The 52,345-nt window shown below is 70.2% G+C and carries 43 protein-coding genes, 3 tRNA genes and 1 riboswitch (1 of these 47 only partly in view); of the genes, 16 read left to right on the plus strand and 30 right to left on the minus strand.

Annotated elements, in window-relative coordinates; all coding sequences use genetic code 11:
* Together ettA and QFW96_RS19720 are read right to left on the minus strand one after the other, a co-directional pair.
* On the minus strand, positions 1–1,198 hold the 5' portion of the coding sequence (ettA, locus tag QFW96_RS19715; RefSeq protein ID WP_281457164.1) for an energy-dependent translational throttle protein EttA. The gene continues 476 nt to the left of window position 1, outside the view; the window shows 1,198 of its 1,674 coding nt (coding positions 1–1,198); it begins with the start codon at positions 1,196–1,198; its stop codon lies off the left edge, out of view.
* A 67-nt stretch (positions 1,199–1,265) separates the two neighbouring features.
* The gene (locus tag QFW96_RS19720; RefSeq protein WP_281457165.1) at positions 1,266–3,221 is read right to left on the minus strand and encodes a bifunctional copper resistance protein CopD/cytochrome c oxidase assembly protein; all 1,956 of its coding nucleotides are present in this window, start codon (positions 3,219–3,221) and stop codon (positions 1,266–1,268) included.
* 225 nt (positions 3,222–3,446) lie between these two features.
* On the opposite strand from QFW96_RS19720, the gene QFW96_RS19725 reads away from it, so the two are divergent.
* The gene (locus QFW96_RS19725; RefSeq protein ID WP_281457166.1) at positions 3,447–4,031 is read left to right on the plus strand and encodes a DUF3558 domain-containing protein; all 585 of its coding nucleotides are present in this window, start codon (positions 3,447–3,449) and stop codon (positions 4,029–4,031) included.
* 132 nt (positions 4,032–4,163) lie between these two features.
* Positions 4,164–4,237: transfer RNA gene (locus QFW96_RS19730), tRNA-Arg, on the plus strand.
* Between the two features lie 93 nt (positions 4,238–4,330).
* Here QFW96_RS19730 and QFW96_RS19735 read toward each other — a convergent pair.
* Genes QFW96_RS19735 through QFW96_RS19745 form a run of 3 tightly spaced genes read right to left on the minus strand, consistent with a single transcriptional unit; the run spans position 4,331 to position 6,232 of the window.
* Entirely contained in the window at positions 4,331–4,738 is a 408-nt protein-coding gene (locus QFW96_RS19735; protein WP_281457167.1) for an arsenate reductase ArsC, read from the minus strand.
* A gap of 34 nt (positions 4,739–4,772) precedes the next feature.
* Positions 4,773–5,867 carry an ACR3 family arsenite efflux transporter gene (gene arsB, locus QFW96_RS19740; protein WP_281457168.1) on the minus strand — a complete coding sequence of 365 codons (1,095 nt, stop codon included), beginning with the start codon at positions 5,865–5,867 and terminating at the stop codon, positions 4,773–4,775.
* Complete coding sequence (locus tag QFW96_RS19745; protein WP_281457169.1) at positions 5,864–6,232, minus strand: ArsR/SmtB family transcription factor; 369 nt, start codon at positions 6,230–6,232, stop codon at positions 5,864–5,866. The genes arsB and QFW96_RS19745 overlap by 4 nt, the downstream gene beginning before the upstream one ends.
* An 84-nt stretch (positions 6,233–6,316) precedes the next feature.
* Between QFW96_RS19745 and QFW96_RS19750 the strand changes: the two genes are divergently transcribed.
* Entirely contained in the window at positions 6,317–6,757 is a 441-nt protein-coding gene (locus QFW96_RS19750) for an ArsI/CadI family heavy metal resistance metalloenzyme (RefSeq protein ID WP_281457170.1), read from the plus strand.
* Positions 6,758–6,905: 148 nt separating this feature from the next.
* Positions 6,906–7,529, plus strand: coding sequence for a LysE family translocator (locus tag QFW96_RS19755; protein ID WP_281457171.1), 624 nt, complete (start codon positions 6,906–6,908; stop codon positions 7,527–7,529).
* A gap of 142 nt (positions 7,530–7,671) precedes the next feature.
* Here the strand turns inward: QFW96_RS19755 and QFW96_RS19760 are convergent, their stop codons facing one another.
* The 7 genes from QFW96_RS19760 to QFW96_RS19790 form a co-directional block, all read right to left on the minus strand.
* Positions 7,672–12,219 carry an RHS repeat-associated core domain-containing protein gene (locus QFW96_RS19760; protein WP_281457172.1) on the minus strand — a complete coding sequence of 1,516 codons (4,548 nt, stop codon included), beginning with the start codon at positions 12,217–12,219 and terminating at the stop codon, positions 7,672–7,674.
* A gap of 45 nt (positions 12,220–12,264) precedes the next feature.
* Positions 12,265–12,852, minus strand: a complete 588-nt coding sequence (locus QFW96_RS19765) for a YbaB/EbfC family nucleoid-associated protein (RefSeq protein ID WP_281457173.1) — start codon at positions 12,850–12,852, stop codon at positions 12,265–12,267.
* A 77-nt stretch (positions 12,853–12,929) separates the two neighbouring features.
* Positions 12,930–13,550, minus strand: a complete 621-nt coding sequence (locus tag QFW96_RS19770; RefSeq protein ID WP_281457174.1) for a type VII secretion target — start codon at positions 13,548–13,550, stop codon at positions 12,930–12,932.
* 19 nt (positions 13,551–13,569) lie between these two features.
* Positions 13,570–14,322 carry an ESX secretion-associated protein EspG gene (locus QFW96_RS19775; protein WP_281457175.1) on the minus strand — a complete coding sequence of 251 codons (753 nt, stop codon included), beginning with the start codon at positions 14,320–14,322 and terminating at the stop codon, positions 13,570–13,572.
* Positions 14,319–15,887, minus strand: a complete 1,569-nt coding sequence (locus QFW96_RS19780) for a WXG100 family type VII secretion target (protein WP_281457176.1) — start codon at positions 15,885–15,887, stop codon at positions 14,319–14,321. The genes QFW96_RS19775 and QFW96_RS19780 overlap by 4 nt, the downstream gene beginning before the upstream one ends.
* 18 nt (positions 15,888–15,905) lie before the next feature.
* Positions 15,906–16,304, minus strand: coding sequence for a hypothetical protein (locus tag QFW96_RS19785; RefSeq protein ID WP_281457177.1), 399 nt, complete (start codon positions 16,302–16,304; stop codon positions 15,906–15,908).
* 239 nt (positions 16,305–16,543) lie between these two features.
* Positions 16,544–17,113, minus strand: a complete 570-nt coding sequence (locus QFW96_RS19790; protein WP_281457178.1) for a hypothetical protein — start codon at positions 17,111–17,113, stop codon at positions 16,544–16,546.
* Between the two features lie 200 nt (positions 17,114–17,313).
* On the opposite strand from QFW96_RS19790, the gene QFW96_RS19795 reads away from it, so the two are divergent.
* Positions 17,314–18,336, plus strand: coding sequence for an acyl-CoA dehydrogenase family protein (locus QFW96_RS19795; protein WP_281457179.1), 1,023 nt, complete (start codon positions 17,314–17,316; stop codon positions 18,334–18,336).
* On the opposite strand, the gene QFW96_RS19800 is transcribed toward QFW96_RS19795, so the two are convergent.
* Complete coding sequence (locus QFW96_RS19800; protein ID WP_281457180.1) at positions 18,311–19,909, minus strand: FadD3 family acyl-CoA ligase; 1,599 nt, start codon at positions 19,907–19,909, stop codon at positions 18,311–18,313. The genes QFW96_RS19795 and QFW96_RS19800 overlap by 26 nt on opposite strands.
* A gap of 425 nt (positions 19,910–20,334) precedes the next feature.
* Between QFW96_RS19800 and QFW96_RS19805 the strand changes: the two genes are divergently transcribed.
* The gene (locus tag QFW96_RS19805; protein ID WP_281457181.1) at positions 20,335–21,672 is read left to right on the plus strand and encodes an MFS transporter; all 1,338 of its coding nucleotides are present in this window, start codon (positions 20,335–20,337) and stop codon (positions 21,670–21,672) included.
* A gap of 46 nt (positions 21,673–21,718) precedes the next feature.
* On the opposite strand, the gene QFW96_RS19810 is transcribed toward QFW96_RS19805, so the two are convergent.
* The 3 genes from QFW96_RS19810 to QFW96_RS19820 all read right to left on the minus strand — a co-directional run bounded on the left by QFW96_RS19810 (position 21,719) and on the right by QFW96_RS19820 (position 24,544).
* A complete protein-coding gene (locus QFW96_RS19810) occupies positions 21,719–21,889 on the minus strand; it encodes a hypothetical protein (RefSeq protein WP_281457182.1) in 171 nt (56 codons plus the stop codon).
* A gap of 212 nt (positions 21,890–22,101) precedes the next feature.
* Complete coding sequence (locus QFW96_RS19815; protein ID WP_281457183.1) at positions 22,102–22,710, minus strand: Rv1733c family protein; 609 nt, start codon at positions 22,708–22,710, stop codon at positions 22,102–22,104.
* 226 nt (positions 22,711–22,936) lie between these two features.
* On the minus strand, positions 22,937–24,544 hold the full coding sequence (locus QFW96_RS19820) for a GTPase-associated protein 1-related protein (protein ID WP_281457184.1): 1,608 nt from the start codon (positions 24,542–24,544) through the stop codon (positions 22,937–22,939).
* Positions 24,545–24,663: 119 nt separating this feature from the next.
* Here QFW96_RS19820 and QFW96_RS19825 point away from each other — a divergent pair, with 119 nt between their 5' ends.
* Complete coding sequence (locus QFW96_RS19825; protein WP_281457185.1) at positions 24,664–25,287, plus strand: maleylpyruvate isomerase N-terminal domain-containing protein; 624 nt, start codon at positions 24,664–24,666, stop codon at positions 25,285–25,287.
* 17 nt (positions 25,288–25,304) lie between these two features.
* Here the strand turns inward: QFW96_RS19825 and QFW96_RS19830 are convergent, their stop codons facing one another.
* The 9 genes from QFW96_RS19830 to QFW96_RS19870 form a co-directional block, all read right to left on the minus strand.
* Positions 25,305–26,246: a heme o synthase gene (locus QFW96_RS19830; protein ID WP_281457186.1), complete on the minus strand. Its 942-nt coding sequence runs from the start codon at positions 26,244–26,246 to the stop codon at positions 25,305–25,307.
* Positions 26,243–26,632, minus strand: coding sequence for a DUF3817 domain-containing protein (locus QFW96_RS19835; RefSeq protein ID WP_281457187.1), 390 nt, complete (start codon positions 26,630–26,632; stop codon positions 26,243–26,245). Before QFW96_RS19835 ends, QFW96_RS19830 begins: the two co-directional genes overlap by 4 nt.
* A 227-nt stretch (positions 26,633–26,859) precedes the next feature.
* Positions 26,860–27,918, minus strand: coding sequence for an LLM class flavin-dependent oxidoreductase (locus QFW96_RS19840; protein ID WP_281457188.1), 1,059 nt, complete (start codon positions 27,916–27,918; stop codon positions 26,860–26,862).
* Between the two features lie 231 nt (positions 27,919–28,149).
* Positions 28,150–29,451: a lysine N(6)-hydroxylase/L-ornithine N(5)-oxygenase family protein gene (locus QFW96_RS19845; RefSeq protein WP_281457189.1), complete on the minus strand. Its 1,302-nt coding sequence runs from the start codon at positions 29,449–29,451 to the stop codon at positions 28,150–28,152.
* A 91-nt stretch (positions 29,452–29,542) separates the two neighbouring features.
* Positions 29,543–30,370, minus strand: coding sequence for a siderophore-interacting protein (locus QFW96_RS19850; protein ID WP_281457190.1), 828 nt, complete (start codon positions 30,368–30,370; stop codon positions 29,543–29,545).
* Positions 30,371–30,478: 108 nt separating this feature from the next.
* Positions 30,479–31,876 carry a DHA2 family efflux MFS transporter permease subunit gene (locus QFW96_RS19855; protein ID WP_281457191.1) on the minus strand — a complete coding sequence of 466 codons (1,398 nt, stop codon included), beginning with the start codon at positions 31,874–31,876 and terminating at the stop codon, positions 30,479–30,481.
* Positions 31,876–32,064 carry an MbtH family protein gene (locus QFW96_RS19860; RefSeq protein WP_093424246.1) on the minus strand — a complete coding sequence of 63 codons (189 nt, stop codon included), beginning with the start codon at positions 32,062–32,064 and terminating at the stop codon, positions 31,876–31,878. Before QFW96_RS19860 ends, QFW96_RS19855 begins: the two co-directional genes overlap by 1 nt.
* Before the next feature lie 34 nt (positions 32,065–32,098).
* Positions 32,099–39,148: an amino acid adenylation domain-containing protein gene (locus QFW96_RS19865; protein WP_281457192.1), complete on the minus strand. Its 7,050-nt coding sequence runs from the start codon at positions 39,146–39,148 to the stop codon at positions 32,099–32,101.
* 92 nt (positions 39,149–39,240) lie between these two features.
* Complete coding sequence (locus QFW96_RS19870; RefSeq protein WP_281457193.1) at positions 39,241–40,593, minus strand: GNAT family N-acetyltransferase; 1,353 nt, start codon at positions 40,591–40,593, stop codon at positions 39,241–39,243.
* 304 nt (positions 40,594–40,897) lie between these two features.
* Between QFW96_RS19870 and QFW96_RS19875 the strand changes: the two genes are divergently transcribed.
* The 3 genes from QFW96_RS19875 to QFW96_RS19885 all read left to right on the plus strand — a co-directional run bounded on the left by QFW96_RS19875 (position 40,898) and on the right by QFW96_RS19885 (position 43,477).
* Complete coding sequence (locus tag QFW96_RS19875; RefSeq protein ID WP_281457194.1) at positions 40,898–41,833, plus strand: hypothetical protein; 936 nt, start codon at positions 40,898–40,900, stop codon at positions 41,831–41,833.
* Positions 41,834–41,867: 34 nt separating this feature from the next.
* Entirely contained in the window at positions 41,868–42,260 is a 393-nt protein-coding gene (locus QFW96_RS19880) for a hypothetical protein (RefSeq protein WP_281457195.1), read from the plus strand.
* Between the two features lie 98 nt (positions 42,261–42,358).
* Positions 42,359–43,477 carry a polysaccharide pyruvyl transferase family protein gene (locus tag QFW96_RS19885; protein WP_281457196.1) on the plus strand — a complete coding sequence of 373 codons (1,119 nt, stop codon included), beginning with the start codon at positions 42,359–42,361 and terminating at the stop codon, positions 43,475–43,477.
* On the opposite strand, the gene QFW96_RS19890 is transcribed toward QFW96_RS19885, so the two are convergent.
* From QFW96_RS19890 to QFW96_RS19905, 4 genes are all read right to left on the minus strand, one after another.
* A complete protein-coding gene (locus tag QFW96_RS19890; RefSeq protein WP_281457197.1) occupies positions 43,468–43,728 on the minus strand; it encodes a hypothetical protein in 261 nt (86 codons plus the stop codon). The genes QFW96_RS19885 and QFW96_RS19890 overlap by 10 nt on opposite strands.
* A gap of 221 nt (positions 43,729–43,949) precedes the next feature.
* Entirely contained in the window at positions 43,950–44,660 is a 711-nt protein-coding gene (tenA, locus tag QFW96_RS19895; protein WP_281457198.1) for a thiaminase II, read from the minus strand.
* A gap of 102 nt (positions 44,661–44,762) precedes the next feature.
* Complete coding sequence (gene thiD / locus QFW96_RS19900) at positions 44,763–45,560, minus strand: bifunctional hydroxymethylpyrimidine kinase/phosphomethylpyrimidine kinase (RefSeq protein ID WP_281457199.1); 798 nt, start codon at positions 45,558–45,560, stop codon at positions 44,763–44,765.
* A riboswitch (TPP riboswitch) is annotated at positions 45,548–45,642 on the minus strand. (Overlaps the previous gene by 13 nt.)
* Before the next feature lie 41 nt (positions 45,643–45,683).
* The gene (locus QFW96_RS19905; RefSeq protein WP_281457200.1) at positions 45,684–45,920 is read right to left on the minus strand and encodes a hypothetical protein; all 237 of its coding nucleotides are present in this window, start codon (positions 45,918–45,920) and stop codon (positions 45,684–45,686) included.
* A 174-nt stretch (positions 45,921–46,094) separates the two neighbouring features.
* Here QFW96_RS19905 and QFW96_RS19910 point away from each other — a divergent pair, with 174 nt between their 5' ends.
* From QFW96_RS19910 to QFW96_RS19930, 5 genes are all read left to right on the plus strand, one after another.
* Positions 46,095–46,835: a hypothetical protein gene (locus tag QFW96_RS19910; RefSeq protein ID WP_281457201.1), complete on the plus strand. Its 741-nt coding sequence runs from the start codon at positions 46,095–46,097 to the stop codon at positions 46,833–46,835.
* Positions 46,836–47,086: 251 nt separating this feature from the next.
* The gene (locus QFW96_RS19915; protein WP_281457209.1) at positions 47,087–47,284 is read left to right on the plus strand and encodes a hypothetical protein; all 198 of its coding nucleotides are present in this window, start codon (positions 47,087–47,089) and stop codon (positions 47,282–47,284) included.
* A 175-nt stretch (positions 47,285–47,459) separates the two neighbouring features.
* Positions 47,460–49,097, plus strand: a complete 1,638-nt coding sequence (locus tag QFW96_RS19920) for an AMP-binding protein (protein ID WP_343231394.1) — start codon at positions 47,460–47,462, stop codon at positions 49,095–49,097.
* A 63-nt stretch (positions 49,098–49,160) separates the two neighbouring features.
* On the plus strand, positions 49,161–49,802 hold the full coding sequence (gene orn, locus QFW96_RS19925) for an oligoribonuclease (protein WP_281457202.1): 642 nt from the start codon (positions 49,161–49,163) through the stop codon (positions 49,800–49,802).
* A gap of 123 nt (positions 49,803–49,925) precedes the next feature.
* Positions 49,926–49,998 (plus strand) — tRNA-His (locus tag QFW96_RS19930).
* 607 nt (positions 49,999–50,605) lie between these two features.
* On the opposite strand, the gene QFW96_RS19935 is transcribed toward QFW96_RS19930, so the two are convergent.
* Positions 50,606–51,724 carry a L,D-transpeptidase gene (locus QFW96_RS19935; RefSeq protein ID WP_281457203.1) on the minus strand — a complete coding sequence of 373 codons (1,119 nt, stop codon included), beginning with the start codon at positions 51,722–51,724 and terminating at the stop codon, positions 50,606–50,608.
* A gap of 347 nt (positions 51,725–52,071) precedes the next feature.
* Here QFW96_RS19935 and QFW96_RS19940 point away from each other — a divergent pair.
* Positions 52,072–52,144 (plus strand) — tRNA-Lys (locus QFW96_RS19940).
* Positions 52,145–52,345: the final 201 nt, after the last annotated feature.

Here is a 52,345-nt window from a genome sequence, read left to right on the forward strand (position 1 = left end):
TCTTGTCGGGGTCGATGTTCGCGCGGTTCTGGTCCACGTACGAGAGCTTGACCGTGTCGCCGACCTTGACCGTTCCGCTGTCCGGCTCCTCCAGCCCGACGATGGTCTTGAACAGCGTGGTCTTGCCGACGCCGTTCGGGCCGATGACGCCGACGATGCCGTTGCGCGGCAGGCTGAACGACAGGTCGTCGATCAGCAGCTCGTCGAAGCCCTTCTTGAGGTGCTCGACCTCGACCACCGTGTTGCCCAGGCGCGGGCCCGGCGGGATCTGGATCTCCTCGAAGTCGAGCTTGCGGGTCTTCTCCGCCTCGTTGGCCATCTCCTCGTAGCGGGCCAGGCGGGCCCGCGACTTGGTCTGCTTGGCCTTGGCGTTGGAGCGGACCCACTCCAGCTCGTCCTTGAGGCGCTTCTGCAGCTTGGCGTCCCGCTTGCCCTGGACCGCGAGGCGCTCCTGCTTCTTCTCCAGGTAGGTGGAGTAGTTGCCCTCGTAGGGGTAGGTGCGGCCGCGGTCGAGCTCCAGGATCCAGCCGGCGACGTTGTCCAGGAAGTACCTGTCGTGCGTCACGGCGAGGACGGCGCCCTGGTAGTTGGCCAGGAACTGCTCCAGCCAGAGCACGGATTCGGCGTCGAGGTGGTTCGTGGGCTCGTCGAGCAGCAACAGGTCGGGCTTGCTCAGCAGCAGCTTGCAGAGCGCGACGCGGCGTCGCTCACCACCGGAGAGGTGCTTGACCTCGGCGTCCGGCGGCGGGCAGCGCAGAGCGTCCATCGCCTGCTCCAGCTGGGAGTCCAGTTCCCACGCGTCGGCGTGGTCCAGGTCCTCCTGGAGCTTGCCCATCTCCTCCATCAACTCGTCGGAGTAGTCGGTCGCGAGCTGTTCGGCGATCTCGTTGAAGCGGTTGAGCTTCACCTTGATCTCGCCGACGCCCTCCTCGACGTTGCCGAGGACCGTCTTCTCCTCGTTCAACGGGGGTTCCTGCTGCATGATGCCCACGGTGTAACCCGGCGACAGGAACGCTTCTCCGTTGTTCGGCTGGTCGAGTCCCGCCATGATGCGCAGCACGGTCGACTTGCCAGCCCCGTTCGGCCCGACGACGCCGATCTTGGCGCCCGGGTAGAACTGGATGGTCGCGTTGTCGAGGATGACCTTGTCACCATGCGTCTTGCGCACGTTTTTCATGGTGTAAATGAACTCGGCCATACCCCGAATCGTAGTGGCGTCCCACCCCGAGCCCCGCACGCGGGCCCCCGGGAGAACGAAGGGGTGTTCAGCTGCGCGGCGAGTCCTGATCGGCCAGGCGTTTGAGCATCTCGTTGTAAGCGGTGAGATCCGCGTCCCCGTCCTTGTCGGCCTTGCGGTCGAGACGACGGGCCTGCCGATCGTCCGCCCGGGACCACTGGATCAGCAGCGCCAGCATCACCACGACCAGCGGCACCTCACCGGAGGCCCAGGCGAGGCCACCGCCGAGCTGCTGGTCGGCGAGCAGGTCGGTCATCCACGGCAGGTCGAGGCTGCGGTAGAAGTCGGCGCCGATGGGCTTGGCGGACATCATCAGGGCGATGCCGAAGAACGCGTGGAAGGGCATGGAGGCGAAGACCATGCCGACCTTGCCGATGGGCGGCAGCTGGCGCGGCGACGGGTCGATGCCGATGACGGGCCAGTAGAAGACGTAGCCGACCAGCAGGAAGTGCGCGTTCATCGCCAGGTGCGCCCAGTGCTGGCTCAGCGCCAGGTCGAACAGGCCGGTGAAGTACAGCGCGTAGAACGACCCGACGAACAGCACCAGCGCTACGACGGGGTGGGTGAGCGCGCGGGTCAGCGGCGAGTGCACGAACGCCGTCAGCCACTCGCGCGGACCGGGCGGCTGCCCCTTGCCCGCGGGCTTGAGCACCCGCAGCGCCAGCGACGTCGGCCCGCCCAGCACCAGGAACACCGGCGCCAGCATGGACAGCAGCATGTGCTGACCCATGTGCACGCTGAACACGGCGGGCGCGTAGCGGCCGACGCCGGCGGAGGTGGCGACGAGGATCGTCAGGCAGCCGCACAGCCAGGCGATGGTGCGCCCGACGGGCCACTTGTCGCCGCGTGCGCGCAGCCGGTGCACGCCCCACAGGTAGAGGCCTGCCAGGACCAGGGCGGCCGTGCCGTAGACGAGGTCGAAGCGGAAGTCGAACAGCAGCCGCAGGGTGTCCGGCGGCGCGTCGAGGGTGTAGCCGATGATCAGCTCGGTGCGGCTGGGCACGGTGGTGTAGCCGCCGGGCGGCGGGGTGCGACCGAGCGCGACGGCGACGCCGAGGGTGGCGAACATGATCAGCACTTCGACGGCGCCGAGCCGCAGCAGCCCGGACGACCCGGCCTCCAGCCGGGCGACGACCTTGCTGCGCTGCAGGTATCCGAACACGCCGAGCACCAGCAAGCCGATGATCTTCAGCAGCACCAGCAGCCCGTAGGTCGATCCGAACAGCTGCTCCGGCGAGACCCGCACCAGCGCGTTGATCACTCCGGACAGCGCCATCGCGACCCAGCTGACCAGGGCGATCACCGAGAACCGGCGCGCGACCAGCGGCAGGTGCGCCCCGCCGCGGGCGGCGTGGGCGATCAGCGCGATCAGCCCGCCGACCCACAGCACGGCTCCGACGAGGTGGAACAGCAGGCTGTTGGTGGCGATGTCGTGGGCACCGCCGCTGGCGGAGTGCCCGGTGGCGATGACCGGCAGCAGCCCGGCGAGGCCGAGCGCGAAGGTCACCACGGTCCAGCCCCAGGACAGCACGATCCGGCAGGCCAGGGCGACGACGAACGCGATGATCGCGGTCAGCGCCCAGGCCTTGGCCTCTTCGAGCGCGTCGAGGAGGCCGAGCATCACGTCGGCGCTGAGCACCTCGTTCACCGGGCGGCCGGTGGCATCGGCGCAGATGAACGGCACCATCAGCGCGGCGCCGACGAACCAGACCGAGGCTCCCCAGCCCGCGGCGCGCACGGCGGCGTAGCCGTCGGCGAGCAGCGCTCCGGAGCGCTTCGCGGGGATGCCGAACGAGGCCAGCAGCAGGGAGCCGACGGTGACCACGGCTCCGGTCTCGGCGATCACCCGGACCACGGGCAGCCCGTACTGGGTGACGGGACCGGGGTCGGGCAGTCCGAGCAGGGCGTAGTTGGCCCCGGCGGACAGCGCGGTCAGGCCGGCGGCGATCAGCGCCGCGAGCACTCCTGCGGTGAAGACCAGCACGCCGACCGTGCCGGAGGCGCTGCGCCGTTGACCAGTGGGCCGTTGACCAGTGGGCCGCTGACCAGTGGGCCGCTGACCAGCAGGCCGTGGACCAGGGCTGGAACTCTGTGCGGCGGCGGACTCGGATGGCACGTACCGAGCGTAACCGTCGCTGTGCGCCGATCACCGGTCAGGATGGCGCACCTGGGCGTGGTCTCCCGCACTCACCGCCGCTACGGTTACCCCGTGCCGAAGTTCCGTGACCGCCTGCCACGTCTGCTCGTGCTGTGCGTGCTGATCGGCGGACCGGCGCTGACCGGGTGCGCGTCCGACGTCGCGGGCACGCCCATCCCGGCCGCGGGCTTCCACGACCAGCCCGAGGCGACGCAGACCCGCTCGGCGATCGCGACGCCGCCCAGCATCCCGGGCCCGCGCGGCGAGGTCGACCCGTGCACATTGCTCGCCCCCGCCGACCTGGTCCCGGTCGGCGGCGCGGTGGGCCCGCCGCATCCCGGCAACCCGGTCCCGGGCGCGTGCGCGCACCTGCTGGGCGGCCACCCGGACAACACGGCCGCCGCCGGCTTCCACGAGCCGTACCCGGTCCTCGCCAAGCGGCAACCGAGGGGCGTCGAAGTGGACGTGCTCGGTTACTCCAGCTGGCTGTACTGCGAACCGGTCACGGGCTACCAGACGTGCACGGCGGCGACGGCGATCAGATCGGACAGATCGCTGCTGACGATGCTGTCCCTCAAGGACGCCTCGGCCGCCGACACCGCGGATCGCCTCTTCGGCCTCACCACTACCGCCCTGCGGAAACTGCCCCCGACGTAACCCGCTTGCCGGTTGTCGAAAAGCTTGCCGTTGTGTACCGGCTCGGCAACGTTGCCGCGTCGTTCCCACACGCGATGCGGCCGACCGCTACCCTCCTTGCTGCACAACGTCGGGCATACCGCCCACCGAACGGCCCCCATAGCTCAGCCGGATAGAGCAAAGGACTTCTAATCCTTAGGTCGCAGGTTCGAGTCCTGCTGGGGGCGCCGAACCCCCTGGTAACGCAAGTGGGGGGTTGATCTGGTACGAGATCAACCCCCGCTTCACCCCGCACCCGCTCGTTCTGGATCTGTTCGGGGTCAGGCGCTGGGGACGAGTTCGGCGAGGAGTTCTTGGACTCGTCGGTCGATGTCGTCGCGGATCTCGCGGACGGCGTCGACGCCTCGTCCCGCGGGGTCGGTGAGTTCCCAGTCGAGGTAGCGCTTGCCGGGGAAGACGGGGCAGGCGTCGCCGCAGCCCATGGTGATGACCACGTCGGCGGCTTCGACGGCGTCGGTGGTGAGCTTCTTCGGGACTTCCCGCGACAGGTCCAGGTCGAGTTCGTTCATGACTTCGACCACGGCGGGGTTGATCGTGTCGGCTGGTGCGGAACCAGCGGAGCGGACGGCGACCGCGCCCTGCGCGCGGTGGTGCAGCAGGGCGGCGGCCATCTGGGATCGGCCGGCGTTGTGCACGCAGACGAACAGGACCTCGGGGGTGGTGGGCACGATGGCTCCTCGACTCTCAGCGATGTCGTGGTGATCAGGCGTCGGCTCGGACGTGGTGGGCTTCCGATGGCGTGGTGCTGCTGAACCAGCGCCGGGTGGCGAGTGAGACGTAGACGAGCGCGACCAGCACCGGGACCTCGATCAGCGGCCCCACGACACCGGCCAGGGCCTGGCCGCTGGTGACGCCGAAGGTCGCGATCGCGACGGCGATGGCCAGCTCGAAGTTGTTGCCCGCAGCGGTGAACGACAACGTCGCGGAGCGCTCGTAGTTCAGGCCGATGGCCTTGCCCAGCGCGAACGATCCCGCCCACATCACCGCGAAGTAGACCAGCAGCGGCAGCGCGATGCGCGCGACGTCCAGCGGGCTGGACGTGATCGCCTCCCCCTGCAGCGCGAAGAGGATCACGATGGTGAACAGCAGCCCGTAGAGCGCGACCGGGCCGATCTTGGGCAGGAACCGCGACTCGTACCACTCGCGGCCCTTCGCTCGCTCGCCGAACCAGCGGGTGAGGTATCCGGCCAGCAGCGGGATGCCGAGGAAGATCAGCACGTTCTTGGCGATCTCCCAGGCCGAGACCTCCAGCCCGGCGACCGGCAGGCCGAGCCAGCCGGGCAGCGCGGAGAGGTAGAACCAGCCGAGTCCCGCGAAGGCGACGACCTGGAACACCGAGTTGAGCGCGACCAGCACGGCGGCGGCCTCGCGGTCCCCGCAGGCCAGGTCGTTCCAGATGATGACCATCGCGATGCAGCGCGCCAGGCCGACGATGATCAGCCCGGTCCGGTACTCCGGCAGATCGGGCAGGAACACCCAGGCCAGCGCGAACATCAGCGCCGGGCCGAGCACCCAGTTGAGCGCGATCGAGGAGACCATCAGGCGCTTGTCGCCGGTGACGGTGTCGAGCCGGTCGTAGCGGACCTTGGCCAGCACCGGGTACATCATCACCAGCAGGCCCAGCGCGATGGGCAGCGAGACGCCGTCGACTTGCACGGCGTCCAACGCGGAGCCCAGCCCGGGGATCCACCGGCCGGCCAGGAGCCCGACGAGCATCGCGGCTCCGATCCACACCGGCAACAACCGGTCCAAGGCGGACAGTTTCGCCACGACGGCGTTGTCCTGGAGCTGCGTCATGCCGACACCGCCACGTCCTGAGCGGGTGCCAGCGAGTCGGACAGCAGGCGCATCGTGTCCGGCCGGACGCGGTAGTAGATCCAGGTCCCGCGCCGCTCACCCTCGATCACCCCGGCCTCGCGCAGCACCTTGAGGTGGTGCGAGATCGTCGGCCCGGACAGCTCGAACGCCCCGGTCAGGTCGCACACGCAGGCCTCGCCACCGGCGTGCGAGGCGATCAGGGACAGCAGCCGCAACCGCACCGGCTCACCGATCGCCTTGAAAACCCGCGCGAGCGTTGCCGCCTGCTCAGCATCGAGCGGTTCCCGCATCACCGGCGAGCAGCACAGCGCCTCGTCACCCACCGGCGACCCTTGTTTCGACATTTTTCTATCTTGACAGCCGTCGAATCCAGGGCGCAAGCTCCGGGTGTTCATCTGTTTCGATGGAAATCGAAGTAAGGGGTTGAGATGTCTCGCATGCAACTGGCTCTGCGCGTGGGCGACCTGGACGGCTCGATCGCGTTCTACTCGAAGCTCTTCGGCACCGAACCCGCCAAGCTCCGGTCCGGCTACGCCAACTTCGCCATCGCCGAACCGCCGCTCAAGCTCGTGCTCGTCGAAGGCGAATCCGGGCAGGACACCGCCATCGACCACCTGGGCGTGGAGGTCGACGACACCGAGCAGGTCAGCGACGCCACCGACCGGCTCAAGGCACTCGGGTTGTTCACCGAAGTCGAGGAGGACACCACCTGCTGCTACGCCCGCCAGGACAAGGTCTGGGTCCGCGGCCCGGGCCGGGAACCCTGGGAGGTCTACGTCGTCAAGGCCGACTCCCAGACCTTCGGCGCCTCGACGACCGAGGAGTGCGCTGCACCCTGCTGCACCACCGACGAGGCCGCCAGCGCATAACTCGCCGTCGATCGCGGCCCGGCACCGGTCGGCGGGCGCACCCCTCTGGCCGACCCTGGCGAAGCGTTGTGTAGCACTGCGCGGTGAACCGGCCGCGCCGCCGTGTTGCAATGAGCCGTCCGCGTTCGGAGCCGGCTCAGGAGGGGTCATGACCAGCGCAGCGCTGTGGGGGTTCACCGTCGTGGCGGTGCTGGCCGTGCTCACGCCCGGCCTGGACACGATGCTCGCCCTGCGCCACGCGCTGCTCGGAGGCCGTCGCGCGGGGTTCACCGCGGTCCTCGGGATCACGACGGGCTGCCTGATCTGGGGTACGGCGAGCATCGTCGGCCTGACGGCGCTGCTCACGGCCTCGGAGATCGCCTACAACGTCGTCCGCGTCCTCGGCGCCGCCTACCTGATCTGGCTCGGCACGTCAGCGCTGTGGAAGACGTTGCCCCGCAACAGGAAAGCGGAGCCGGAAGACGTCCAGATCCCGGCCGGGCGTTCCGCCTTCCGCGCGGGCCTGATGACCAACCTGCTCAACCCCAAGGTCGGCGTCTTCTACATGAGCCTGCTGCCCCAGTTCCTCCCCACCGGCCCGACGGCCTCGGCCTGGGGAGCCCTGCTGGTGGCCATCCACCTCACCGTCGGCCTGCTCTGGCTGCCGAGCCTGGTCTGGATGGCCGGACGAGCCCGGGCCTTCCTGCAGAAGGCCCGGGTCCGCCGCTGGATGGACCGCATCACGGCAACGGTGCTGCTCGGCCTCGGCGTGAAACTCGCCGCCGAGGTCTGAGGGATTCGGGCTGCGCCGGGTCTGCCGCCGAGAAGCGCGCTGCCCGTTCAGTCCTCCGACGAGGAGGTGCGCACGGGGAAGTGGGGACGTGTGGCCTCCGGTAGAGGCCACAGCAGCCGGCGACCGATCACCGAGGCCGGCTCTACCTAGTCGGGTAAACGGTGATGCCGTCCCTCACCAAGTCGACGTCCATCCCGTGGGAGATCGCACTCTTGACCGCCTCCGGTCCCGTCCCGTGCTTCGTCAGAAGGTCCTGGTAGTCGCTTCTGAACTCCGATACCGCGACATACGCACGGACGTCGTCTTGGGACCAGTTCTTCGGGAACATGGTGCTCTGGTCCTTCTGGTTCGGAACCCCGTCACGCCTGTAGGGCCCTAGTTCGTGCACCTTGGTCTCTCGTCCGACCACGTTCCCCTGCGGATGAACTTCCTGAGGAAGCCCTGGACGGCCGTTCAACCGCTGTTGTGGTGAATAGGCGTGCAGACCGGTCGGCGTTCTCCCATCGGTGGTCCTCTCGCCCTTGAAAATGTGGATATCCGTTTTCTTGTGCTTCTCCTTGAAACGCTCGGCGATCTCCGGAATCGCGTTGCGCGCCCTGGCATGATCGCCCTGCGTCTTCCGCTTCTGCTCCTCCGTGCACTTCGTCGGGGCCAGGCCGAGCGGGTCGAGCAAGGTGGTCGGATTGGAGACGTAGGCGTGGTGGTTGAACCCACCGGAAAGCCCGATCGGATCGGGACTTGCGAAACGCCCGATCACGGGGTCGTAATAGCGGAAGAAGTTGTAGTGGAGCCCGGTCTCTGCATCGAAGTACTGACCGGGAAACCGCAACGGCATGCCCACCGAGTTGCGAGCATCGTCGTCAGCGCGTCCCCACAGACTGGCGCGGCTGAACCATGCGATCGCCCCGTCATCGTCGACCAGTTCGGCGGGGGCGCCGACGAGATCGGTCACGATCGCGTAGAACTGCCCATCAACCCACTCCCGGGATGCCTGCGAAATCCGTTCGCTCTGAATCAGCGGCCGGTAACTGCCGGGCTCGTAATCCCAGACGGTGACGCGGGTTCCGCGGGTATCGAATTGAGCCTGCTCGACGAGGACGTCACCATCCCAGGTGAAGTCCGTCCGCGCCATGACGTTTCCAAGCGGGGCGAGGTGTTCCTTGGAGATCCGTCGCCCGAGTGCGTCGTAGCGGTACCGCCACTGCGTCCCATCGGGCATTCCGACTGCGACGAGTCGGTCATCAGCATCCCAGGAGTAGCGCCACGTCTCGACGCCCTGCGTCAGTCGTTTCCGCTGGCGCACGACCATGCGCCCCTGGGCGTCGTGCTCGTATCGAATAGCACCCGCGCTGCGGATCAGCGTGCCGGTGTAGGCGCGCTCCCCGAGCGCGTCCTGGTCGGTAGCCGTTGGCCACGCGGCGCTGCTGATATTGCCCGCGGGATCGTACGCGTACCGCTCCGCCCATCCTGCCGCGTGCACGCCCGTCACCCGGCCCCTTCCATCAAGAGCGAACCGGCGCGAACCGGCGACCATGTCGTCGACCTCGATGAGCCGGCCATCTGCCCGGTAGCGGAAAGACCGTTGCTGGCTGCGCTGGCCGGAGGCGTTCGTCACCGCCTGAGATCGGAGGAGACCGGACGCAGTCCACTCCTGGTTGATGATCGCTCCCGATCCCAGTCGGCGACCGATCTCCCGCCCCAGCTTGTCGTACTCGAAGGCCAACGTTCGCCCGGCGACGCGCAAACCTGCCGGTTGCCCGTTCGCGTCGTACTCCCACACGCTCTCCACGCCCGAGGGCGTGCTTCGACGAACCCGGCGGCCCAGCGCGTCATAGGAGCTGCGAACCACGCGGCCGTTGACGCTCTCGCTGGTGACCCGTCCGAGGTCGTCATAGGTGTAGGTGAGGCGGCTGTCCTCGTTCACCGCCTCCAGCAGCAATCCGCTCGCGTTGAAGGTGAAGCTCGTCATCGCGGTACCACAGCGGCGCTGCACAACGTTGCCCAGCGGGTCGTGGCCGAACTCGGTCGTCTCCCCCATGGCGTTGACCCTCTCGACGAGCTGGCCCGCCGCGTCGTAGCGGTACGAGACCGTCGCGCCGTTGAAATCTGTTTCCCTGACGAGATTCCCGGCGGAGTCGTAGTCGTAGCGCCAGACCAGCCCCTGTTCGTTCGTGACACCGACCAGGCGCATCTCCGTGTCGTAGGTGAACTCCAGCCTCGTCCCGTCCGGCCTGATCTCCGCCTTGATCAGGTCGAAGTGCGTGTATTCCCTGTGAACCGTCGCTTGCTGGTCGGAATGCGCGCGTTCGTTCCCCTCACCATCGAAGGCCCACCGCTGGACGTTGCCGTCCGGGTCCTGGCTCCACGCGACTCGACCGGACACCGTGTAGCCCAGGCGCTGAACCGCACCAGCGGGGTCGACGATCGCGACTATCCGGCCGAACTGATCACGCTCGTACCGGGTGACCGCACCCATGGCGTCGGTGACGCTCGCGACCAAACCGTCGATCCCGTTCTCGACCCGAGTGATGCCACCATGCGCGTCGGTTATCGAGACCAGGTTGCCGCGCTCGTCGTAGGCGAACATCGTGGCTGCCCCTGCGGCGTCGACCTCCTTGACCAGGTTGCCCCGTTCGTCGTACTCGCGGCGGGTGACGGCTCCATCGGCTTCTCGGAGAACGGTCGGCAGACCGAGCGCGTTGTACTCGCGGCGCAGCGTGCTGCCGTCAGGCCGGGTGATGGCGGTGACGTTGCCAGCGCTGTCGTAGTCGTACCGCACCGTCCGCCCAATTTGATCGGTCCGGCGCAGCAACCGGTCGTGGACGTCCCATTCCGACTCGGTGACGTTGCCCAGCGGGTCCACTTCCCTGACGACCTGACCGGCCTCGTTCATGTGGAACGCGGTTCGGTGACCGAGGGAATTCGTGTGGTAAGTGATCCGAGTTGCGGTGTCGTATTCCATCGTTCCGCTGAGGAACCCGCCGGACCCTTCGGTGCGCACGCAGCGCCCGGTCGCATCGTAGGTGTACCGGTACCACTCACCGTTGCGGTCGGTCCAGCTCACGATGCGCCCATCGGCGTCGTACTCGAACCGCATCGGCTGACCGGAGGCGTTGATCACCTGTGTGAGACGCCCGTCGGTGTAGCCGTAACGCATCAGTTCGACTTCGGATCCGTCTGCTCCCACCGAACGCAACGCCGTGATCCGGTGGTCGGACGACTCCACGCGGACGAGGTGGCCACCGGTGTGCCGGATCTCCGTCGGCACACCGGAGTCGTCGCGGCTGAACTCGATGCGGTTGCCGTTGTGGTCGAAAATCGCCGCCAGCGGGCGAACTCCGGTACCCGGCGCGAAGTAGAGGACGCAGGATCGCTGGGCGTCTTCGAGCAAGTAGCCACCGTCGTCCGCTCTCCCGAGCGAACGACTTGGACCATCCTCGCTGTGGACCCAACCCCCGGCAACGGGGTGTGGAAAGTGCTGGAGCGTGCCGTCGGCAGACACGTAGCTGACTCCAGAACCATCGACTTCCAGTCGCTCATCCAGTGTGGACACCCATTCGCGTCCGAACCAACTCCCGAGCCTGTAACCGGAGAAGTGCGTGCGAGAGATCTCCAGCGGCAGTGCGGCTTCGAACCGAGCGTCGGTTTCAGCCATCACCATCTGCCCGGTGGAGACGTCGATCGGGTCCCCGCAGGTGTTCGCCCTGTCCAACGAGCGCGGGTTCGACCTCTCGTTTCGCGCGTTGGAAGGTGTCGTCGAAGCAGGCGAATCGATCGACCTCGAATTGCCTCCAGCGCCAGAGCCGGATCCGTTGGTGTCGAGCGACCGGTCGGCCGACTGGGAGTGGGTGTTGCTCGGCGGCGAACCGCCGCCCTCGGGCTTGTTGTCCGCGCTCGCGGACTTCGTGGAGGCCGGGCCGTCGTTCGCGCTGCCGTCCTTCTTGATCTTGTTCAGCTGCTTGCCTGCGTCGCCGAAGCCATCGCCGAGCTTCTTCAACAGCGGGGTCAGCGCCTTCATGGCCTTGATGAGCTTGGTGGTGATGTCGGCGATCCTGGCCGCGACCTTGGCGACCTCCGCGACGACCTGCGGGACCACCCAGGCCATCGCGATGCCCAGCGTGCAGACGACCTGCAACGCCCAGCTGATCAGGTGGCCGACGAGCTCGGCGATGATGTCGCGCACCAGCGACCGCACCATGCCCACGACCTCGCCGGCCGTGCCGATGCCGTCGGCAGCGCCCTCGGCGGCCTTCTTCGCCGCGTCGATCAGCGCCTTGGTGTCGTCGCTGCGCTTCCGGTACGCGTCCCCGGCCTCGCCCGTCCACCCAGCGGTGTCCTTCTTGACGAGGTCGGTCATCTCCTCGGCGACCATTCCCAGTTCGTTCGCGACGTTCTTCCACGTCTCCGAGTGCGCCTTGATCTCGTCGGGGTCGCCGGTCAGCGAATCCAACGCGTCCGACACCGGGCCGACGTGCTCGATCAACCAGCCGACACCGGCGGAGAAGATGGCGCCGAACGGGTCCATCGCCATGCCCAGCGCGTCCAGCCCTGTTCCGACCACGCCCATGACGCCCGAGGCCCAGTCGCCGGATTCGATCGCCTTCTGCGTGTCGGCGACGGACTCCGCGATCTGGATACCGCTGTAGGACTTCGTCGAGTCCTCGCGCTCGGCCACCAACGGATTCGCCATGTAAACCCCCAGAACAAACCAGCAGAGATCAGATGAAGGAGCGGATCAGTCGCGCAGCGGATCGAAGTCGGGACCGAACTCGTCGTCGTCCTCGTCCTCGAAACGCGGCTTCTTCGGCTGCGCCGGAGGCGGCGCGGGAGCCGGCGGCGCGGCGGGCGGAGTCGAAGTCTCGTCCTCCTCGGCTGGGCCGTCCCACTTCGAGGAGGTCTCCTCCTCGACCTCGTCCTCCGGCTGCTCCGGGAACCGCTCGCGCAGGTTGTCCAGCATCATCGAGCGGGTCTGCTGGTCCTCGTCGCCGAGGGTCGCCTGCATCGTCTCGCCGACCTTGCCGGCGATGTCGGCCTGGGCGCGGTGCATCGTCGACAGGATCTGCGCGGCGAGCTCGTTCGGCGCCATCGAGCGAACCTTGTCGGTGAGTTCCAGGTTCGTGACGCTGCCGTCGGCGCGCACCGTCACCTTGATGCGCCCGTCAGAGCTCGTGGCCGACAGCCTCAGCTGCTCGGTCTGCGCCTGCACTTCCTGGTAGCGCTGCGCCTTCTCCGCAAAACCCTGCGCCCACTGCTGGATTCGGCGCTCCGCCTCGTCGGGGTCGGCCCCGGCGACAGCGAATCCTCCCGAGCTCTGGCCCGTCATCGCACAACCTCCGTCGAAATCTCAAAGTCCTTGGTGTTCGGCGTGAACCGATCCCGAGTCCGACCAGCCGCGACCGGTCAGGCCGGTGTGCCGGGCTCGGTCGGCCGGAGGGGCTCCTCCCGCGGCTCTCCCCGCATCACCGGCGAGACGGCCTGCTGCTGCGGGGAGACGCCCTGCTGCATCGGCTCCGCCAACGGCGTCCCGCGCTCCGCCGCCCGCACCGCCTCCTGCTGCGGCTCCATCACCGATGTCCCCAGCTGCTGCGGCTCCCGCATCGCGGTCCCCTGCTGCATCGGCTCCGCCACCGGTGTCCCCAGCTGCTGCGGCGAACCGCCGCCGCTGTCGACGGCCGGGACTCCGCGCAGCGCCACGGCCGACTGCTTCACCTTGACGGCCTCGTCGAACTTCTTCAGCTCGTCGGAGTTGGCGTCGTCGGTCTCCTGGTAGTCCTTGGCGCTGGAGCGCACGTTGTCGGCCGTGACGGTGATGCCCTCCTTCGCCGCCTTCAGCGCGTTGATCCCTTCCTCTTCCATCGGGTTGACGATGGAAGGCAAGAACGAGCACAGCAGCCCGTAGGCCTCATCGGACATGCTCACGGTCTCGGCCGCCGAGAGCGCGGTGTCCACCCGGTCGGTCAGCGCTTCCAGGTGGCTGGCGTGCGCGGTCAGGTCCTCGGCCTGGACCTTGAACGACGTCATGGCTTCCTCCTCGGATTCCTCAGGCCACCGCGGACACGACGTCGGCGAGGCGGTGCTCGATGCGCTGGTTGTCGGCCGGGGCGATGCTGAGCCACTCCCCCTGCTTGACCATCAGGTAGCGGCCCTGGTGGGTGTCGAACCAGGTCACGAGGGTTGTGGCACGGCGTGTTCCGCGTGAAACACCGAACTGCCCGCCTGCCCGCCGGTTGTTGGCGAGTTCGAGCACGGTCGCCGCGTCCTGGGGCGACAGCCCGGCCTTGACCAGCGCGACGTCCTCGTCGACGTCACCGCCGAACGGGTCGTCAGCGTCCTCGGCGAGCGCCTTCGTCAGCGCATCGGCCGGGATCGAGATCGCCCGCTGCTGCCCCTGCTCGCACGGTGGCAGCACGCCCACGGCGGACATCGCCAGGGACGTGGGGCGGATCTCGGTCAGCCGCAGCTCGTTCCCGTCGAGTTCCGCGAGCACCCCGCTGCGGCGCGCGACCGCGGCCAGCGCCAGGATCGGCCGGTCCCGATGCCCGATCACGTCCACCGAGGTGTCGTGCTCCACCAGCAACCGCAGCAGGTCCACCAGCCGCGGATCGAGTTCGCGGCCGGTGGCGAGTCCGCGCCGGGCCAGCGAGCGGAACACCTCGTCGGCGAGTTCCGCCCGCTCCTCCATCGTCGCGCCGAGGCTCGGAACCTCCAGCGGGTGCGGAATCCTGCCGAGGCCGAGAGCGGACCAGACCAGGTCGAACTCGGCGGTGGAGAGCACGAAGTCCGGATTCGTCATTCTTCGCTCTTTTTCTTCTTCTTGCCCTCGCCGATGACCGGCGGCGGGAGGTCCTTGCCCGGGACTTCGACGACCGGGCCGCCCTCGACGTACTTGACCTTGCGTTCCTCGTCCTGGTTGCCCTGGCCGCCGCGACCCATCGCGCCGCCCATCGCACCGGCACCCATCGCGCCGCCGCCCGTCATGCCGCCGGACTGACCGGCGGCGGACCCACCGGTCGGCCCCTGGGCAGGTGCACCGTGGTCGGCGCCCTGACCACCGCCGACACCGACCGAACCGCCGGGCGTCAGGTTGCTCCCGGCCGCACCACCGGCGGCCGGCATCTGCGGGACGGAACCGCCGCCACCGCCCGCCGAACCACCGCTGGCCAGGTTGGTCTGCGCGTTGCCCGGGAACTCGCTCCCCGGGCCACCGGTCTCCGGGATCGGGGGGAGCTTCCCCTCCCAGTTCCGGTTCCCGCCCCGGTCGTTCCGGCCGTTCGGGCGACGCCCGCCGGGGCCCTGGTACCCGTCGCCGGGCCCCTGGACCGGGCGCATCTTCCGGGTCTTGGCCTGCGTGCTGTCACCGCCCCGCCACGCCGAGCCCTGCGGGGTGGTGTGGTTCGACTTGTAATCGCCCAGCTGCGGCGGGTTCTGCTGCGGCCCGCTGCTCGCGGGGTTCACCGGGTTCGCCTTCATCGTGGGGGCGTCCGCCGAGCTCTGGCTGGTGATGCCCGGGAGCTGCATCTTCTTCGTCGGCGCGTTCGCACCGGGCGGTGTCGGACCTTGCTGCGCCGAAAGCGGAGCGCCCTCGGGCCCCGTCCCGCCGGTCTGCGACGACAGCGGGGGCGCCTGCTGCCCGGACGGCGGGAGGGAGGACTTGCTGATCTTCTGGGTCGCCTGGGATCCGCCGTCGGCGAACTGCTGCTGGGTGCCTGCGGGGCCCTGCTCGGAGTTCTTCGCCGACACGTCGTCGCCCGAACCGGGCGACGGCTTCTTCTTCAGGTCTTCGATCGGGTCCGGGGGCCGCTCGAACCGCGGGGTGTCGCCGTCGATCTCGCGGGAGGACGACTCCATCCGCGTCATCACGCGCACGGCCTGCTCGTGGGCGCTGGAGGATCGCTCCTCGGCGACGCGGATGTCGTCCTGCGCCTTGACGAACGACTCCAGATCACCGGCCGCGTACGCCATCGCGACCGTGAGACCGAGCTTCTTGTCGTCGGTTTTGACCGGCTCGGGCATCTCGGCCTTGGCCTTCTCCATGATCCGGCCCTGCTCCGACATGCGCTCGGCCAGCGCACCGGCCGATTCACCGGCGTCGCGGCTCCAATCGGCCAGCTTCTGGATCGCCGAGCGCGCGGCGTCGGCGGCCTCTCCCTGCCAGCCCGATTCGGTGGCGCGGAGCTTCTCCGACATCCGGTCGGCGGCCTCGGCCATCTCGCGGCCGAGCTTCGTCCACTCGTCGGCGAGCTGTCCCGCTCGTCCCGGGTCGTTGTCGATGTGCACGGCGTCGTAGAGCTCTTCGTGGCTTCGCGACGCCCAGTTCTGGGTTTCCACCAACGCGAGGTCGGGTGATTGCTCAGGCATGGTCTCTCCCCAGGTGGATCAGATGAGCTTCTGGAAGGAGTCGGCTACGCGCTCGTCGGTGTTGCGATAGGTGCGCATCGCGTCCTCGATCGCGTCCCGCGCGTCCACCAGGACTTCTCGGTACCGGGTGAGCACCGAGACCAGCGAGTTATCGCCGCCTTCGGCCCGTCCCGCGAACTTCCCCGCCATCGCCGTACCCACCGGGTTCTTCCCGAACGGGGCCTCCCGGGCGAGGTTCCGCGCCCGCGACAACCAGTCGTCGACCGCGTTCAAGCGCTCGTCCAGCGCGGAACGGATCGCCTCACCGGCGTCCGGGTCCAACTTCAGGTCCAGCTTCTCGACGCCATCGCGCATGGCCGCGACGGAATCCGTCGAGTCGGCGAGCGACGACGATGCCTGGTCATCTGGCTTGTTCATCGATTCCCCCGGCACAACAAGGAAAGCGGCCCCCATCCGATTGAAACTGATCAACGCCCCCAACAGGCCAACACTAACCACACGCGTTCGGCCGCCGGGCGGTTCACCGCCATCGTGATCAGTTGTTTACCCGGGGGACGAGAAGTGTGAGATAACCGACGAACTCGCGAGGCAACCATGCCGCAACGGCATGATTCCGCCCGCTGTCGCCCGCAATTCATTTCCACAGTGGAGGGAGATCAGCCGGGCGCCTTCGGGAGGAACTTGAGGCGCTGGTCCATGTCGGACACATCCGCCTGGAGCTCGCCGAGAGCGCGCTGCATCGCCCCGACCTGCGCCTCCATGTCGGCGACGTTCCCGCTGGTCCCGGACACGTTGTGGTTCATCTCGTCCATGCGCGCGGTGATGCTGCGCAGCTCCGCGCTCATCTGCCGGATGCTCGCCGCCACCGACGGGAGCCCGGCGGTGTCGCTCTGCAACATCACGATGGTCCGGCTGAGACTCGCGATCTGACCGTTGAGCGCGCCGACGCTCTGCGCCATGTCCGGAAACGGTCCCATCAAGTCGCGCATCGCGACGATGTTCCGATCGAGTTCGGACATCTCCGCTCTGAGCATTTCGAGGTTGCCGAGCGCGGACAACTGCTGGTTCGTGCGATCCAGATTCGAGGTGACCGAATCGAGCTGGGAGTGCATCCGCGAGAAGTTGTACTGCAACAGCCCCATCGTGACGAGGTAGACGACCGCGCCCCCGATCAGCAGGATCCGCATCGACCGCTTCCCGCCCGAACCGCCCGCCAGGTCGTCCATCGACACGCACTCCCTCGCAAGCGCTCACCACGGGCGCTCCCACGACACCGCTCGCCACGACACCGCCAACCCAACGACCCGCCCCGCTCCCCGTGACGAACACGCGAGTCACATCACGTCGCCGGCGTCCGGACGGCTGGTCACGGGGCGTCGATCATGCCCCGTCGTGCTGCTTCCGGGGGTTGGGGGAAACTGGGGTGATGACTCAGGAGTCGCCCGCGTTGCAGGAGGCCCGGCGGATCGCCGAGGACGTGCTCTTCCCCGCCGCGCTGGAGGTCGACGCCGCCGAGCGCGTTCCGGAGAGCCACCTGGAACTGCTCGCCGAGCGCGGCTTCTACGGTCTCGCGGCCTCGCCGGAGACGACCCCGCTCGACGTCGGCGACTTCTCCTCGGTGCTGCGGCTCATCGAGGTCCTCGCCTCCGGTTGCCTGACCACGACGTTCGTGTGGATCCAGCACCACGGCGTGCTCGCCGCGGCCGAGACCACCAAGAACCGCAACCTCCGCGAGAACTACCTGTCCGACCTGGTCAGCGGCAAGCGCCGGGGAGGGATCGCGCTCGGTTCGGCGCTGCGGACCGGTCCGGCCCCGCTGCGCGCGGAGCCGGTCGTCGGCGGCTACCTGCTGGAAGGCGTGGCGCCCTGGTTCACCGGCTGGGGCATGGTCGACTCGCTGCTGGTCGCCGGGCGCACCTCCGACGACACGCTGGTCTTCGCGATGCTCGACGTGGCCGAGAGCGACGTGCTGCACGCCGACCCGCTGGAGCTGATGGCCGTGCAGGCCAGCGGCACCGTGACGCTGCGGTTCAACCGGTACTTCGTGCCGCGCGACCGGATCGCCTCGACGGTGCCGCAGGCCGACTACCTGCAGGGCGATTCGGGCTCGGTGCGGTTCAACGGGGCGCTGGCGCTGGGCGTGGCCGGACGCGCGATCGCGCTGCTCGGTGACGACGCGGGCGGCCTGCCCGCCGAGCTGGACGCGGCGCGGGCGAGTCTCGTCGAGGCCGGTGCCGAGGAGCTCTCCGAGGTGCGGGCGCGGGCTTCCGAGCTGGCGATGCGCGCGGCCTCGGCAGCCGCTGTGCACCACGGCAGCCGGTCGGTGCTGCCGGGGAGCCACGCGCAGCGGCTGGTCCGCGAGGCGACGTTCCTGCTGCTGTTCGGCTCGCGCCCGGCGATCAAGTCCGCGCTGCTGGACCGGCTCACCGCTCCGCGAGAACCCGCTTGAGGATCTTCCCGGAGGCGTTGCGGGGCAGCTCGCCGACGAACTCCACCGAGCGGGGCAGCTTGAAGTTGGCCAGCCGCTGCTTGCAGAAGGCCAGCACGGCTTCCTCGGTCAGCGCGGCGTCGCCGACCACGTAGGCCTTGCCGACCTCGCCGAGCCGCTCGTGCGGCACCCCGATCACCGCCACGTCCCGCACGCCGTCGAGGTAGGCCAGGGCCTGCTCGACCTCGGCCGGGTAGACGTTGAACCCGCCGCAGACGTACATGTCCTTGAGCCGGTCGGTGATGCGCAGGTAGCCGCGCTCGTCGAGGACGCCGATGTCGCCGGTGTGCAGCCGCCCGTCGGTGTCGACGGCGTGCGCGGTGGCGCCCGGGTCGTCGAGGTAGCCGCGCATCACGTTCGGCCCGCGCAGCACCACCTCGCCCGCCTGCCCCGGGGGCATGTCGCGGCCGTCGGCGTCGACCACGGCGACCTCGAAACCGGCGGCGGCCCGGCCGCAGGTGTGCGCGACGGTCTCGGCGTCGTCGCCGGGCCGGCACATGGTGGCCACCACGGCCTCGGTGAGGCCGTAAGCGGTGAGCACGGTGTCGAAACCCAGGTCGGAGCGCATCCGCTCGACCAGCGCGACGGGCACGGTGGCCGCGCCGGTGACCGCGAGCCGCAGGCCCGGCAGCTCGCGGCCGCCGCGTTCAGGGGCGTGCAGCAGGGTCTGGAAGATCGTGGGGGCGGCGGCCAGGATCGAGATGCGCTCGGTGTCGATCACGTCGAGCGTCGAGGCCGCGTCGAAGACCGCCTGCGGCAGCATGGTGCTGCCGGTCAGCAGGCACACCAGGATCCCGGCCTTGTAGCCGAAGCTGTGCGAGAACGGGTTGACCAGCAGGTACCGGTCGCCCTTGCGGACCGCACCGCACTCCGCCCACGCCGCGGCCACGCCGAGGGACTGGCGGTGCAGGGACATGACGCCCTTGGCCCGTCCGGTGGTGCCGGAGGTGAACAGCACGTCGGCGAGGTCGTCGGCGGTGACGGCGTCGGCGCGGCGCTCGACCTCGGATTCGGGGACCTTGGCGGCGAGGTCGGCGATCTCGTCCCAGTCGTGGACGCCGGGACCGGCGGGGGTCGCGGTGCCGACGGGGACGCGCAGGACCGCGCGCAGCTCGGGCAATCCGGCGACGACCTCGCCCGGGCCGTCGCCCGCGGCCTCGTGGATGCCCGCGAGCCGGTCCACGCCCAGGAACTCGTCGGCGACGACCAGCGCGCGAGCCTTGCTGCGGTGCAGCAGCTCGGCGGATTCCACGCCGGTGAAGCGGGTGTTGACCGGGATCAGCGTCGCTCCCGCGTAGGACGCGCCGAGAGCCGCGAGGACCCAGTGGTGGGTGTTCGGGGAGTTCAGCGCCACCCGGTCGCCGGGCCGGACGCCGACGGCGACGAACATCCGCGCCACCTCCCGGACCCGCTCGGCGAGCTGACCGAAGGTCAGCCGGACCGGTCCGTCCACCAGCGCTTCGATCTCGCCGAAGCGTTCCGCCGCACCCCGGACCGCTGCCGGAATCGACTCCACGCCCTGCGCACGAGCCATCTCGCCCTCCCCGGTCGGACACCGACGTCGCGAACCCGGCACGCAGCCTACCCAAGCAAGCACCCGCTTGGTAGCCCCTCGGCAAGGGACAGTTTTAGTCATAATTGCCCAGACAAAAACGGACATTGATCATGGGTGGTTATGGCTAAAACTGCCCCCTGGTGACGCACGCACCCGACGGGACCACCACCCCGGACCCGCAGGCGGGGCAGCGGGGGCGGCTGTTCGGGGGAAGGCGGGGAACAGGCCGGTCACGAAGGCGGGCCCGGCGCAAGCGGACGATTCCTCCTTCGGATCCGGTGTGGCAGCATGTGCCGCGAATTGCCCGGAAACGGCGGTTTCAGGCATTCCTCGCCATTCGGGCTCAGCGCGAAAACCGCTTCCCATGACGGTCTTTCGCGGCCCAACTCCGCCGAGGAGGGACGATGAGCAGCGCCGCCATCGGTTCCGAGCAGATCCCGCCCACCCATCCCAGAGAACTCCGCCGCGTGGTCACCTCGTCGGTGGTCGGCACGGCCCTGGAGTGGTACGACTTCTTCATATACGGCTTCGCCGTCACGCTGGTGTTCAACAAGCTGTTCTTCCCCACCAGCGATCCGGCGGTCGGCACCATCGCGGGCTTCGCGACCTTCGGCGTCGGCTTCGCCATCCGGCCGCTGGGCGGTTTCCTGTTCGGCCACCTCGGGGACCGCGTCGGACGCCGCGCCACGCTGGTGCTGACGACGCTGATCATGGGCGTCTCGACCGGCCTGATCGGCCTGCTGCCGACCTACGAGACGATCGGCGTGTGGGCTCCGGTGCTGCTCACGCTGCTGCGGGTCTGCCAGGGACTGGGCGCGGGCGCGGAGTTCGGCGGCGCATCGACCCTGCTGTGCGAGCACGCCCCGCCGCACCGGCGCGGCTACCTCAGCTCGTACGCCCAGACCGGCGTGCAGATCGGCCTGCTGCTCGGCACGGTGACCTTCCTGCTGGTGGAATCCCTCGGCACCGAGGCCGTGCAGGCGTGGGCCTGGCGGGTCCCGTTCCTGCTCAGCTTCGCGATGATCGCGGTGTCGCTGTACGTGCGGCTGCGGGTGGCGGAATCCCCGGTGTTCGAGCGGATGTCGACCGGCCGACGCACGGTCAAGCTGCCGGTGTTCGAGGCGATGCGCCGCTACCCGCGCAACTTCCTGATCGGCGTCGGCGCGCACATCTGCGACACCGCCGTGGTCTACATCTACGCGACCTTCAGCGTCGCCTACCTCCAGGAGACCCTCGGGTTACCGCGCTGGGTCGGGCTGACCGGCGTGATCACCTCGACGTTCGTGGTGATCGTGCTGCAACCGGTCTACGGCGCGCTGTCGGACCGCATCGGCCGCAAACCGCTGAACCTGTTCAGCGTGATCTTCACCGGCTTGTTCGCGTTCCCGTTCTTCGCCCTGCTCGACAGCGAGCAACCGCTGCTGATCTGGCTCGCGCTGGTGGTGGCGGCCGGACTGGGACTGGCGCCGATGATCGCGGTGCAGCCCGCGTTCTACGCGGAGCTGTTCGGGGCCCGGGTCCGCTACACGGGGTTCGCCTCGTCCCGCGAGATCGGCGCGGCGCTGGGCGGGTTCTCCCCGCTGGTGGCCTCCGCGCTGGTGCTGCAGGGCGGGGGCTCCGGCCGGCTGGTGGCGGTGTGGATGATCGCGACCGCGCTGATCTCGCTGGTCGCCTTCGCGTTCTCCCGCGAGACGCGGAGCGTGGACATCGCGGCCCCGGACACCGACCGCACCCAGCCGTGAGGTCGGCCCAGCCCGGTCAGATCAAGCCCCGTCAGTCAGGCCCGGGTCAGCTTGCCACGGCGGCCGACTCGTCGCCGTCCGCGGTCTCGGTCAGCTCCGAGACGAAGGACGGCGCGGGCGAGAACTGCCACGTGGTGTCCGCCGGGTCGCACAGCTCGTTGGCCAGCTCCTCGTAGATCGGCACGCTGTCGGCCGTCTCGGTCTTCTTCTCCCCCATTGCCGCATCCCCTCATCATCGTCAGCGGGCGAGGTTCCTCGTCCCTGCGATGACGTGCCCGCCTCGGCACCGACGGGCCCGTCACAGGTGGAGCTCCGCTGTGGAGATCCACGCCGGTACCCAAACACAACGCCGGGCCCCGCAGACAAGTTCGGCGGCAACATTTAACCCTTACGGGTGAAGATCGCTTGCTCCCTCGGCGCTGCGGCGCATCAGCGCTGCGACCAGGTCCCGCCGCCCTGCACCAGGTCCCACTCGCGACCCCAGGCGCGCATGCCGATCCGGCGCGCGGCGGCCTGCACCGCGCCGATCAGCGCGAAGCTGCCGATCTCCAGCACCACCAGCAGCAGGATCCCGGCGAACACCGCCGAGGCCGTGACCGACTGCGCGTCCGGTGGTGGCGGCACCCGGTCGCCCCGCTGGTCGACCCACACCGGAACGGTGTCGCCGACCTTCGCCGAGGACGGCACCTGCACGCGGGAGCGCTGCTCGTGCAGGCCGTTGCGCCACTCCACGACCGCCGTCGAGCTGACCGCGTCCTGGCTGTAGACCTCCGAGACCGGGATGCTCAGCGAGGGCGCCGTGGTGACCACCGCGTTCACCGAGCGGCTCGTCGCCGCGGCCTGCTCGGCCCGCTCGGACAGGTCCCGGTGCGTCGACTCGGCGAACATGCCGGACACCGGGACCGCGATCATCGCGACCATCACCAGCAGCAGAGTGAGCCCGGCGGCGAGCCGGTCGATCGGCCTGCGCAACGGGTTCCTCCCGATGCTCAGCGAGTTGACCAGCCACGCCGCGTGCGCCTTGAGCGCCGCCCCCATGAGCGAACCTCCCGTGGATCCTTGGGCGCAGGAACCCGCGGTGAGATCGCGGTGGCCCTGCGCAACGACTACCCACGAGGAGTATGCCCGGCGCGACATCGATCGTTATCGCACCGTGACCGGTCATACACTATCGATGCGACGAATGTCCGTTATTGATCCGCGGTGTCACGCTTTCGGCCGCACCGCAACACCTTCCAGTGAGAGCGCGGGGCCCGTCGACCACTCAGCGGCGTCGCCGCCACCACTTGCGGGTCCCGCGGTCCGGTTCGGCCGGGGTCCGGACGATCTCCTGCAGCCACTCGTGCCAGGCCGCGGCGTGGTCGGCGGCCGACGACCTCAGCAGCTTGCTGACCCGGCGGTGATCGGCGCGCCTGCCGCTGCGCACCCACCGCTCCAGCTCCCGGTCGTAGGAGGTGCGCATCTCGGTCGTGGCACCGTCGGACCAGGCCAGCACGAACGCCAGCGCCACGGCGCCGTCGCGTCGGGACTCCTCGGCCTGCGCGTCGCCGAAGATCGCGGGCAGCTCCCGCAGGAGCAGCTGCTGCAGGTTCGGCCCGGCCCTGCCGATCGCGCGCGCGGCGGCGCGGGGATCGGCCGCCAGCAGCGCGGTCACCACCTCGGGCAACCGCGCGCGCAGCACCCGATCGGAGATCCCGGACAGCGACCCGACCTCGGAGTCGCGGCCGAACGCGGCGATCCAGGACCGCACCCGGGCGTCCTCGGACCACAGTTCCCGCAGGTCGGAGCTGAGGTGGTGGCCGAGCACGCGCAGCAGGTCGAGGTAGCGGCCGGTGACCTTGGCCTTGTCGAGGACCGCGAAGGCGCGCTGCGCGATCGACTCGGTGACGGCGGTGGCCGGCAGCGCCCCGATCAACCGGTGCAGCTCGTCGACGGTGGGCGACGCGGCGCCGAACAGGGCGGCCAGCACGGCCTCGGGAGAGTCGGGGAGATCGGGGTCGCGCATCCGCTCGGCGAAGAGGTCGATCGTCTCGCGGCGGGTGTCGCCCTTGGCGCGCACCGCGGCGGACAGGACCGCGGCGTCCAGCGGCTCGAAGGGGTCGGTGGCGATGTGCCGCAGCAGCGGCCACCAGTGCTCGGTGACGGCGGCGAGCACGGTCTCGGAGTGCTCCAGCCGGGCGACCAGCGTGGCCCGCAGCAGGGCGACGAGCTCGTCGGCGCAGGGCCACAGCGACGGGTCCAGCGCGGCTTCGGGGTGCGAGGCCCACCAGCTCACGAACCGCTCGGCGGTGAACCGGTGCGGCGGCAGGTCCGCTCCGAACCGGGTGGCGGTGCGTAACAGCAGGTCGACGCGGTCCGGGGCGACCTCGTCGGCGGCCGCGGACAGCAGCGAGCGGGCCTCCTCGGCCTCGTCGGCGCCCCACGGGTGCGGTGTCAGCGGCGACTCCGGGACCCGCCCGCCGGCGACGATCCCGGCGATCTCGCGGCGGAGCAGCGCCATCCGGGCCGAACCGGCGTGCTCGGCGGCGAGGTCCGCGAGCACCTCGCGGGGCGGGTCGGCGGCCAGCACCGCCGACAGGACCGGTCCGCGCACGTCGGCGGGGGCGCTGCGCAGCCAGGCAGCGAGCAGCGCGCAGTCCTCGGTGGCGAGCCCCTCGCCGAGCACGATCACGCCGGCGGCCAGCCGGTCGGCGGGGCCGGCGTGCTGCTCGCCCCGGGCTCGGGCGAACTCGTCGGCCAGCTCGATGGAGTCGACGACCTCGACCGAGTCGGGGGTGAGGACGCGCGGCACCCAGCGTCGGGTCTCCGGTGCCGCCCGGGGCGGTTCGTCGGCACTCGGCGGTTCCGGCTGCGCCGGTATCCCTCCGCTCATCGCACGCTCCCGTTCCGCTGACGATCACCGGGCCACCCGAAGAGATTATCCGCGGACCCCGACCACGCGTGAGTGAATAGGTACCGCAGGCCGAAAACCTGCCGACCGAGAGGAGCCGCATGATCATCGACGCCCTGGAGCAGACCTGGCAGGCGTGGGCACGACTCGGCGCGCAGCTCGACGACGAGCAGTGGGCGCGGCCGACGCGGCTGCCGAGCTGGACCGTCAAGGACGTCTACACCCACGTCAGCCCGTTCCCGTCGGCGACGAAGGCCGGAATCGAAGCCCCCTCACCCGACGCCCCGGTCAGCCACGGCGACGCCGCCGGGCTGCTGGCGTTCATGCAGGAACCGGGCGGGGTGGCCGAGCAGAGCGCGGAGCTGCTCAAGGAATCGGCGACCGCGCGGTCGCAGACGATGTCGACCGGCGAGCTCGTCGCGCAGTTCGCCGAGATCGCCCCGCAGGCCGTCGCGGAGCTCCGCGAGGCCGACCTGGAGCGCACGGTGCACTACGGCGGGTTCGCGGTGGTGCCCGCGCGCGAGGCGCTGCGGATCTTCGTGCTGGAGGGCGTCGCGCACTACCTCGACATCGCCGCCGCGCTGGATCTCGACCGCCCCGGCCCGCTGGCCGGTGAGGCGCTGCGGGTGGCGGTCGACCTGCTCGCCGAAACCGCCGACCCGATCGCGTTCATCGACGCCGCGACCGGGCGCAGCGACGCCCCGGTGCTGCCGGTGATGCGCTGAATCAGCCGATCACGGGGTCAACCGATCACGGGGGTCAGCGCGGCGTCCACGGCGATCGCCACGAACACCAGCGTCAGGTACGAGTTCGACAGGTGGAACAGCGTCATCGGCTTCAGCGCCAGGCCCTTGCGGGCGTTGTTGTGCAGGCGCTGCGCGACCACCAGGAAGACCACGCCCGAGATGCCGGCCAGCGCGATGTAGACCCAGCTGGTGACCGGGAACAGCAGCAGCGTGCAGCCGACGGTGGCCCAGCTGTAGGCGAGGATGCGCGCCGAGACCTGCTTGGTCGTGGCGACCACCGGCAGCATCGGCACGCCCGCGCGGGCGTAGTCGTCCTTGTACTTCATGGCCAGCGACCAGAAGTGCGGCGGCGTCCACAGGAACACCACGCCGAACATCACGATCGCGGGCCACTCGACCTTGCCGGTCACCGCGGCCCAGCCGACCACCACGGGCATGCAGCCGGCGGCGCCACCCCAGACGATGTTCTGCGAGGTGCGGCGCTTGAGCACCAGCGTGTAGACGAAGACGTAGAACAGGATCGCGGCCGTGGACAGCGACGCGGCCAGCAGGTTCGCCCCGAGCCACAGCACCAGGAACGACACGACGCCCAGCGCGATGCCGAAGATCAGCGCGCTGCGGCGCGGCACCTCGTAGCGCACCAGCGGGCGCTTCTTGGTGCGGTCCATGACGGCGTCGATGTCGGAGTCCGCGACGCAGTTGAGCGCGTTGGCGCTGCCCGCGGACATGGCGCCGCCGACCAGCGTGACGATCACCAGCCACGGGGACGGGATGCCGCGCTCGGCGAGGAACATCGCGGGAATGGTCGTGACCAGCAGCAGCTCGATGACGCGCGGCTTGGTCAGCGCGAAGTAGGCGCCGACCACCGTGCGGCGGCGCACCGGCTTCGCCGGCGCGGTCTGCTGCGTCCGGTCCACGGACTCGGGGATGGCTGTCATGAGGCGGTCGTTTCCTCCGCGGTCTGCTGCTGCACGATCGGCTTTCCCGCCATCCGCAGCTCGTGCCAGCGCACCACCTTGCGCTCGGCGAAGAACGCGCCGAACGGGATGGTCCCGGCCAGCAGGACCAGCAGCATCCGGCCCATCGGGACGCGCAGCTGGGTGGTCGCCACCACGGCGACCAGCAGGTAGACCATGTAGAGCCAGCCGTGCGCGATGCCGATCGTGGTCACCCACGTCGTACCGGTCTCTTGCGTCGCCGAACCCTCGGCCCACAGGCCGAGGAAGTGGCCGTACTTGAGCACCATGGCGGCGCACAAGAGGATCAGCAGCACGGCAGTGACGTACGCCATGATCCGGTAGAAGATCAGCACACCAGGCTTCACGCCAATCCCTCAATCCCGCGTCGTGCCCCACACCGTCGCGCCCGCGTTCGGGCGCCTGGCAACACCGGTGTCAATAGACCGTACGACACGCGCCCTTCGAGCTCGCCCGCGACCTCGACCTAGAGTGGCGAGCCACACTCCCCCGTCGAAAACCCCTGCGTTCGCCGCGTCGAGAACCCCCGGTTCTCGCGCGACGAATGTTGCGGTTCTCGACGGGAGGGGACGAATCAGGTCATTCGGTAGGACTTCGCGATGAGGTCGAAGGAGCGGAGCTTGGTGGCGGCGTCGGGGAGGTTGGCGGTGAGCATGAGCTCGTCGGCGCCGGTGCGGTCGCGGAGCTCGTCGAGACCTGCGCGGACGGTGTCGGGGTTGCCGTGGACGGCGTCGGCGAGCCAGTGGTCGACGAAGGCCCGGTCGAGATCGGTGTAGGGGTAGTCGCGGGCCTGCTGCCGGGTCGGCTGCTTGCCCGGGGCGCCCTGGCGGAGCTTGAGCATGCTCAGCGCGACGGGGCGGATGATGTCCAGCGCCTCCTCGTCGGTGTCGGCGGCCACCGCCTGCACGCCGATCATCGAGTAGGGCTCGTCGAGGACTTCGGAGGGCTGGAAGGACTCGCGGTAGAGCTCCAGGGCGGGCAGCGTGTTCTGCGCGCTGAAGTGGTGGGCGAAGGCGAACGGCAGCCCGAGGGCCCCGGCCAGCTGCGCGCTGAACCCGCTGGAGCCCAGCAGCCACACCGGCGGCAGCGGCCCGTGCGGCACGGACTGGACCCCGGCGTACGGGTGGTCCAGCGGGAAGTCGTCGTCGAGGAACGCGATCAGCTCGCCGAGCTGCTGCGGGAAGTCCTCCGCCGACAGCGGGCCCTCGGTCCGCCGCAGCGCCCGCGCGGTGGCCTGGTCGGTGCCGGGCGCGCGGCCGACGCCGAGGTCGATGCGACCGGGGTGCAGCGCCTGCAGCGTCCCGAACTGCTCGGCGACGACCAGCGGCGCGTGGTTGGGCAGCATGACGCCGCCGGAGCCGAGCCGCAGCGTCCGGGTGCTCGCGGCCAGGTGCGCGATCACCACGGCGGGCGAGGAGCTGGCGATGCCGGGCATCCCGTGGTGCTCGGCCACCCACATGCGGTGGAACCCGAGCTCCTCCACCCGCTGGGCCAGCTCGGTGGTCGCCGCCAGGGCGTCCGACGGCGAATCCTCGACTCCCACGGTCGCCAGGTCCAGCACGGACAGCGGCACCGGCGCCTCACCGCGGGCCACCCCGCGCACGGGGTCCCCACCACTCACGAGTCCACTCATCGCTCCCTACAACCACCCGACCCCCCACGGTGTTCCCACCCCACCAACCCACCGATTACGCCGGTAACCGGGCACCCGGTTACGCCGGTAATCGGGGGTCCGATTACCGCCGTAACCGGGCACCCGAATACGGCGGTAATCGAGGGTCCGAATACGGCGGTAATCGGGCACCGGAATACGGCGGTATTCGGGGTTCTTCTTGGGCGGCCCCGGGTGGCGTGGGGCGCGTCCTCAGTTGCGGGAGAGGGCGTAGTCCCTGGTGGGGGTCTTTCGGCGGGTGAGCAGCGAGTCGCGGATCTCGCCCGCGCGGACCGCGCCGTTGGACAGCAGCGACGACGTGATGCCGTGGGTGTGCTCGGTGCCGCCCTGGAGGTAGATGGCGCCGGGCAGGTCGCCCGCGGTGCGCACCCGGTAGTCGCGCTCGACCTGCAGCGAGCCCTGCTCGTCCCACTCGCAGTACCGGGCCAGCTCGCCGAGCAGCGTGTACGGGTCTCGGGGGCGGCAACCGGTGGCGTAGACGAGCAGGTCGGCGTCGAGGACGCTTCGCTCGCCGGTGGGCTGGAACTCGACGGTGACCTCCGCGCCGTCCGGGCGGCTGTCGACGCCGACGAGCCTGCTGGCGTTGTGGATCCGCAGCCGCTCGGTCCCCTTGACCTTCTCCTGGTAGGCGCGGGCGTAGAGCTCCTCGATCAGCTCCAGGTCGACCACCGAGTAGTTGGTGTTGCGGTGGTAGTCCATGAGCTTGGCGCGGACCTCGGGCGAGGAGGCGTAGAAGTCGTCGACGGCCTGCGGGTCGAAGATCCGGTTGGCGAAGGGGCTGTCGTCGGCGGGGCTGTAGCCGTAGCGGCCGAACACCGCGCACACCTCGGAGTCGGTGAAGGTGCGGTGCAGGTAGTCGGTGACCTCGGCGGCCGACTGGCCGGCGCCGACGACCACGCAGCGCCGGGGCGCCTCGGTCAGCTCGCCGACGCGGTGCATGAGGTCGAGGTTGTGCCAGACCCGCTCGCCGAGCTCGGCGCCCTCGGGCACCGAGGCTTCCAGGCCGATGGCCATGACGATGTTGCGGGCCTTGTGCACGGCCAGCTGCCCGCCGTGCCGGACGACGACCTCGTAGTGCTCGTCGACCGGGTGGACCTCGACGACCTCGGAGTCGTAGCGGACCACGTCGTCGAGCCGCTCGGCCGCCCACGCCAGGTAGTCGTGGTACTCGACGCGGGTGGGGAACAGCGTCTTGTGGTTGATGAAGTCGGCCAGCCTGCCCTTGTCGTGCAGGTAGGACAGGAACGAGAAGTCGCTGGCCGGGTTGCGCATGGTGACCAGGTCCTTGAGGTAGGACACCTGCATCGTGGTGCCCTCGATGAGCATGCCCCGGTGCCACCCGAAGGACGCCTGGCGCTCGAAGAAGACCGCGTCGACCGGGTCGTCGGCGCCGCGGTTGTGCTCGTCGAGCGCGATCGCCAGCGCCAGGTTGGAGGGCCCGAAACCGATCCCCAGCACGTCGTGGACTTTCTCTTGGTTCAGCGCCGCAGACACGTCGTCCCCTCGGTTCGCCGGAGCCCGACTCGCGGGCGAGTCCTGGTACCGGCGAGACCGCGCAGGTCAGGCCGGTTGGTCGCCGCGTCGGTCAGTCCCGATCGTGGTTGTGCTTGTCGTGGTATTCCGTCTCGGCCATGCCGTACTTCCAGTAGCCGATGGCCAGCACGGACTGGGCGTCCATGCCTCGCTCGTCGCGCAGGTGCCGCCGGATTCCGCGCACCACGCCGGACTCCCCCGCCACCCAGGCGGAGACGTCGACGTCGGCGGGCACGTCCAGCTCCTGCACGGCGTTGATCAGTTGGCGCGACAGGCCTGCCGAGCGGCCGTCGCGGTGCATCCAGGTCCACCGCAGGTCCGGCGGGCACTGCACGTGCTGCCGGTCGGCGGCGGTGTCGACCTCGACGAGCACCTGGCCGCGCGCGGTGGGCGGCAGCTCCTCGACGAGGCTGGAGATCGCCGGCAGCGCGGTCTCGTCACCGACCAGCAGGTACCAGTCGGCGGCACGGCAGACGCGGCCGCCGGGGCCCATCACGCCGAGGCGGTCGCCGGGCCGCGCGTTGCGGGCCCAGTTGGAGGCCACCCCGTGCTCGCCGTGCATGACGAAGTCGATGTCGAGCTCGCCGCGCGACTCGTCGTAGCGGCGGACGGTGTAGGTGCGCATGGTGGGCCGGACTTCCGGTGCCGGCCAGGTGTACCGGCCGGTCTCGGGGTCCAGCTGCGGCAGGATCGGGCGTTCCTGGCCCTGGCGCGGCACGAAGACCTTGACGTTGGGTCCGGTGTGCTGGTCGAGGAAGCCCTCCAGCTCCTCGCCGCCGAGGGTGACCCGCCGCATGGACGGGCTGATCTCGGCGGTGCGCAGCACCTCGAGGTCGCGTGCCGGGGGCCGGTTGCGCCGGAGTCGATCCGCAGTACCCATCGACCGTGCGTTCCTTTCCGCTCCACCAACGATCACTCAGTTAAGGCTAGCCTAACCATAGATCGGAAGAATGTCTTCCCCGTGGTGGCTCAGATCTCTCGCGTCTTCTCAGCGCCCCGCCGCGACCGGTTCCCGTTGCGGCGCCACGACTTCCGTGACCCGCAAGGCGAGCAGAACACCGACGATCGCGAATCCGGCGGAGGTCAGCATCGCCAGGTGGTAGGAACCCAGGCCCGGTCCCGAAGCGGCGAGAACGCTGGCCGTGATGGCCACGCCCAGCGCCGAACCGACCTGCCGCTGCACGTTGAACAGCGTCGAAGCGCCGCCGGTGGCGGCCTTGTCGATGGTGCTGAACGCGATCACCTGGAGCTCGGCCGTGGCCGCCCCGACGAAGAACCCGGACGCCAGCTGGACGAACGCGGCCATCCACGCGTCGTGCGGCCCGATGAGGTTCATCATCGCGAACGAGGCCGCCGCGCCCAGCATCGCCACCGCGATCAGCAACCGCGGCCCGAACCTGCGGTGCGCCCAGGCGACCAGCTGCGAGGCGATCATCAGCCCGACCGCCTTCGGCAGCGTCACCAGGCCCGTCTCCCACGCCGAGGCGCCCAGCTCCACCTGGTACATCAGGGTGAACCCGTAGAGGGTGCCGAGGAATCCGACCAGGCAGGTGAACAGGATCAGGCTCGCCCGGCGGAAGTGGTCGTCGGCGAACAACCGCAGGTCCAGCATCGGGTGCTCGGCGCGCAGCTGGGACCGCACCAGCAGGCCCAGCAACACGAGCCCGGCGGCGCCGGCGCCCCAGCTCAGCACCGCCGAAGTACCGCTGGCGATGCCTTCGAGGCTGAACACGACCAGCCCGAGACCCGGTGCGGCGAGCGCGAATCCGCGCAGGTCGAAGCGCTTGTCGGGAGCTTCCACGTGCTCTCGCAGCAGCAGCGCGCCGAAGACCAGCGCTGCCAGGCCGATCGGCAGGTTCACGAAGAAGCCCCACCGCCAGGTCAGGTGCTCGACGAAGAACCCGCCCAGCACCGGCCCCAGCGCGGGTGCGACCGCCGTGGGCAGCAGCAGAACCCGGGACAGCCGGATCCGCTCCGCGGGCGGGTAGGCGCGGAACAGCAGCGTCAGCGCGACCGGGCTCATCACGCCGCCGCCCGCGCCTTGCAGGACGCGCGCCAGGGTCAGCTGCGTCAGGTCGCCGGAGATCCCGCACAGCGCCGAGGCGAGCACGAACGTCCCGAACGCCGCCAGGAACACGCGTTTCGTGCCGAAGCGGTCGCCGAGCCAGCCCGACACCGGGATGCACACCGCGAGGCTCACGAGGTAGCCGACGTTGACCGCCGACGCCGCGCTCGCCGACACCGAGAACTCGTCGACCAGCGCGGGCAGCGCCACGTTGACGATGGTGGCGTCCATGCCGTTCATGAACATCGCCGCGACGTAGCAGACGCACACCGCGACCTGCGGGTTCACCCGCCGCCCGGCGGTGACCATCAGGGGGGCCATCAGCGGGCCGGCCGCATGTCGGTCCAGTGGACCTCGATGTGGTCGACGCAGGACTGCCGGTCGGTCGGCCCGTGCGCGACGGTCCAGCCGGCCGGCACCTCGATCGCGGCCGGCCACAGCGAGTACTGGTCCTGATCGTTGATCAGGGCGTAGTACTGCGCGTCCGGATCCTCGAACGGGTTGGTCATCGGTTCGTTCCTCCTCGCGTTCGCCCTCGCCCGGTCACCCGTCGAGCGCGTCGAGCGCGTCGAGCGATTCCTGCACGATCGCTGCGATCTCGGCCAGCGGTTCCGGCTGAGTCATGTCCTTGTGCTCGCAGGCGATGTCGTGGTGGATCACGGCACCGTCCACGTAGGGCTGCCACATGGCGCTGGTCAGCGACTCCTTCGCCGGGTTCACGGTGGCGTAGAAGAACAGCACGTCACCCCGGAACCGGTCGTGCTCGGCGGTGTTCTCCAGGACCGCGCAGTTGGCGAAGTTGTCGATGATGGCGGTGACGCTGTGCTCCTCCAGGTTCGCCAGCGCGCTGCCCTCGGCCGAGAGGACCTCCAGCACGTATTCGCGGGTCAGCGTCCCGTCGCGGAGCTCGGAGAGGTCGTATCCGGCCATGTAGAGCAGGGCCCGCAGCGCCTCCTCCTCGGTGGGCAGCACGTCCCAGACGTCCTTGGGGTAGGAGTCGAGCATGCACAGGAAGCGCACCTCCTCGCCCTGGGCCTGCAGCTGGGTGCTCATCTCGTGGGCGACCACGCCGCCGAAGGACCAGCCCAAGAAGTGGTACGGCCCGTGGGGCTGCACCGCGCGGACGTGCTCCAGGTACTCGGCGGCCATCTCGGCGAGGCTGCCCGCCACCGGCGCCGGCTCGGCCAACCCGCGGGTCTGGATGCCGTAGATCGGCCGCTCGTCGTCGATCAGCTTGAGCAGCCCGGAGAACGGCCAGGCCAGACCGGCCGCCGGGTGCACGCAGAACAGCGGCGGCTCGGCGCCGCTGGTGCGCAGCGGGAGCAGGATCTCCAGCGCGTCGCGGCCCCCGCCGGTGCGCAGGCGCTCGGCGAGCCCGGCCACGCTGGGCGCGGCGAACAGGCTGCCGACGTTGACCTTGATGCCCAGCGCGTCGCGGATCCGCCCGATGAGCTTGGCCGCGAGCAGCGAGTGCCCGCCCAGGTCGAAGAACCCGTCGTGCACGCCGACCCTGGGCAGGCCCAGGACCTCGGCGAACAGCCCGCAGAGGATCTCCTCGGTGGGGTTGCGCGGCATGTCGTTGCCGACCGCCTCGGCCAGGTCGGGCGCGGGCAGCGCGCGGCGGTCGAGCTTGCCGTTGGGCAGCAGCGGCAGCGCGTCGACGAACACCACGGCCGCCGGGACCATGTAGTCGGGCAGCTCCTCACCCACGTGCCTGCGCAACTCGGCCGCGTCGGAGTCACCGACGACGTAGGCCACCAGCCGCTTGTCACCGGGGGTGTCCTCGCGGACCACGGCGGCGACCTGCGAGACGTCGGCGTGCTGAGCCAGCACCGCCTCGACCTCGCCGAGCTCGATGCGGAAACCGCGGATCTTGACCTGGTCGTCGGCGCGGCCGGCGAAGTCCAAGGTCCCGTCGGCGCGCCAGCGCACCAGGTCGCCGGTGCGGTACATGCGGGCGCCGGGTTCGCCGAACGGGTCGGCGACGAAGCGCTCGGCGGTCAGCCCGGCCCGGTTGAGGTAGCCGCGGGCGAGCCCGAGCCCGGAGACGTAGAGCTCGCCGACGACCCCGGGCGGGCAGGGCTGCAGCCGCTCGTCGAGGACGTGGACGCGAGCGCCCGGGTCGGGCACGCCGATCGGCACCGAGCTCGACACCGCGTCCGGGTCGCAGTCCCACAGCGTGGTGTTGACGGTGGCCTCGGTCGGTCCGTAGCAGTTGAGCATCGGCCGGTCCCGGCCCCAGCGCTGCACCAGGTCGGAGGGCACCTTCTCGGCGCCGCACAGCAGCGTCGCGTTCTCCGGCAGCCGCACGTCGGTGGGGAACATGCCCATCATCGACGGCCCGATCGCCAGGTGCGTGACCTCGTGGCGCCGCGCGTACTCGGCCAGCGCCTCGCCGGGGACGCGCAGGTCGGAGGGCACGACGACGAGGGTTCCGCCGCTGAGCAGGCCCATGCACATCTCCCAGAACGCCACGTCGAAGCTCGGCGAGGCGAACTGCAGCACCCGGCTGTCGGGGGTGATGCCGACGCGGCGGGTCTGGGTGGCCAGCAGCTTGCCAATGCCGCTGTGGGCCACGATCACGCCCTTGGGCGTACCGGTGGAGCCGGAGGTGTAGATGACGTAGGCGGCGTCGTCGAGCTCGGGTTCCGGCAGCCGCGGGTCGCCCTCGGGGCGGTCGGCGTGGTGCACCAGCGTCGTGGGCAGGTCCGCGTCGAGGTCGTCGGTGAGCACCAGCCGCGGCCGGGCGTCGTCGACCATGTGCCGCAGGCGTTCCGGCGGGTACTCGGGGTCGAGCGCGAGGTAGGCGGCTCCGGCGTGCATCGCCGCGAGCAGGCCGATGATCAGCTCGGCCGAGCGCGGCAGCATCACGCCGACGATGTCGCCCGGCCCGGCACCCCGCTCCACCAGCAGCTTCGCCTGCTCGGTGACGCGCTCGCGCAGCTGCCGGTAGGTGAGCTCGGTGTCGGCGAAGACCAGCGCGGTCTTGTCCGGCGCGGCTTCGGCGCGCTCGGCGAGCAGCTGCGGGAAGGTGCCCGCGGGCCCGACGTCGCCGGTCGCGTCGCCCCAGGCCAGGACCTGCTTGCGGGTCCGGTCGCCGAGCACGTCGAGCCGCCCGATGGGCGTGTCCGGTGCGGCGACGGCGGATTCGAGCAACATCACGAACCGGTCGACCAGCGATTCGACCGTGCGCTCGGTGAACAGGTCGGTGCTGTACTGCACCAGTCCGCTGACGTCGCCGTGAGCGCTCTCATGGAGGCTGAAGGCCAGGTCGAACTTCGCCGCTCCCGCCGGGATCGTGTCCACGGAGGTCTCGATCCCGGGCAGGTCGGCGCGCACCGAGTCGGCGGCGCCCCAGTACGCCAGCATCACCTGGAACAGCGGGTGGCGGGCCAGCGAGCGCGTCGGGTTGAGCAGTTCGGCGAGCCGCTCGAAGGGCAGCTCGGCGTTGTCGAAGGCTGCGAGGTCGGTCTGGCGCACCCGGTCCAGCAGCTCGGCGAAGGTCGGGTCGCCGGAGGTGTCGGTGCGCAGCACGAGGCTGTTGACGAAGAACCCGACGAGGTCGTCGAGCCGGTCGTCGGCGCGTCCGGCCACGGGCGAGCCGATCGGGACGTCGGTGCCGGCGCCCATCCTGGTCAGCAGCGCGGCGAGCGCGGTCTGCAGCACCATGAACGCGCTGGCCTGGTGCTCGGCGGCCAGGTCCCGCAGTCGGCGGTGCAGGTCGGCGTCGAGGCTGAAGCGCACGGACTCGCCGCGGTGGCTGGACGCGGCCGGGCGCGGGTAGTCGGTGGGCAGCTCCAGCTGGTCGGGCAGGTCGGCGAGGGCCTGCTTCCAGAACTCCAGCTGCCGGGCGGCCACACCGCCCGGGTCGGCCTCGTCGCCGAGGAGTTCGCGCTGCCACAGCGCGTAGTCCACGTACTGCACCGGCAGCGGTTCCCACTGCGGCGCCGCACCGTTCAGCCGCGCGGCGTAGGCGACCGACAGGTCGTGCACCAGCGGGCGCACCGACCACTCGTCGCCCGCGACGTGGTGCAGCAGCACCAGCAGCGCGGTCCGGTCGCCGTCGCGGAACAGCTCGGTGCGGATCGGCGCCTCGGTGGCCAGGTCGAATCCTCGCCGCGCCGCCTCGGCCAGCGCGGAGTCCACATCGGACACATCGGTGACGTTCAGCTCCGGCACGTGGTCGCCGACCTGCTGGCGGGGCTCGCCGAGGGTGTCGGGGAACGTGGTCCGCAGGCTCTCGTGCCGGGCGACGACGTCGCCGAGCGCGGCGCGCAGCGCGGCCACGTCGGGCTCGGTGCTCATCCGCAGCACCAGCGGCATGTTGTAGGTGGCGCTGGGGCCTTCGAGCCGGTTGAGGAACCACAGCCGCTGCTGGGCGAACGAGAGCGGCACCTCGTCGGGGCGTTGCACCGGGCGCAGTTCGGGTTGGGCGTCGCCGGAAACCCGCAGCCGCTCGGACAGTTCCGCGACGGTCGGGTGGTCGAAGAGGGTGCGGATGCCGAGCTCGGCGCCGAGTTCGGCGCGCACCCGGGTCAGCAACCGGGTCGCCAGCAGCGAGTGCCCGCCGAGCTCGAAGAAGCCGTCGTCGACCCCGACCTCCTCCACGCCCAGCACCTCGCCGAACAACCGGCACAGCACCCGCTCGGCGTGGGTGCGCGGTTCCCTGCCGCCACCGGAGACCTCCGGCGCGGGCAGCGCCTCGGCGTCGAGCTTCCCGTTGGCGGTCAACGGGATCTCGTCGACGTCGACGAACGCGGCCGGGACCATGTAGGAGGGCAGCCGGTCGGCGAGGTGGGCGCGCAGCGACGCCGGGTCCGCCCCGCCGACGGTGTAGCCGACCAGCCGCCGGTCGCCGGGGACGTCCTCGCGCAGCACGACCGCGGCCTGCTTGACCTGCGGGTGCACGGCCAGGTTGGCCTCGATCTCACCGAGTTCGATGCGGAACCCGCGCACCTTGACCTGCTGGTCGGCGCGGCCCATGAACTCGATGGCCCCGTCGGGCCGCCAGCGCCCGAGGTCGCCGGAGCGGTACATCCGCGAGCCGGGCTCGCCGAACGGGTCGGCGACGAACCGCTGCGCGGTCAGCCCGCGCCGCCCCAGGTACCCGCGCGCCAATCCCGCACCGGCCACGTACATCTCGCCGGTCACGCCGGGCGGGACCGGCTGCAGCCGCGAATCCAGCAGGTAGACCCGCAGATCCGGGATTCCCCGCCCGATGACGCTGCCGTCGCGGCGGGCCACCAGGTCGGCGTCGAGCTCGACGTAGGAGACGTGCACGGTGGTCTCGGTGATCCCGTACATGTTGATCAGCTTGGGCGACTCGGGATGCCGTCGGTACCAGTCGTCCAACCTGGACAGTTCCAGCGCCTCGCCGCCGAAGACGACGTAGCGCAGCGCCAGCTCGGCGCCCGGGTTCTCCCGATCGGCCTGGCTGAGCTGGTAGAACGCCGAGGGCGTCTGGTTGAGCACGGTGACCCGCTCGCGCCGCAGCAGCTCCAGGAACTCCTCCGGCGAGCGGCTGACCTCGTGCGGCACCACGACGAGCCTGCCGCCGTGCAGCAGCGCTCCCCACAGCTCCCACACCGAGAAGTCGAAGGCGTAGGAGTGGAACAGCGTCCACACGTCGTCGCCGGTGAACCCGAACCACGGGTCGGTGGCCGAGAACAGCCGCACCACGTTCTGGTGCGGGATCGCCACGCCCTTGGGCTGCCCGGTCGAGCCCGAGGTGTAGATGACGTAGGCGGCGTGCTCGCTGGTCAGCGGCCCGCGCTCGCCGGGCTTGGGGTTGCGCTGGGAGTGCCGCACGATCTCGGCGATGGCGGTCCCGTCGTCGAGCAGCACGCGGGTGATGCCCTCGGGCAGCCGGTCGGCGTGCTCGCGGTTGCTGATGAGCATGGTCGGCTGAGCGTCGCCGACGATGTAGGCGATCCGCTCGGCCGGGTGCCCGGGGTCCAGCGGCAGGTAGGCGGCTCCGGCTTTGAGCACGGCCAGCAGCGACACCACGAGCTCGGTCGAGCGCGGCAGCGCCAGCGCCACCAGCTGCTCGGGCCCGACGCCGTGGTCGATGAGGTGGTGCGCGAGCTGGTTGGCGCGCGCGTCGAGCTCGCCGTAGGTCAGGGACGCGCCCCGGAAGGTCACCGCGACCGAGTCGGGGGTTCGCTGCGCCTGCTCCTCGAACAGCTGCGGCAGCGTCGCCGGTTCGGCCTCGGCGAAGCCCGGCACCGGCGCGTTCCACTCGTCGAGGATGCGGGTGCGCTCGTCGCGGGTGAGCAGCTCGACGCCGCCGACCGGGGTGTCGCCGGCGGCGTCGGCGAAGGTGTCGAGGAACCGCAGGAACCGCTCGCGGTGCGCGGCCAGCTCCTCGGCGGTGTAGCGGTCGGGGTTGGCGTCGAACTCGAAGCGCAGCTCGTCGCCCTCGGTGCGGACGAGCACGCTGAGGTCGTCGACGGGCCCGGCGGCGACGTTGTGCACCTTCCCGGGCGCCCCGGCGAAGTCGAGGTCGTAGTCGAAGGACTTGATGTTGATCATCGGTCCGAACAGGGTCCGGTCCGAACCGAGCAGCATCAGGTCCCGGCGCAGCTGCTCGCTGCGGTGTCGCTGGTGCTTGCGCAGGTCCCGCACGGCCTTGGCGACCTGCGCGATCAGCTCGTCGCGGGTGGTGCCGGCGTCGACCCGCAGCCGCAGCGGCAGGACGTTGACGACCATGCCGGGCACGCGCAGCGCCACCGAGCCCATCCGGCCCATCACCGGCAGGCCCAGCACGACGTCGTTCGCCCCGGTCATCCGGTGCAGGTAGGCGCCGAAGGCGGCGATCAGCGCGTCCGGCCAGATCGTGCGCGCCTCCTCGGCGGCCGCGCCCAGCGCCTCCAGCGAGGAGGCGGCGGCGAGCTGCCGGTGGAAGGTGCGCGCGGTGGGCCGCGAGCGCTCGGTGAGGGTGACCACGTCGGGGTCGTCGGCGAAGCGCTCGCGCCAGTAGGTGGCGTCGCGCTCGGCCTTCGGCGAGGCCAGGTACTCCTGCTCGTCGTCGACGAGCTCCGCCAGGCCCGCGAACGGCGACTCGCCCGGCTGCTCACCGGCTACGAGCGCGCTGTAGACCTCGGCGACGCGGCGCAGGATGATCGAGAACCCGTACCCGTCCACGGCCACGTGGTGGATGCGCTGGTACCACCACCAGCGCCGCTCCCCCAGCCTGCACAGCGCCGCGGTCCACAACCGGCCGCCGTCGCCCTGCCCCCGGGTGAGGTCGACGGGCGCGTCCAGGTCGGCGCGGATCCACTCCTCGGCGCGGGCGTCCGGATCGGCCTCGCCGGAGAAGTCCAGCACCGGCAGCTCGACTGCGCCGAGCTCGTCGACGACCTGCTGCGGGCCCTCACCGTCGTCGACGACCCGGATCCGCAGCGTCTCGGCCTCGGCGACCGCGGTGCGCAGGGCTTCGGCGAACAGCTCCGGGTCGATCTCCGCCTCGATCTCCACGCGCTCGGCGGTGTTGAAGATCGGGTTGGCGTGGTCGAGTTGTTGGGCGAACCAGATCCCGGCCTGCGCCGCGGACAGCGGCAACTGGTGCGGCAACTGGTCAGCTCGCGACGGCATTGCTCTCCCCACGATCAACAAGATAAGTAAGGCTAACCTTAGTCAAGATTCGATCGGGAGTACACCCGCACACCGGACCGCCTGACGTGGGGCTACTCACCCGGGCGTGCGAACACCATCAACGCGGAGTTCTTGTTCGGCAAACCGACCTCGGCCGCGTGCGCGAAGCCCGCCTTGCCGAACGCGCCCACCGACGCTCCATTGTGGACATTTGGTTCGGCGACGACGTTCCGGCACGCCGGGTCCGCCGCGAGCAGTCCCCGCGCGACCGCGCCGAGCAGTTCCGAGCCCACACCCTTGCCGATCGCGTCCGGCTCGCCGATCGCGATGTGCGCGCCGAGGTCGTGCGGCGCGTGCGAGTAGCAGCGCGCCAGCTTGTCCCGCTGCACCCGGTAGAGCTCCAGGTAGCCGATGTCGCGCCCGTCGCGCGCCACCACGCACGGCACCGAGTGCTCCCCGGCCAGCTGGGTGGCGAGCTCGTCGCGCCACCGCTCCAGCGGCCAGTCCTGGTTCCAGTTGACCGCGACGTGCTCGCGGTTCATCCAGCGGTGCACCAGCGCGACGTCCGCACCGCCGTCCTCGCCGGTGATCGCCACCGGTCGCAGCGACCAGCCCTCGCCCAGCTCCGGCAGCGGCACCCCGGGCACGTCAGCGGGCTGGTCGAGCCGCAGCGGGTTGCGGTGCTCGAAGGGAACCGGCCGCACCCGCACCGCACCCGTCTCGTCGCGGTACCGCAGCTGCGAGCCGTTGAGCGCGGCGAGATCGGTCAGGGTCGGGCTGGTCAGCCAGTGCTCGACCAGCTCGGCGACCTGCGAGTGCTGCTCGGCGATCCCGCCGAGCCGCTTGGCCAGCTCGGCCAGCAGGTACTCCTCGTGCACCACGCCGCGCCGGCCCAGCAGGCCGATGACGACCAGCACGCCCCGGCTGAGCAGCCGCGCGGTGAGCCCACCCCGGTCGGTGCCGTCGAACGCGAGCACCTCCGGCAGCAGCCGCTCCTCGACGTGCCGGGTCAGCCAGCGCTGGGCTTCGGCGGCGTTGGACAGCTGACGGCCCACGGCCACCAGGTCGTCGCGCAGCGGCAGCGGATCCACCTCGCGACGCGGCAGGGCGTCCAGCAGCCAGTCGACGAGCGTGCCGGACTCCGGCCGGTTGATCGGCGCCTCGGCGCGCGAGCGCGCCCGCGCGTCGGCCGAGCAGGCGGCGGCCAGCAGCGCCGGGTCCGCCGAGACCAGCGTCCGGCCCTCGGCGTCGAGCACGCCGATCGAACCGAACCCGTGCGCACCCGTCGGGGAGTCGTAGACGACGTCCACGTGCAGCGACAGCGATCCGATGGTCAGCCGCAGCGGACCCTCGGCGACCGGCGTGTGCGTCTCGGCCAGCCAACGCCGCAGCAGCACCGAGGCCCGTTGGTGCTGTCGCCCGACCAGGTCGGCTCCGTGAGACACGCCGCGCTCCCCTCCATCTGTGAACATCTTTGTAAGCGGAGCCTAACCTAAGCACTTGATCGGGCGATAGAGCGTCGCCGCCGATCGCCGCGCGGCGGCAACGGCCGGGCGAGCCGATCACCCCGATTCCGGCGTGCACTGTGGACAGATCGGTGCCAACATCTCCGGACGCGGCAAGCCGACCAACACGATTGATCAACACCTGATCCGGTGATGATCGTTGTGTCTCGCTGGGCGTTGCCCGAACATCCGCCCTACTCTCCGAAGCATCGAATGGGCCTACCGTCCGGAGAGGAGATCACCCATGGATGACGCCGACGCAGTCGTGCCGCTCCGGCCGGGTTTCGACATCCAGGTCCGCGGTTTCAGCCGCCACCAGGTCATCGAGCACATCGAGCTCCTGGAAGACCAGCTGCGCATGGTCACCATCGATCGCAACGAAGCGGTCCGGCTCAACAACGACCTGCGCAAGCTCTGCGACGACACCCGCCGCAGCCTGGATCAAGCCGAGCAGCGCCTCAAGAGCATCGAATCCTCCGACACCGGTCTGCCGGCCGCCTCGCAGCGAGTGCAGAACATGCTCGCGATCGCCGAGGACGAGGTGCAGACCCTGCGCGATCAGGCCAAGCGCCAGGCCGAGATCATCCGCGGCACGGCGGAGACCGAGGCCCGCGCGCTGATCAGCGAAGCCGAGCAGGCCGCCTCCGAGCTCCGCGACGAGTGCAACGAGCTCGTCTCCGACGTCGAGTCGCGGCGCGCGAAGCTGCAGCGCGAGCACGAGCAGAAGCTCAGCGAGCAGCGCAGTCGCGAGTACCGGATGCGGCAGGAGATCCGCAACGAGTACAAGAAGGTCGTCACCGACGCCCAGGAGGAGTCCGACTCGCTGATCGCCGAGACCCGCAAGCAGTGCGGGCAGTGGGACGCCGAGTCGGAGCAGATGCGGCTGGAAGCCCTGGAGGAGATCCGCGTCGAGCGGATGCGGCTGGAGGAGCTGCGCTCCTCGGTGCTGCAGGCGATGGACGGCGCCAAGCGCGTCCTCGACGAGTCCGCCGCGAACCTGCGCAGCACGACCGACGCCCCCGTCGAGACCGACGGGTCGGTGGAGCCCGACGAGCACCGGCTCCAGCCCGTCACGCTGCCCGAGCAGCAACGCGACGACGTGCAGACCTACACGATCCCGATCGAGCCGCAGCACACCACCAACGGAGCCGCCCAGGCTCCCGGTGCGCGGCAGAACTGACAGCGCTCGGCAGAGCTGACCCCGGAGGCGGCTGGTGGAAATGCTGTTTCTGATGTTCGTGTGCGGTCTCGCGGTGGCCACGCTGGTGTTCTGGCCACTGCTCCACCGCGCGAACCGCAAGGCGGAAGCGTCCCAGCAGCCGGAGGCGGCCCCGCGCGGCAAGCACGCGCTGGGCGCCGCCGCGGCTCCGGGCGAGGAGACCGCGACGGCCGAGGCGTCCTCCGAGGGCGAGAAGACCGACCGCGAGGGCGAGCCCACCCAGCCGGTGAAGATCGACGAGGCGATCGCGCCGCAGCCGCGCGCGCCCGAGCCGATGGAGATGCCGGAGATCCCGACCGACATCTTCGAGGCCAGATACCAGGCCAAGTTCAACCGCTCCAAGCGCCGCCTGGAGCGCCTGCGCTCGGAGATCAGCAAGGCCGGCTGAACTGGCCGCGAGTCCGTGCGGTGCGAAGATGGTACGGGTGTCCCACCGGTTGCTAGGTTCGTGAGCGAACCGCGCAACCGATGGCTGGAGCCTCCTTGGTGAACACCCCGCACCGGATATACCTCGTCGCCACCACCGGTCACCCCAACTACGGCGACGAGCTGATCGCCGCGGCGTGGCTCAAGCACCTGGCGAAGGTCGCTCCGCGCAGCGAGATCTGGATCGACTGCCCCAACCCCGGGCCCAGCTCGGTGATGCTCTCCGACCTGCACCCCAACGTGCGCTTCACCGACACGTTCTGGCGGCTGTGCTGGGAGGCCCCCGAGGACGAGCCGTGGGCCGTGGCGGCGTTCGTGCAGCACGCGATCCACAACCCCGGACTGGCGCCGCGCTGGGTCGCCGGCATCGAGCTGGTCAGGCAGATGGACCTGTTCCACGTGATCGGCGGCGGCTTCATCAACGGCATCTGGCCCCGCCACATCGGCCTGCTCGCGGCCACCGCCGCGGCCGCGCACCGCTCCGGCGGTCGCGCGGTGATGACCGGCCAGGGCCTCTCCCCCGTCGCCGACGGGGGAGAACCGCTGCTGCGCAGCCTGGCCGACCAGTTCGAGGTCGTCGACGTCCGCGACGAGCCGTCGGCGGCGATGCTGGTCAACGCCTCCACCACCGGCGACGACATGTTCTTCGGCGTCGAGCCCGGCCTGTTCCGCACCGAGGACGACGACGTCCGCGAGGTCATGGTCTGCATGCAGTCGGACCTGCTGGACGAGACGGTCCCGGCGCTGGCCGGCTTCCTGCTCGACACGCTGCGCGAGTGGAAGGTCGACCCCGATCAGGTGGCGTTCGTGGAGGGCATCCCGCGCGCCGACCGGGAGGTCTTCGCGCTCGTCGAGCACGACCTGCCCGGAGCCCGGTTCCACGCCTTCGACGAGATCATGCGCGAGGGCCTGCCCGCCAAGCCCGGGCAGCGGTGGCTGTCGACCCGGTTCCACCTGCACCTGCTGGCCGCCGCGGCCGGGGCGAGCGGCGTCGCGGTGTCGATCAACTCCGGGTACTACACCAACAAGCACCGGTCGCTGATCGAGCGCGGTTCGGGCTGGCAGCTGAGCGAGGGCCTGGAGATCCCGGCGAGTCCGAGCGGGGGCGGGTTCAGCACCGCCGCGCTGCGCGAGCTGCAGCAGCGCAAGTCGGCGCTGGCCAGGACCATCTACGGCTGAGCGACCCGGTCCGGCTCGGCGTGAGCCGCGTCGACGGGCGCGTCCTCCGGCGTGCGGGCCTCCGGGATCTCGCACGCCGGACCTTCCTCGGGATCCGGCCAGATCCGGGGTGCCTCGGTGATCTCGGGCCCGAGCTCGGCCTTCTCGGGCTCGTCGGATTCGGTCTGGTTCCGGCGGTCGGCGATGTAGAACGGCGCGGCGGCCAGGATCGGGACCGACATGCCGATGAACACGATCAGAAGAGAACTCACTGCCCCGGGACTCCATCCACGCCTGAAGAACGACCGCCCCCTGAATGCCCAGCTCGAGCAGGGGTTTCGCCCTGGATGTCGCTGTGCTGGGCGCTTCGTTAACACCACAAGATCGTGACCTGCATCACAACATGAATCACGCTTTGGTGTTATCCGAAGAGGACGACGGCCCACCGCTCGCGATGAGCCGCCGTCAGCGTAACTGAGATGCGAATTCCTTGTCAGGCAAGGAATTTCGCGGTCGGCCAGGTCTCCTTGATCCACGCGCTGTTCCAGAACAGCCACTCGTACTCGGTCGCGCGGGCGAACGCGGCGAACATCTGCTCCCGCGTCGCCTCGTCGGCGCGCGCCGCGACCTTGTCGGTGAGCTCGCGCGCGGACAGCACCGCCTCCGCGAACTCGTCATCGGCGTAGGTGGTGATCCACGCCTTGTACGGGTGACCGTCGATGTCGCCGGTCGCGTCGAGGATCGTGCTGCCGACGTGCTGGTAGACCCAGAAGCACGGCAGGATCGCCGCTAGCAGCACCGGGTAGGACTCGGTCAGCGCGCAGGCCCGCAGGTAGGACGTGTAGCCCAGGCACGTCGGCGAGGTGTCGATCCCGGCGATCTCCTCGTCCGTCAGCCCGAACTCGGCGACGTAGCCGGCGTGCAGCCGGCGCTCCTCGATCAGCGCGCCCTGCGCGGCACCGGCCAGGAACGCCGCGTCCACGGCGTCGTCGGCGCGGGCCGCCGCGGCCGACAGCGCCTGCGCGAAGCCGACCAGGTAGCGGGCGTCCTGGACGATGTAGAAGGCGAAGACGTCCCGCTGCAGGCTGCCGTCGGCGAGCGCGACGTTGAACGGGTGCTCCTCGATCGCCTTCTGGAGTCCGGCGGTCCGGTCCCACGCCTCAGCGCAGAAACCCCCGGCAGGCGGTGCGGGCAAGGTGCTCATGAAAACCCTCGCAGAGATCGGTGGGTCCGGGAGTCGGACAGTTCTGGCCAGAACTGTCCATGATCGAAGTCCGAAATGTCCGGTCGATTATGGCTAGAACTGTCACCACCAGCGGTGGAAGTGGTGCACCGGACCGTGACCGCGGCCCACGTCGAGGCGTTCCGAGGCGCGCAGCGCGTCGGTGAGGTACTGCTTGGCCTCGCGAACGGCCTCCAGCCAATCCGCGCGCTGCGGGCGCAGCGCCGCGATCGCCGCCGAGAGCGTGCAGCCGGTGCCGTGATCGTTGGTGGTGGCCACCCGCTCGCTGCTGAGGAACTCGGCCAGCCCGTCGCCGTGGAGCAGGTCGACGCTGGTCTCCCCGTCCAGGTGACCGCCCTTGAGCAGCACCTGCTTGGCGCCCAGGCCCGCCAGCCGCTCGGCCTGCGCCGGCATCTCGTCGGGGCTGCCGATCTCGGACTCGCCGAGCAGGTCGGCCGCTTCCGGCAGGTTCGGCGTGATCAGGTCCACCCGCGGCAGCAGCACGTCGCGCAGCGCGCCGACGGCCTCCGGCGCCAGCAGCCGGTCGCCGCTCTTGGCGACCATGACCGGGTCGAGCACCACGAACCGCGGCGCGTAGCGCTCCAGCACGGCCGCGACGGCGCGGATGACCTCGGCGTTGGCCAGCATGCCGATCTTGACCGCGTCCACCCGGACGTCGTCGAGCAGCGTCACCAGCTGGTCGGTGATGAAGTCCGGCGGCACCTCCTGCACCCGGCTCACCCCGGTCGTGGTCTGCGCGACCAGCGCGGTGATCACCGACATGCCGTAGGCGCCGTTGGCGGAGAAGGCCTTGAGGTCGGCCTGGATACCGGCACCGCCGCTCGGATCGGTCCCGGCGATGGTCAGCACGTTGGGGGCCATGACGTCCCTCCGCTAGTACGAGCTAGGTCAGGTTCAACGGGTCTGTTCTCAGCCCCGGGCCGGGGCACCCCGCGTCACTGGCACCAACCTAACAACCGAGGGCAAGCCCCGGCCCCGCGCGGTTCAGTCGATCAACCCGAGCACCTGGCCGACGCTGAGCACCTCGCCCGCCCGCACCTGGTGCCACGCCGTGCCGGTGGCCAGCGCCCGCACCCTGATCCCGGGGCCGTCGGAGTCGGCCGGACGCAGCTCGGCCAGCGGCTGACCCGCCCGCACCCGGCTCCCGTCCGGCACCAGCCACCGCACGACCACCCACCGGTCCGGGCCGGGCCGCGCGCCCGGCAGGTGCAACTCGGTCATCTCGCGGCCCCCCGCCTCGCCGAGCGGTCAGGATGCGGCGAATGCCGCAGCGGATGAGCCCGCCGGCAGGAAAAGCCACCCCGATGGAGCAGTGCGATCGCGATCGATTTCACACCGTGAAAGCCCCCACCGGAAGGCAAGGTCACCCTTCGTCGAAGACTAAAGTGGAGGGCGATGGAAACCACGACCGATGCCCCAGGCTTCGCCCGCTCGCGCCGGCAGCGTCCTGCTCAGGACCCGGCGCAGATCTGGGCGCCGCTAGCGGACCTGACCGAGGCCGCCGTCGCGGCCGCCGGATCGGGGACGGTGGCGATCACCCGCGGATTCGACCGCAACAGCCGTCAGCGCGCCAAAGCGCTGCGCGAACTGCTGTCCCGGCGCGACGTGCCGGCGATCGAGGTCACGCCCGCCCCGGGCAGTGACCGGCTGCTGACCGACGTGGCGGTCAGCGCGGTGGTCAACCTGATCGGCGCCGGCTCGTGGCAGCCCTACCGGCTGGCCGCGCAGCTGCGCGCCCCGGTGCTGACCCCCAAGCCCGGCACCGAGCCGGGCGAGGAGGCCACCAGGGATGTCATCGCGCTGGCCGGCGAGGAGTCCGGCAAGCGGGACGTCGCGCTCTCGCACGTCGCGGTCCGCGGCGACAACCCGGCCGAGGGTCGGCTGACCGTGTCCTTCGACGGCTCCGAGCAGGTCATCGAGGGCGGCTGGCTGACCGCGACGGTCTCCGGCGACGCGCTGAGCGTGCAGTTCGGCGGCCAGGACCTGGCCGAGCAGGCGGTCACCACCGGCACGATCCGCGTCCAGGCCTCCGACGCACCGCACCGCCTGGTGCGCGACGAGCTGCCGATCGCTGACTTCGAAGGCGCGGTAGTGCTCTCCGCCGAGGAAGCCGGGCTGAAGGTTCGCCCGGTCTGACCAAATCTGACGCCGGACGGGTGTATCCGGCTAACAGCACCGACTCAGGGGCGATTCCCGTTGTGGGATCGCCCCTGAGTCGTGTCCGGGGTCGCGACCGGGGAACCGCAGGTCCGGACATGGCTCACAGCGTTTTCAGGTGATTTCGCCGCAGTGCCGTCATGCACGTCGGGCCGGCGCGTCCCTACACCGGAAGCGCGCAGCGCGCCGCTTCACCGCATCTGGCGGATCGGCACAGGGAGGCTGGGACTGTGGGGCCCAACCAGGAGTGGCACATCAGCTGCCGCGACGTCGCCGGACGGCGACAGGACATGTCGGTGTTCGTCAACCACGGCCGGGTCGTGATCGTGTCACCGCCCGGGGAGACGGCGGTGCTCTCACCGCTGGAGGTCGGCCGTCTGCGCGCGGCCCTGCGCGACGCGGTCGTCACCGCGGCGGGGACCGAGTAGGCCCCGACCCGGATCACTGGGGGTCGGCGCGGCGGGTAGAGGCTCCCCCCTCACCCGCCGCGCCGCCTACGTCGCGACCGCGGAATCGGGATACTCGACACGGAGGGCTTGGCCGGGAGGATTACTCACGGCACAATCTACTCCCGAGTAGGTTTCGCGGACGAGGGGTGACCGAGTGAGCTTTCTGCGGCGACTGCCGAGCTTTCTGACCAACCACGCCGCACCGGCCCTGCACACCTTGTTCGTGCTGGTCAAGCAGGGTGTGGTGCGACCGATGCGGCCCGACAGGCTGGTCCGCATCGCCCTGGCCTACCGCCGTTGGGGCATCACCCTGCCGCTCGGCTTCGCCGTCGGCGCCGCGCGCCACCCGGACCGACCGGCCGTGATCGACGAGCGCGGAGCGCTCAGCTACGCCGAGCTCGCCACCCGCACCACCCGGCTGGCCGCCGCGCTGCGCGACCGGGTGCCCGCCAAGACCCGCGTCGGCGTGCTCACCCGCAACCACCACGGGCCCGTCGAGGTCATCGTGGCCGCCGCCAAGCTCGGCGTCGACGTCGTGCTGCTCAACGTCGGGCTCAGCACCCGCCAGCTCGCCGACGTGCTCGCCGAGCAGAACGTCAGCCTGCTCGTCCTCGACGAGGAGTTCGCCGGGCACCTCCAGGACCTGCCCAGCGACCTCGACGTCGTCCTCGGCTGGGCCGACGGGCCCACCGAGCACCACACGCTCGACCACCTCATCGCCACCGAGCCCGCCACCAAGCTCCCGCGGCCACCGCGGCACTCGCGGCTGATCGTGCTCACCTCCGGCACCACCGGGACGCCCAAGGGCGCTCGCCGGCCCGACCCGCCGAGCCTCAACCCCGCGGGCGCGGTGTTCTCCCGCATCCCGCTGCGCGCCGGAGAGCGCGTCCTGCTCAGCGCGCCCCTGTTCCACACGTGGGCGATCGCCGGGTTCCAGCTCTCCGCCGTGCTCGGCGCGACGCTGGTGCTGCGCCGCAAGTTCGACGCCGTCGACACTCTGCGGACCGTGCAGCGGCACCGGGTCAGCGCCATGTTCGGCGTCCCGGTGATGCTGCAGCGGATCCTCGACCTGCCCGCCGAGGAGCGCGAGCGGTTCGACACCTCGTCGCTGCGCATCGTCGCCGCCAGCGGTTCCGCGCTGCCCGGTGACCTGGCCACCCGATTCCAGCGCGCCTTCGGCCCGGTGCTCTACAACCTCTACGGCTCCACCGAGGTCTCGTGGGTCAGCATCGCCACGCCCGCCGACCTGCGCGCCGCCCCGAGCTCGGCCGGGCGGCCGCCGCGCGGCACGCAGGTGCGCATCCTCGACGACAACGGCGAGCCGGTCCGCCGAGGCGAGACCGGGCGGATCTTCGCAGGCAACGACATGCTGTTCGACGGCTACACCAACGGCAACAGCCGGGAACGCCGCGACGGCCTCATGTCCACCGGCGACCTGGGACGATTCGACCGATCCGGACGCCTGTTCATCGCGGGCCGCGAGGACGACATGATCATCTCCGGCGGCGAGAACGTCTACCCCAAGGAGACCGAGGACGCCATCACCAGGCTCGACGAGGTGGCCGAGGCCGCCGTCATCGGCGTCGACGACGCCGACTTCGGCCAGCGCCTGGCCGCGTTCGTCGTGCCCCGCGAGAAGGGCGCCCTCGACGCCGACCAGGTCCGCGACCACGTGCGCGGGTGCGTCTCGAAGTTCGCCGTCCCGCGCGATGTGATCTTCCTCGACGAACTCCCCCGCAACCCCACCGGCAAGGTCGTCCCCCGCGAACTGCGAACCCACCTCGACGAATAGCCGAGGTACCGATCAAGACACTCTTCCCGCGGCCCGGGGGTCGCGGGAGTTAGGCTGCGTCGAGTGAATGACCGTCTAGTGTGGATCGACTGCGAAATGACCGGGCTGGAGCTCGGCAAGGACGCGTTGATCGAAATCGCCGCCCTGGTCACCGACGCCGACCTCAACATCCTCGGCGACGGCGTCGACATCGTCATCCACGCCGATGACGACGCCCTCGCCGGGATGCCCGAAGTCGTGCGCGACATGCACGCGCGCTCCGGGCTCACCGACGAGGTCCGCGCCTCCCAGGTGACCCTCGCCGAGGCCGAGCAGCAGGTCCTGGAGTACATCCGGCAGTACGTGCCCGACGTGCGCTCCGCACCGCTGGCCGGCAACTCCATCGCCACCGACCGCGGGTTCATCGCCCGCGACATGCCGCAGCTCGACGCCCACCTGCACTACCGGATGGTCGACGTCTCCTCCGTCAAGGAGCTCTGCAAGCGCTGGTACCCGCGCATCTACTACGCGCAGCCGGAGAAGGGACTCGCCCACCGCGCCCTGGCCGACATCCGCGAATCCATCCGCGAACTGGCCTACTACCGGCGCACCGCGTTCGTCCCGCACCCCGGCCCCAGCAGCGAGCAGGCCCAGGCCGTCGCCGCCGAACTCCTCAGCGACAACGAAGGGGTCAGCGGGAGCACCAAGGCCCGCGAGCAGTCCTGAGACTGCCGCTGAGCTGCTCGGACGCGAAAACCGGAGCCGGTGGAAAACCCCTCGCGGGCACACGCTAGGATGGTTCTCGTTGCTCCGGACGGGGCCCGGCAGGGCGCGGTCCGAGCGGCCGAGGTGGGTGTAGCTCAGTCGGTAGAGCACTGGGTTGTGGTCCCAGGTGTCGCGGGTTCGATTCCCGTCACTCACCCTAGAGAAAATTGCAGTTCAAAAACTCCGGCCGACTGCCAAACGGGCAGTCGGCCGGAGTTTTTTGGTTCTGCCACGTCCGATTCCGGGAGCGGAATGGGTTCCAGCAGCTCGTCGAGCGAGGTACGGCTCCCGCACCTCCTCCGGGCCTGCCAGGACCGGTCGTCAGGGCTCACGTCCCACGTTCTCCGCTCGCACCGGGGCCCGGTCGCTGGCGCGGCGATCGCCGAGAGCGATTCACCTGACACGGGCATCCGAGTGGCAGGAGCACCGCGCACGCCGTACCTCTGGACGGCGCAAGAACTCGAATCCAGCTGGAAGGGAATCGAAGCAATGCGCCTTCGCGCCACACTCGCTGCCGTAACGCTCGCCGGCGCCGCTGTTCTCGGCATGGCCGGGAGCGCCGCCGCCCAAGACGACGACGACCCCGTTTGCGACTTCGCTGAACCCGGCACTGCTCTCTACATCGCCTGCGAAGACGGAGACGACTGACGGCACGGCCCGCTCCGGCGCACGGCGGCGCCGTGCGCGGCGAGCTTCCATCCGGGGCGGGCAAAGAGAAAGCGACTGCGTCATTCGCCTGACGCAGTCGCTTTGCTCTGGTTCTCTTACTTGTTGCCCTTCTTCCACTGTTCCCAGGGGACTTGCCAGTCTCCGAAGCCGTCCCAGGAGCGCAGGTCCGGGCCGCCCGAGTTGGTGATCTCGACCACGTCGCCCTTCTTGAGCAGGTTGAAGATCCACTCGGCGTTCTCGTTGCTCATGTTGATGCAACCGTGGCTGACGTTGCGGTGCCCCTGGTCGGCGACCGACCACGGGGCCGCGTGCAGGAACTCGCCGCCGTTGGAGATGCGGACAGCCCACTCGACCTCGGTCTGGTAGCCACCGGCTTCCAGCGGCAGGCCGTAGGTCGTGGAGTCCATCATCTTCTTGCGGTGGTGCTCGGTCACCACGTGGATGCCGTTGTTCGACGGGAACTCCGGCTTGCCCAGCGCCACCGGCATGGTCCGGATGACCTGGCCGTTCTTCTCGACGCTCATCTGGTGCGACGCGCCGTCGGCCTTGAGCACCACGCGGTCGCCGATGGTGATGGTGGCCTCGCGGTCCTCCTCACCCCACAGACCCGGGCCGAACTCGTGGCCGTAGGCGTTGACGTCGATCGAGATCTTCGTGCCCGCCTGCCAGTAGTCCTTCGGCCGCCAGTGCACCTCGCGGCTGTTGAACCAGTAGAACGCGCCCTCCACGGCCGGTTCGGTCGCGATCTTGATCGCTTCCTCGGCCTTCGCCTTGTCCGGCGCGGGTGCGTCCTTGCTGAACCGGAACACCAGCGGCTGCCCGACACCCACGGTCTCGCCGTCCAGCGGGATCATCGAGACGTAGGTCTGCGACTTCGGCTGAACCGTCGTGAACGTCGACTGCTGCGTGATCGCAGGCCCCTCGCCCTGCGCCGTCACCGCCAGCGTGTACGTCTTGCCGTACCCGGCCTTCTCCGTCGACGTCCAGCTCACGCCGTCCGGAGAGATCTGACCGGGCACCTCCTTCCCGTCGGAGTTCGTCAGCTTCGCGTTGACGATCTTGCCGCGGCTGACCTTCGCCGTCACCGGGTCCAGCGGTGACACGTCCTTGGTCCCGTTCTGCGGTGCGAACTGGACCACCGGGGCCTGCGGCCCCTGCTCCTCCTCGGCTGCCGCTCCCCCGCCGCCGCTGCACCCGGCGACCAGCAAACCCACCAGCCCGACGACCAGCCCAGCCGTCGGACGGCCAACCCGCGAGAAAAACCCGACCGGGTTACACCTTCCAGTCATTGGCAACTATCCGTCCCGTCACAAAGCACACCTGCGCCTCACGACCAGTGTGCCGTAATCGCCCGACCGTGCGTGCAGCGACCGGGTCCCCACGCAGTGTCATATTCCGCAGGTCCTCGGCCGCTCATCACACCCCTCCGGAGGACGCGCGTCGGCCTCCCGGGTTGCGGCCGCGATCCGGGGTGCCCCCCTGCCGGAGGACCCGCGCACAGCCGTGCTAGAGTTTTCGACGTCGCCAGGGAGACCGGACGGAAACCCCGGAGGACACGCCAGCGCCAATAGCTCAACTGGCAGAGCAGCTGACTCTTAATCAGCGGGTTCGGGGTTCGAGTCCCTGTTGGCGCACAGCAGCGAAAAGGCCCGCCTTCCCGGCGGGCCTTTTTCGTTTTCCGATCCGCCGAATTGTGCCCCAGAACACGAATCGGACCTGCTGCGCAGGCCGTTCCGAGCCCGTGCTAATCTTTTTCGCGTTGCCGGGGAGACCCGGCGAGGCCAGCGCCAATAGCTCAACTGGCAGAGCAGCTGACTCTTAATCAGCGGGTTCGG

This window comes from Saccharopolyspora ipomoeae (genome assembly GCF_029952525.1).
Lineage (GTDB): Bacteria > Actinomycetota > Actinomycetes > Mycobacteriales > Pseudonocardiaceae > Saccharopolyspora > Saccharopolyspora ipomoeae.

What these genes read in the sequence shown, in the direction of transcription:
- arsB (WP_281457168.1), bottom strand. Translation starts at nt 5,867, where the DNA reads ATGACGCAGCTCCAGGACAACGCCGTCGTGGCGAAACTGTCCGCCTTG.
- QFW96_RS19745 (WP_281457169.1), bottom strand. Translation starts at nt 6,232, where the DNA reads ATGTCGAAACAAGGGTCGCCGGTGGGTGACGAGGCGCTGTGCTGCTCG.
- QFW96_RS19750 (WP_281457170.1), top strand. Translation starts at nt 6,317, where the DNA reads ATGTCTCGCATGCAACTGGCTCTGCGCGTGGGCGACCTGGACGGCTCG.
- QFW96_RS19755 (WP_281457171.1), top strand. Translation starts at nt 6,906, where the DNA reads ATGACCAGCGCAGCGCTGTGGGGGTTCACCGTCGTGGCGGTGCTGGCC.
- QFW96_RS19760 (WP_281457172.1), bottom strand. Translation starts at nt 12,219, where the DNA reads ATGGCGAATCCGTTGGTGGCCGAGCGCGAGGACTCGACGAAGTCCTAC.
- QFW96_RS19765 (WP_281457173.1), bottom strand. Translation starts at nt 12,852, where the DNA reads ATGACGGGCCAGAGCTCGGGAGGATTCGCTGTCGCCGGGGCCGACCCC.
- QFW96_RS19770 (WP_281457174.1), bottom strand. Translation starts at nt 13,550, where the DNA reads ATGACGTCGTTCAAGGTCCAGGCCGAGGACCTGACCGCGCACGCCAGC.
- QFW96_RS19775 (WP_281457175.1), bottom strand. Translation starts at nt 14,322, where the DNA reads ATGACGAATCCGGACTTCGTGCTCTCCACCGCCGAGTTCGACCTGGTC.
- QFW96_RS19780 (WP_281457176.1), bottom strand. Translation starts at nt 15,887, where the DNA reads ATGCCTGAGCAATCACCCGACCTCGCGTTGGTGGAAACCCAGAACTGG.
- QFW96_RS19785 (WP_281457177.1), bottom strand. Translation starts at nt 16,304, where the DNA reads ATGAACAAGCCAGATGACCAGGCATCGTCGTCGCTCGCCGACTCGACG.
- QFW96_RS19790 (WP_281457178.1), bottom strand. Translation starts at nt 17,113, where the DNA reads ATGGACGACCTGGCGGGCGGTTCGGGCGGGAAGCGGTCGATGCGGATC.
- QFW96_RS19795 (WP_281457179.1), top strand. Translation starts at nt 17,314, where the DNA reads ATGACTCAGGAGTCGCCCGCGTTGCAGGAGGCCCGGCGGATCGCCGAG.
- QFW96_RS19800 (WP_281457180.1), bottom strand. Translation starts at nt 19,909, where the DNA reads ATGGCTCGTGCGCAGGGCGTGGAGTCGATTCCGGCAGCGGTCCGGGGT.
- QFW96_RS19805 (WP_281457181.1), top strand. Translation starts at nt 20,335, where the DNA reads ATGAGCAGCGCCGCCATCGGTTCCGAGCAGATCCCGCCCACCCATCCC.
- QFW96_RS19810 (WP_281457182.1), bottom strand. Translation starts at nt 21,889, where the DNA reads ATGGGGGAGAAGAAGACCGAGACGGCCGACAGCGTGCCGATCTACGAG.
- QFW96_RS19815 (WP_281457183.1), bottom strand. Translation starts at nt 22,710, where the DNA reads ATGGGGGCGGCGCTCAAGGCGCACGCGGCGTGGCTGGTCAACTCGCTG.
- QFW96_RS19820 (WP_281457184.1), bottom strand. Translation starts at nt 24,544, where the DNA reads ATGAGCGGAGGGATACCGGCGCAGCCGGAACCGCCGAGTGCCGACGAA.
- QFW96_RS19825 (WP_281457185.1), top strand. Translation starts at nt 24,664, where the DNA reads ATGATCATCGACGCCCTGGAGCAGACCTGGCAGGCGTGGGCACGACTC.
- QFW96_RS19830 (WP_281457186.1), bottom strand. Translation starts at nt 26,246, where the DNA reads ATGACAGCCATCCCCGAGTCCGTGGACCGGACGCAGCAGACCGCGCCG.
- QFW96_RS19840 (WP_281457188.1), bottom strand. Translation starts at nt 27,918, where the DNA reads ATGAGTGGACTCGTGAGTGGTGGGGACCCCGTGCGCGGGGTGGCCCGC.
- QFW96_RS19850 (WP_281457190.1), bottom strand. Translation starts at nt 30,370, where the DNA reads ATGGGTACTGCGGATCGACTCCGGCGCAACCGGCCCCCGGCACGCGAC.
- QFW96_RS19855 (WP_281457191.1), bottom strand. Translation starts at nt 31,876, where the DNA reads ATGGCCCCCCTGATGGTCACCGCCGGGCGGCGGGTGAACCCGCAGGTC.
- QFW96_RS19860 (WP_093424246.1), bottom strand. Translation starts at nt 32,064, where the DNA reads ATGACCAACCCGTTCGAGGATCCGGACGCGCAGTACTACGCCCTGATC.
- QFW96_RS19865 (WP_281457192.1), bottom strand. Translation starts at nt 39,148, where the DNA reads ATGCCGTCGCGAGCTGACCAGTTGCCGCACCAGTTGCCGCTGTCCGCG.
- QFW96_RS19875 (WP_281457194.1), top strand. Translation starts at nt 40,898, where the DNA reads ATGGATGACGCCGACGCAGTCGTGCCGCTCCGGCCGGGTTTCGACATC.
- tenA (WP_281457198.1), bottom strand. Translation starts at nt 44,660, where the DNA reads ATGAGCACCTTGCCCGCACCGCCTGCCGGGGGTTTCTGCGCTGAGGCG.
- thiD (WP_281457199.1), bottom strand. Translation starts at nt 45,560, where the DNA reads ATGGCCCCCAACGTGCTGACCATCGCCGGGACCGATCCGAGCGGCGGT.
- QFW96_RS19905 (WP_281457200.1), bottom strand. Translation starts at nt 45,920, where the DNA reads ATGACCGAGTTGCACCTGCCGGGCGCGCGGCCCGGCCCGGACCGGTGG.
- QFW96_RS19910 (WP_281457201.1), top strand. Translation starts at nt 46,095, where the DNA reads ATGGAAACCACGACCGATGCCCCAGGCTTCGCCCGCTCGCGCCGGCAG.